Below are 57331 nucleotides of genomic sequence, written 5' to 3' on the forward strand. Positions count from 1 at the left end.
TCGAATAGCCCTCACTGATCAGCCTCAGCACCTCGCGCTCGCGCTTGGTGAGCCGCTTCTGACCGGACAGGCCGAGCAGTTCGGCGCTGGGCACGCGCTGCGGCACGCGGGCAGCCCGCGCCTCAGTGTCGTCGGCCCCGGATGGGACCGGCAGGCTGCTGCCCTTGTGCGGCCCGGCAAGCTGCTTGACGAGGCCGCAGACGCGCTCGGTCTGCGCCAGCGCATTCTCCACCACGCGCTGCAAATAAGCGCGATCGCCGGTGACGGGCGCGAACTGATCGCTGTGATGCTTGATCTCGCCCATGTAGAGCAGCAGCGCCGTTAGGGGACCGTTGAGCTCGCGGGCGATGGCGGCGGCCATTTCGTCGGCAGCCTTGGCGCGGGCCGCATTCAAGCGGACGAAATCGAGCTCTTCGACTGGAGCAGTGCTGCTTTCGTACCATTCCGACGGCCGCGAATCGGCGGCCGTATCATTCTGTGACCCCATGTCACTCGTTTACCGGAACCAGGCCCGGTCTGTGGTTAACTTTTTGCTCCGTAAGACTACGGTGATTTCGGCAGTTTTAAGCTAAATGCACGGCATAGGCACAATTTGTGCTTGCGCGAAGCTACCGCCGGCCCCGCGGGGGTTGAGATTTCCGTTCAAATTCTGGGCCAACAGGCGCGACATTCGTTAACCGCCGCCGCCGCCCACGGCCGCCCCCCGGATTTTACGGATTAATTAACGGCGACTTGCTTCTCTAAGGGAGTTGAGAGCGCGCAAATGCCTCCACGCATGGGCCTTCTTGGCCTGCGGGAAACGCTGCGGAAGATTGCGTGCCATGGACGAGATCGATCGGCTGTCGGAATTCCTGCAGAGGCTGACGCCGCTGTCGCGCAGCTGTCTGCTCAGTGAACTGGAGCGGCTCGAGCTGTGCGGCATCGACATGCCGGGCTCGACCGACGTCCAGTCCCGCCTGCGCGCCGAGTTTCGCAAGGACGGATCGACCCAGGCCCGCGCCACCAGCCCGTCGCGCTATTTCTTCGCACCGCTCGAGCTGCTCCTGATCGACGGCGCGCCCGAGCATGCCAATTTGGGACGGATCTCGCGCAACACCCTCACCCCGATCTGGGAGTGGATCTGCCGCGACCTGCTGCCGACCATGGCGCGCGACTACGTCAAGGCGATCAACGACCAGGTCGCCGCCAACAACCCGAAGGAAGTGCAGAAGATCGCGTCGACTTTCCAGGTCAAGGTCGTCAAGGTCCTCGAGAACACCCTCGCCTCGCCGGAGAGCGCCGAGATCGCGCGCGGCAAGCTCGCGCAGTACACGGCATCGCGCAGCGCCTTCGACGATGTGAGGAAGATGCAGCAGGTGCTGCGCGCCGGCAACGCACTGCCGAAGTTCAACGAAAAACTGCCCGAGAAGATCGCCAAATTCGACGACGGCCAGGTCACCCAGATCACCGCGCAGCTCGATGCCTTCAAGAAAGCCCATCCCGAGGCGCTGCCTTTCGCGCTGGCGCTGGTGGCAAGGCGCCTGAAGACGCCCTGGCAACTGGTCCGCCTCGCCACCAAGGCCGCCGCGAGCAAGAGCGCCGCGGACGTCGCCGCCGCCCCCTATGCCTGTGTCGTTCCCATGGTGCTCGACCGGCTCGACGACAGGCGTCTCGCGCTCCGGGTCGCGCTCCGGCACAATCGCGTGCTGGTCGCGCGCGATCTGCTCGCCGAGATCTACGACACCGAATATGCGCTTAAAGTCAGCATCGACGGCATCGAGCAGTGCGAATGGGGCGTCCGCCTCCAGCAATTGATGGCCGCGATCCAGGCGCTGGTGTCCGCCGAGGTCAGCCGCTTCCCCGCCAATGTCGGCCACATTCTCGGATCGCGCCGGCTGCGCAGCCACGATACGCTCGGCGGCAAGCTGACCCAGCTCGCCTGGAAGGGACGCGACGCGATGCAGGACGGCGCAGCGGCGTTTCGCAAGTTGATCGGGCAGACCTGATAATCGCGCAGCCTCTCTTGCGCGACGCGTTGGCTTCAATGCGCGCGTGGCAGACACAGGAAGCGATCGAAAAATCGCCCCGACAGCACGAATCTCAACCACCAATACATCACTCGCCGCGTCGTCATCGCTGTAATCCTCGACAGCCCACCACCGGCTGTGTCGAGCAATAGCGCAGGCGCAGCAATGCACATGTGATGTGCTTCACATTCGTGCGCCCAACGACGCACGCCCTGTCGCAGAATTGTCGCGAGCGAAAGAGACATATGCGCGCGCCCTGAATGAGCGCTTTTGCTCTCACATCGTGCGGCCAAGCGGCAGTCCGCACCGCGCAACACCAGAAAAGCCGCCGGAAATTAATCCTCAACCGGCCTCGTCGTGGCAGCGAAGAGACACGCAATCGCACCGCTCGATGCGTGGCGTCGGCAAGCCGCGCACGCGTCGATCCCGCGCACGAAATTACGCATGCGCCGGCTGTCGTTGCGCATGCGGTGCCCGAGTATGCAAATTCTTTTCGAAGAATCTTCCGACAAATTAGCTCGAATTGCAGAGCTTAACGTTACTCAAATAATTCAACAACGACGTGAAGCTCTCCTTATTTGAACCCACGCTCCGCGTTTAAGAAACCGTCACGGAACGGGAGTGGTGTTGATGAACGATGGGATTGTTGAACTCGTCGGACGAAGGCCTGTGACCTTCGGACGACGAAAGGTGACGCCGCGCGCCTGCGTGGCCGACAGCAAGCGTCACTTGCGCGCTTTTCTCAGCGAGGTGCTCGAGGATCTTGGCTTCGTCACCAGCGAATGCGCCAGCGCGGACGAGCTGCAGAGCGTGCTGGCCACCGAATTGCCGGACCTGATCCTGCTCGGCGTCGCCACCGACGGCATCGAGCCGGGCAGATTCCTGGAGATATTGGTGCGCGAGGGCTTTGCCGGAAAAGTTCTCGCGGTCGGCGCCCGTGAATCGATCATCGTCAGGGCGGTGCGGCAGGTCGGCGAGGAATATGGCCTCGCGATGCTGCCGCCGCTGACCACGCCCTTTGCCGCGGAGACGCTGCGCGAACGTGTCGCGATGCTGCTGCCGGAGGAGCCGGCGCCGAGCCCGGCCGTGCATGTCGGCGAAGCCCTGCACGCCGGCTGGCTGGAGCTCTGGTACCAGCCGAAGATCGACGCGCGCACGCTGGTCCGCAGCGGCGCCGAGGCGCTGGTGCGCATGCGCCATCCGACGTGGGGCGTGGTGCCACCGGCCTATTTCATTCCCGAGGAGCACGATCCGCATCTGCGTGACCTCTCGGAGTTCGTGATCGACCGCGCCATACAGGACTGGCACTATCTGCTGGAGCAGCAGAGTCCGGTCGATCTCTCGATCAACCTGCCGGCGTCCTACCTGAAGGAGCCGCAGGCGGTGCGCGATCTCTGCCGCCGCGTGCCGACGCATCCGGCCTTCGGTGGGCTGACGGTTGAGATCGACAGCGAGGAGGCGATCGGCGAGCTCGATCTTCTGACCGAGGTCGCGCGCGAAGTCGGCCTGCACAATATCGGCCTGTCGATCGACAATCTCGGCGCCAACTGGCCGTCGCTGATGGGTCTGGACAAGATTCCCTTCGTCAAGCTGAAGGCGGACCGGCAGTTCGTCACGGGCAGCGGCGGTGACCGGCTGAAGCGCACGGTGTGCCGCCACATCGTCGAACTGGCGCAAGGATACGGCGCGCGGGCGGTCGCCCAGGGCGTCGAAAGCCGCGCCGATCTCGTTGCCGCGAACGAGCTCGGCTTCGATCTCGTGCAGGGCTTCCTGTTCGGCAAGCCGATGCCGCTGAAGAAGTTCGCACGGAGCACGCTGACACGGACCGTGATGGGGAGCGCGTGAGGGGCGGCCTCACGCGAACCGTCGCGCGGCGACCACGAGCGTGGTCACCGCGATCACCTTTGAGGCAAAGCTGGTGCTCCTAGCGACAGACCCAGACGCCGTTGACCAGCACCCGGGCGCAGGTCGGCGCCGCTACGGCCGCTCCTGCGGCTGCTGCACCGACGGCCGCTCCACCGACGACGGCACGGCGCGTCGTCCGGCGCGCCACGCCAGCGACGCTCGCTGGGGTCGCCGGTCGCCCGACGCGAGCCTCTGCGCTCTGAATCGACCATGAAAGACCATCCTCTGGCGACCACTGCACCGAGCTCGTCGCTGCGCAGAGAATAACAGCGCCGGCCAACCAAAGATGAGTTCCGTGTCGCATGACGTCCTCCTTCGCTCCAGTTCGTGAACAAGCCATTTCGCGTTTCGAATCTTGCCCGCGCCCGTTAGAGGTAGCGAGAGCGGGTCGACGATTAATGTTCATGACGCAACTCCCCGGCTACACTGATGTCGAGAGTTCAATCGGCCATGGACACTCCGCATGATGGGCTGACGTCTGTCAGACGAGCGACGATGCCGGTCACGCCCCATCAGTAAAAAGAGCAGAAGCTACCGGCCAAGCCGGTATGGTACCGTCACTGCGAAATAGGCGCGCGATGCGCCAAGGAGATAACTGTCTTCGTCCAATGGCACACCGCGCGCTGGAACAGACGTTGATCTAGATCAACACGGGTGGCCCGAGATGCCTGGTCAGGAATTGCGCCGCATCGGGCTCACGCAAATCGGCGCGCGAAGAACACGCAGACAACCACGAGCGCGGTCGCCGCGATCATGCTCCAGGCGACGGGCTCGTGCAGCAGGAAGCCGGCGAGCGCGAGACCGAAGAACGGCTGGAGCTGCTGCAACTGGCCGACACGCGCGATGCCGCCGATCGCAAGCCCGCGATACCAGAAGATGAAGCCGACGAACATGCTGAACACGGAGACATAGGCGAGCCCGATCCAGGCCGGCGCGCCGATGCCGCTCCAGGTCGGCGGCCAGCTCCAGGCCATAACCGGCACCGTCAGCGGCAGCGCGAGCAGCAGCGCCCAGGAGATCACCTGCCAACCGCCGAGCCGACGCGACAGCGCGGCGCCTTCGGCGTAACCGAGCCCGCACAGGATGATTGCGGCCACCATCAGGAAGTCGCCGGAGAGCGAGGCTGCGCCGCCGGCCGACAGGGCGAAGCCCGCCACCGTGGCGCTGCCGAGGACGGCGAAGAGCCAGAACAGGGGTTTCGGCCGCTCGCCGCCGCGCAGCACGGCAAAGATCGCGGTCGCCAGCGGCAACAGGCCGATGAAGACGATCGAACGGGCCGAGGTGATGTGCTGTAGCGCCAGCGCAGTCAGGAAGGGGAAGCCGACCACGACGCCCAGCGAGACGATGGTGAGCGAGGCGAGATCCCCGCGTTGCGGCCGCGCCTGACGGAGCAGGCCGAGGACGATGATGCCGATCAGCGCCGCAACGACCGCGCGCGCGGATGTCAGGAACAGCGCCGAAAAACCGCCGACCGCCACGCGCGTCGCCGGAAGCGAACCACTGAAGATGATGACGCCGAGAAGCCCGTTGCCCCAGCCGCTGGCCGCAGATTGCATGTCCGTCCCGTCATTGAGTGCTGATCCTCCTGCATCGGCGATGGCGGGACCAGCGACAATCCAGTACAATCCGAGGAAACTGTATGGGTATGGAAGGCAATACAGCTTGGACGGCGAGGCGCAAACGAAGGGACGGAGCGGAACGCGGACCGTTGACGTGATGAGCGCGATCCGCGCCAAGGTCGCCGGTCGCGCGCTCAATGCCGGCGACCGCCTGCCGTCGATCCGCAGCCTTGCGACGACGATGGGAGTTTCCCCGTCCACCATCGTCGAAGCCTATGACCGCCTGGCCGCGGAAGGGCTGATCCGCGCCCGCCGCGGCTCGGGCTTCTATGTCGCGCCGACGATCATGCCGCCGCTTGCGCTGGCCGAGGTCGAGCCGCGCCGCGACCGGGCGGTCGACCCGTTCTGGGTCTCGCGTCAGTCGCTCGATGTCGATGCGGCCGTGCCGAAGCCCGGCTGCGGCTGGCTGCCGCCGGAGTGGATGCCGGAAGCAGCGCTGCGACGCGCCATCCGCGCGCTGGCCCGCACCGACGTGGGCGTGCTCACCAATTACGGCAGCACGCGCGGCGCGATGGCGCTACGCCGGCTGCTGCTCGCGCGCCTCACCGAAGATGCAATCGAGGCGTCGGCCGACCAGTTGATGCTGACGGGGTCGGGCACGCAGGCGACCGATTTGATCTGCCGCTTCTTGCTCCGTCCCGGCGACACGGTGCTGGTCGACGACCCCTGCTACTTCAATTTCCGTGCGCTGCTGCGGGCGCATCAGGCCAGGATCGTCAGCGTGCCCTACACGCCATCGGGCCCTGATGTCACCCGCTTCGAGCAGGTCCTGACGAGCGAGCGGCCGCGGCTCTACATCACCAATTCGGCCCTGCACAATCCGACCGGCGCGACGCTGTCGCTGCAGACCGCGCACCGGCTGCTGACCGCGGCCGCCGCGCATGATCTCACCATCATCGAGGACGACATTTTCGGCGACTTCGAGCCGGAGCGCTCGCCGCGTCTTGCCGCGCTGGATGGGCTCAACCGCGTGATCCGCACCGGCAGCTTCTCCAAGACGCTGTCGGCCTCGGTGCGCTGCGGCTACATCGCAGGGCGTGCCGACTGGATCGAGCATCTCGTCGATCTCCAGGTCGCCTCCAATTTCGGCGGCCCGAGCCCGGTCGCGACCGAGATCCTCACGAAAGTCCTGGCCGGTGGCAGCTATCGCAAGCACATGGACGAGCTCCGCCAAAAGCTCACGCGCACACGCCGCGACGTCGCGCGAAAGCTTCAGGCGCTGGGCGTCGAACCCTGGCTGATGCCGCGCGGCGGCTTCTTCCTGTGGTGCCGCCTTGCGGGCGGTCAGGATGCCACCGCCGTCGCGCGTGCTGCACTCGAAGAGGACGTCGTGCTGGCGCCGGGCAACGTCTTCAGCGTAGCGCAGGCGGCGCCGGACCTCATGCGGTTTAACGTGGCGCATATGAACGATGCGCGCGTCTGGGACGTGTTGCGGCGGGCGCTGAAAGCGAGCGCCTAATACAACGGCTCCTCATAGACGGGCTCACCGTCGAGCAGCAGGCGCTTGATGGCGGTGCGTCCCGAGGGCAGCACGGCGGCGACGATGCGCAGCTTCTGCTGGTTGCGGGCGTCTTCGAGCTTCTTGCCCTCGCCTTCGGGCACGAAATAGCTTTCGAGACCATATTTGATCGGCAGCTTGTCGCAGAAGCGGCGGCGGTCTTCGCCGCAGGACCCGCCGTAACTGCCGACGCGGCCGCGGATCAGTACCTGGGGCGCGGTGACGGCGACGGGCTCGGCGTGCACCGAGATGGCCTCGTAAAGGCCATTGGCATTAGGCGCGAGCTTGACGAAGACGATGGCGCGCGTCGGCGGGCTTTCCGGCGAGCACGCCGGCCGGCACTTGCGAGATGTCGTAACTGAGCACGACGTAATCGCCGCGCAGGAGATCGCGGGGATCGACCGGCTGCGTCTGCAGGGTGATCTCGGTGCCCCCGCGCAGGATCTGCATGCGGTCGGCGACCATCAGAACCAGCAGCGCGCATTGAACCAGGACCGCGACGGCGAACAGCACGGTTTTCGGAATCCGCTGCCAGAGCTTCGTGACGGATGCGGCGAGCCCGATCATCGCGCGACCCTCGGCAGCATGCGGTTGAGCGCGGTGGCGAAGGCGACGGCGGCGATCCCGGCCGCAGCAAGGAAGGCCGAGCGGTGCAGCAGCGAGCCCTTCACGGCCCAGGTGATGCCGGCGACCACGCCGGCGATGCCGAGCCAGCCGGCAATGATGCGCGGACGCACATCGTCGAGCATGCCTGACACGACGAGGCACAGCATGGCGCAGAGCAGCGCGGCATAGGCGAGCCAGGGCTCGCCGGCCTCGGCAGCCGGCCAGAGCGGCGCGGCGAGCAGCACGAGCCCGATCGCGCCTGCCGCAAGGACTTCACCGCCGCGCCTGGTGATCCCTGCGGATGCGAGCGCCAGCACCACGCCCGCGATCCCGCACAGGATCGCCCACAGCGATTGCGCCGGCACCGTCTTGGTGCGGATGCGGAGAATGTCGTCGGCGGTGGTCACCTCGAGGAAGGCAACGCCGGCCAGCGCAAGCGCGCCGTAGACCGACAGCACGCTGCCGAGACGGAGCGCGCGGGGCGACGGCGCGGAGGCGATGGCGAGCCCGGCACCGAACACCAGGGCCGCACCGTTCGCGAGCAGGAACGACGGCTCGGCGCCGTCGAACTCGAAGCGCAGCGAGGTCGCGATCCACCAGGGCAGCAGCGCCAGCGCGACGAGATGGGCCGCGACGCGCGAATTCCATGCGAAGGCCGTCGCGGCCGCGATGAGCCAGACCGCGATGAACGGCAGATGCAGCGCGTCCGGCGTGTCGGTGGTCCGCATGCAGGTCCAGATGCTGGCAGCCACGAGCCCGACCGCAAGCGCACCGCGCGAACCGGTCAGGAGCGCCCCGGCGAACGCGCCGATCGACCACAGCAGCATGCCGCCGGCGAAATCCTCGCCGAGATGATACATCTGCCCGACCAGCGCGATGCCCGCGCCGAAGACGACGGCGCCGATGCTGGCGCAGAGATCGGCGAGGACGTCGCGGCCCCTCGCCGCGAACCACGCGCCGAGACCGCCGGCAACGATCATTCCGGCGAGCAGGATCGCGAACCGCAGCAGCCGCGCGATCTCGGTCCAATGCGCGGCGACGAAGGCGAGGAAAGCGGCCGCGATCAACAGGCCGCCGACGATGGCAATGACGACGGCGATGTTGATGCCGGCGGAAAGCGGCGGCAGCGCACTGCGGATCGAGGCGGCTGCCGCGGGCGCGATCACGCCATCGGCCTCCCATCGCGCAAGATCGGCTTCGAGGCGCTGGCGGTAGGTCCTGTCGAACATTGTCTTGGAGTCACCTGGCGCCCGCCGGATGGCGGGACCTTGCTAGGTCGGATCGTCCGCGGCGTGGGTTCAAGAGGGGGGCTGGCGGCGGTTTTGCGGGCTTGGACAATATGAAGGACGAAAACAACCCCATGCACAGTAGACGAATCCAGCAATATCAATCACTTACGCGAGCGTCTCGTTGGGGTGGGTCGGGCACCATCCGAGCGAGCCAGATCGGGTGATGCTGCGCCTGGATCGGCCCCCCGGAAGCGCGGCGATCCGCCCTGAACAGCGCGGCCGCATCGCCATCATGTCAGCGCGCAGCCGGCGCTATTGCGCCGGCAAGGGAATGCGCCTGAGGATGTCGTCATAGGGCGCGAGGTCGAGATAGGCCGTCACCTCCGCCGCCCTGCCGTCCTGCATGCGCATGATCCACGCGTAACTGTTCACGTAAGGCTTGCCGTCGCGCGCCACGCCGCCGCCTTCCCAATGCGCGATGACGTGGTCGCCATCGGCAAAGATCCTCACGCTTGTCGGACGCACCGGCGTCGACAATCGGCTCGCGAACGGGCGCACCGCGCGCTCCACGAACACATCGCGGCCTCGGAATTCACCGGCGCTTGGGCCTGATCCCTCGATGCGCCAGACCGCATCGTCGTGCAGCAGGTCGTTGAAGAAGCTGGTTCCTCCCGCCGCCCAGCGATCGAACGCATCGGTGACGATCCGCTTGTTGTCGTCCTGCAGCGAATTGGCCTGTCCGCAGGGCGCTGCCGTCGTCAGGGTGGAGGCCGTGACGATGACCGCGTAGACGCACGATGCAAGTGCGCGGTTGAGCATATTTGCCATTGGTGTCTCCCTTTCTGGTGCAAAATGTCGTCTGCCCCGAAGTGATGCACGCACCGTCGGCGAGACATCGCCGACTTGTTGTTGCTCGATCTATTCGCGCCGACCGACGGTGGCGCCGCCGAAGATGAGCTGCTCGACCATCGGACGGCGCAGGAAGCGGCCCGGAAAGATCGGCTCCGGCGCGGTCGCCTGGTCGAGGCGCGCCATCTGCTCAGGCGAAAGTGAGATCGAGACGGCGCCGAAATTGTCTTCGGCCTGCTCCAGCGTGCGGGCGCCGATCACCGGCGCGGCGACCGCAGGATTTGCCAATGTCCAAGCAATGGCCACCTGCGAGGACGTCGCGCCGAGCTCGGCGGCGATGGTGCGCACCACGTCCGCCGCGTCCAGCGATCGCGCGTTGAGAAGGCCGGATGACGCGATGATCGAGGCGCGCGTCGTTCCGACGGCGCGCTCCTGGGAATCCCTGAGATCGGCGCGGGTGTACTTGCCGGTGAGCACGCCGCCGCCGAGAGGCGACCAGGGCAGCACGCCGAGGCCGAGCGCGGTTGCCAGTGGAATGAGCTCATGCTCAACGGTGCGCTCGACCAGATTATATTCGATCTGCAGGGCCACGAAGGGAGACCAGCCGCGCAGCTCGGCGAGAGTCTGCAGCTGGGAAATGCGCCAGGCCGGCGTGTTGCAGATGCCGACATACAAAACCTTCCCGCTGCGCACGAGATCGTCGAGGCCGCGCATCACCTCATCCGGCTGCGTCGTCGCGTCCCAGCCGTGGAGGTAGAGCAGGTCAATGCGGTCGGTGTCGAGCTGACGCAGGCTCTGCTCCACCGAACGCAGCATGTTGAGCCGGTGGTTGCCGCCCGAATTGGGATTGCCGGGATCGCGCGCCATGGTGAACTTGGTCGCGAGCACGAGGCGATCGCGCTTGTCGCGGGCGAACTGGCCGACGAGGCGCTCGGACGCGCCATTGGTGTAGTTCACCGCCGTGTCGATGAAATTGCCGCCGCGATCGACATAGAGATCGAAGATCCGCCGAGCCTCATCGGGATCGGCGCCCCATCCCCATTCGGTCCCGAAGGTCATCGTGCCCAGCGCGAGTGGCGATATGCGCAGGCCGGAGCGGCCAAGCAGGCGGTATTGATCAAGTGCTGTCATCATTGCCTCCATCGATGGCCGGGAGATAGCGCTCGGCGACAAATAAGAGAAGTTGGCCAATGATGACCGGGGTGGTAAATTCAACTAACCAATGACCACCGACTTGAACCTTGTCGCCGTTTTCATCGCGGTCGCGGATGCCAGGAGCTTTCGCGGCGCCGCCGATCGGCTGGGCGTGGCCCTGGTCCAGCGCACGACGCGCAGCGTCAGCCTCACCGAAGCCGGCCTGCGCCTGCACCAGCGCGTGGCACCGGCGGTCGCCGAGGTCGAACAGGCGATCAACGGCGCCCGGGACCGTGACGCGCAGCCGACCGGGCAGCTGCGCCTTGCGGTGTCGTCGATCGCCGAGCGATTCATCCGCGGCCCGCTGCTGGCCGATTTCACGCAGGCCCATCCCGGCGTGCAGGTCGACGTCACCGTGACCGACGAGGAATTCGACATCGTGGCCGAGGGCTACGACGCCGGTGTCCGGCTCGGCGAAGTCATCGAGCAGGACATGATCGCCGTGCCTGTTTCAGGCGATCAGCGTCAGCTCGTCGTCGCCGCTCCGGCCTATCTGCAGCGCTTCGGCACCCCGTCTCACCCGCGCGAGCTGCCGCAGCATTGCTGCATCGGCTGGCGACCGGCGCCGCACGTCGCGCCTTACCGTTGGGAATTTGCGGAAGCCGGGCGCGAGTTCGACGTCGCGGTGGAGCCGCGGATCACGACCAACGACATGTGGGTGATGGTGCGGACCGCCTGCGCCGGCGGCGGCCTGACATTCGGCATGGAAGAAACGTTCCGGCCCTATATCGAACGAGGCGAACTGGTGTCGGTGCTGGAGGACTATTGCCCGTATTTCAGCGGGTTTTTCCTGTATTTTCCGGACCGGCGGAATCTGCCGCCGAAGCTGCGGGTGTTGATTGATCACGTGCGGTATCGGCCTGGCGGAAAAAGTTAGCGGCTGGAGCAGTGTCTGACCGACGCTCTGCCGGGGACGCATCCCTGCATCGACGAATCCTTCTTTCGTACATCGATCTCTGGCCCCGAACTGCCGAACATGTTTTGGTGCGGCCATGCCTGAACCAACCCGAGAACAAGTCGAGCAACTGACGCGCGCGTTTGGACGTTTCACGCGGCGGTTCAAGGTGGCCGAGGCGGTGGCTGCGGCCGACAATGCGCTCAACGCGCTCGATGCCCAGACCCTGATGTTCATCGCCGAGCATCCCGGCTGCGGCATGGGCGATGTCGCGCGCTATCTCAGTGTCGCGATGACGACGATGTCGTCTGCCGTGGATCGGCTGGTGAAGAGAGACCTGGTCGAACGTCGCCGCCCCGAGGACAATCGCCGCGCGGTCGCCCTGAGCGCCAACGACAGGGGGCGCCAGGTGGTTGACGAGCAGATCGAGGGCTACCGGCAGGCTTGCCGGACCATGCTGCGGGCGCTGGAGACCTCCGAACAGGACGAACTGATCCGTCTGACTGAAAAGATTGCCGACAACGAAACTTGAATAGTACGAATTTCGTATTATCTTAGTGATGACTGCTCGAGCTCGAGGCAAGCTTGGCCCAGAGATGGAGGCGTCATGGCTATCGTCGTCAACGGCATCGCACATCCTCCACCCGACGACCCCAGGGTTTCCCTGCTGGATCTGCTCCGGGAGCGTCTCGGCCTGACCGGGACGAAGCTGGGCTGCAACCAGGGCGGCTGCGGCGCATGCACCGTCATCATCGACGGCGAGCGGGTGCTGTCGTGCCTGACGCTGGCGGTGCAGGCCGATGGCTGCGAGGTGCGCACCATCGAGGGCCTGGCCTCTGAAGATGGAGAGCTGCATCCGTTGCAGCATGCTTTCATCGCGCATGACGGCTTCCAGTGCGGGTATTGCACGCCGGGCCAGATCTGCTCGGCGATCGCCATGATCGAGGAATTGCGTCGCGGCGATCCCAGCTACGTCACGGCCGACCTCGCCGAAGGCCCGACGGGCGCACGGCGCCAGGAGATCCGCGAGCGCATGAGCGGCAATCTGTGCCGCTGCGGCGCGCACAACGGGATCATCGACGCGATCGAGACGCTGATGGACGGAGAAGCGGCATGAGAACCTTTGCCTATCAGCGCGTTGCCGACCAGGACGCGGCGCTGTCCGCCGCAGCCGCCGGACGCGCCCGTTACCTCGGTGGCGGCACCAATCTCGTCGATCTGATGCGACAGAACATCGAGGCGCCGCAGGCGCTGGTCGATGTCTCGCGCCTGCCGGCCGAGATCGTCGAAATGCCCGACGGTGGCCTCAGGATCGGCGCGGCGGTGCGCAACAGCGCGCTGGCTGCGCATCCCGCCGTGCGTGCGCGCTATCCGATGCTGTCGCGCGCGCTGTTGGCCGGAGCGTCCGCGCAGATCCGCAACATGGCGACCGTCGGGGGCAACATCCTCCAGCGCACGCGGTGCGCCTATTTCTACGATGCGGCGGGCTCGCGCTGTAACAAGCGCGAGCAGCATGCCGGCTGCGACGCCATCGGCGGCTTCAACCGCTATCACGCGATTCTCGGCGCATCGCCGCACTGTATCGCCACGCATCCTTCCGACATGTGCGTCGCGCTCGCGGCACTCGATGCGACGGTTCACCTCGCCGGCAATGGAGGGGCGCGCAGCGTGGCTCTGACCGATTTCCATCGCTTGCCGGGCGAGACGCCTGAGATCGAGACGGTGCTGCACCCCGGCGAGTTGATCACCGCGATCGAGCTCCCGCCAGGCCCGGCGGCCGCGCACTCGACCTATCGCAAGGTCCGCGATCGCTCCAGCTACGCATTCGCGCTGATATCGGTCGCAGCCGGTGTCGATGTCGTCGACGGCAAGATCCGGGATATCAGGATCGCGCTCGGCGGCGTGGCCGCCAAGCCATGGCGCGCGCGGCAGGCCGAGAAAATGCTGCTGGGCGAGGCGGCGACGCCGGATCGCTTTCGTGCAGCGGCCGATGCCGAACTGGCGGCGGCCAGCACGGTTGACGGCAATGCCTTCAAGGTCGAACTCGCGAAGCGGACCATCGTGGCCGTGCTCGCCCAACTGACCGGAGCGGACGCATGAGCAAGCTGCAGAATGCGATCGTCGGCGGCGTCCGCGCCGCGATGGGCTACGTTCCCGGCAGCTGGTTGCCGGGCGGCACGCCGGATCCGCTGATCGACAAGCGGGTCAACCTCGGGACGCAGCAGTCGCGCGTCGACGGCCCCGACAAAGTGAAGGGCGCGGCGCGCTTCGCGGCGGAAGTGCCCATGGACGGGCTGCTCTATGCGGCTTTCGTCCACTCCACGATTGCACGCGGGCGCATCGCCGAACTCGACGTCGCTGCCGCCGAGGCGGCGGAGGGCGTCGCGCTGGTCATGACTCACCGCAACGCCCCGAAAATGGCGCTGCCGCCGCCGATCGGCCTGACCAACCTGAAAGCGGCCGGCAACAACATCCTGCCGGTGATGCAGGACGCGGAGATCCGCTGGAACGGCCAGACGGTGGCGGTGGTGCTTGCGGAGACGCAGGAACAGGCGAACTTCGCCGCATCGCTGATCGTCGTCCGCTACGAGGCGGCTGCTGCGCGGACGGACTTCGAGGCCGGCAAGGCGGTTGCGCGTACGCCAGATTCCTTGATGATCGAGCGTAACCGGCTAAAGAAGGGCGATGCGGATAGCGCATTCAGGACGGCGGCCACCGTCGTCGACGCGGTCTATCGCACGCCCTGGCACAGTCACAGCCCCATGGAGCCTCATGCCGCGACCATCCGTTGGGACGGTGACCGGCTGAGCGTGCACGACGCCACGCAAATGTTGAACGGCACGGCCGGCTCGCTGGCGAAGGTGTTCGACATCAAGGAGACGCAGGTCTTCGTCAGTTCGCCGTTCGTCGGTGGCGGCTTTGGCGGCAAGGCACTATGGGATCATCAGATCCTCGGCGCCGCGGCGGCGAAACTCGCGCAGCGGCCGGTCCGGCTGGTGCTGTCGCGGGCCAGCATGCAGCGTCTTGTCGGCGGCCGTTCGCAGACCGAGCAACGCGTGGCGCTCGCGGCCGACCGCGACGGCACGCTACTGGCGCTTCTTCATCACGGCTATTCGGTCAAGCCCTTGCACAGCGTGACCGACGAGGCGTTCACGCTGACCAGCCGGTCGCTTTACGCGGCGCGAAGCTTCGACATCGTGCAGCACGCCATCGACCTCGATCTGCTCGCCAACACGTTCATGCGCGCGCCGGGCGAGGCGCCAGGGACGTTCGCGGTCGAGAGCGCGATGGACGAGCTGGCGCATGAACTCAAGATCGACCCCATCGAACTGCGGCGCCGCAACATCGGTCACGCCGATCCGGTCAGCGGCGCGCCGCATTCGCAGAGCGACCTGATGCTGGCCTACGACCTCGGTGCCAAACGCTTCGGCTGGGAGCGGCGTACGCCCACGCCGCGTTCGCGCCAGGAGGGCGAGTGGCTGGTCGGCATGGGATGCGCCTCAGGTTCGTTCCCCTACGTGCGGATGCCGGGCATGTCGGCCCGGATCACGATCGACGGCGATGGTCGCGCGACCGTGGCGAGTGCCGCGCACGAGATGGGCATGGGCACCGCAACCGTGCAGCGGCAGCACGCGGCCGATCGTCTCGGACTGCCACTCGACAGCGTCACCGTCCGGATCGGCGACACCAGCCTGCCGTTCGGCAGCTTTGCCGGCGGTTCGTCGCAAACGGCGTCGCTTGGCGCGGCGATCAATGCGGCGAGCACGAAGCTCGCCGGCGAACTGCTGCGCCTCGCCGGCAACGACACGCCGCTCGCCGGCCTGCGGGCGAACGAGATCGAGTTCGCCGACGCAGGCTTGCGCAAGATCGGCGATCCGTCGCGACATGAAAGCTTCGCGTCGATCCTCAAGCGTGCCGCGCGCAGCGACATCAGCGTCGTCGGCGAAAGCTCGGCGCCGCTCGAGGTGCTGAAATTCTCGATGCACAGCCGGTCCGCGATCTTCTGCGAATTGCGCGTCAGCGAGGTGACGGGGGAGGTGCGCGTCGACCGTCTCGTCGGCTCGTTCGATTGCGGTCGCATCCTCAACCCGAAGACGGCGGCCAGCCAGTTTCGCGGCGGCATGATCATGGGACTGGGCATGGCGCTTACTGAAGAAACCCTGCTCGATGAGCGCAGCGGGCGGATCATCAGTGCGTCCATCGCGGACTATCACATCCCGGCCCATCTCGACGTCCCCGACATCGACGTGGTGTGGACCGATATTCCCGATCCTCGTACGCCAATGGGCGCGCGCGGCATCGGCGAGATCGGGATTGCCGGCGTGGCTGCGGCGATCGCGAATGCCGCCTTCAACGCCACCGGCAAGCGCATCCGCGATCTGCCACTGACGCCGGACAAGCTGCTGTAGGCTTGAGCCGCGCAGGAGCTTTCCGGACCACCGGGAAGCACCATGCCGTTCGGACCGAAGGGCTCGCTGTTTTCGGCTGGTTTCGATTTTGATGGCGGAGAGGGAGGGATTCGAACCCCCGATAGGCTTGCACCTATGCCGCATTTCGAGTGCGGTGCATTCAACCACTCTGCCACCTCTCCTGAAGGCGCCATATAGGAGCAGGGCCCCTGTGGTTGGGGGCGTTAATAGGCGAGGATGGCGGGCCAGACAAGGCGCGAAAGGGGAAAATCCGCTGCCTCTTTCGCCGCCGTCCCGCCCCGCGAAAGGAACTGCCATGGAGCATCTGACGGTCACGGCCAATGGCGCCGATTTCCATCTGGTCCGCACCGGGCGCGGCAAACCGCTGCTTTTGCTGCATGGTTGGCCGGAATTCTGGCTGACCTGGGAGCCGGTGATGGCGCGGCTTTCGGACCGCTTCACCCTGATCGCGCCCGATCTGCGCGGCTTCGGCGACAGCGACAAGCCGGATGGGCCTTACGGGCCGGACGGCCACGCGGCGGATATGCTGGCGCTGATGGACCGGCTCGGCATCGACCGATTCGGCGTGGTCGGCCACGATGTCGGCGGCGCCGTGATGCAGCCTTTGGCCCGGCAGGCGCCCGGGCGGCTCACTGGGCTGTTCTTCTTCGATTTCGTCTATCCCGGGATCGGTGCACGGATGGCCGCACCCGACAGGCTCAACCATATCTGGTACCAGTCCTTCCACCAGATGGAGATGGCGCCTGCGCTGGTCGGTGCCAGCCGCGAGATCTGCCGGCTTTATATCGGCCATTTCCTGACAGGCTGGGCACACCGGAAGAACGCCTTCGACGATGTGCTCGACGCCTTCGCCGACAATTTCCTGAAAGAGGGCAATCTTTCCGGCGGCTTTGCGCATTATCGCGCCTCGCATGCCGGGCGCGTCGCGATGATGAAGGGTGAGGCGCCGCGTCTGCCGCCGATCGGCGTGCCGACCTGCGTGCGCTGGGCCGAGCACGATCCGCTGTTTCCCTATGCATGGACCGATCGGCTGTCCGAAACCTTCAGTGCGCTCGATCTCAAGATGTTTCCTGATGTCGGCCACTTCCCGCATCGGGAAGATCCGGATCGCGCGGCGGCGGAAATCGCGGCGTTCTTTCAGCGGGTGGGGTGGAGCTGAAGAACGGGGTGGGACCGCCAGACGCGGTAAACACTGGCGGTCCCGATGCCGCTCATTGAAATGCTGACCGTGAAGGGCGGCTTCGCCGGCCAGGTGAGGCGACGATTCGACCCTAGCGTGCGGCGGGCACGCCGCAACGCAATCCGGTCCTTAACCTAACCGGTCAAGGTTACTGCGCTCGCGCTCTACTTGCTGTCCTTGCCCTTTTTCTTCCCGTTCTCCGTGGAATCACGGTCCTTTCCATTTTCCTTGCGGCGGTTGGTGAAGCGGGCGTTGCCGAGGCCGGTGCCGATGGTGAGCACGCCCCAGCGGTCGACGTCCTGCATGAACGGCACCTCGGAGAGACCCTGCACCACGCCGTCATTGTGCATCAGGATCGCGGTGTCGTGCTCGCCGATCTCGGGAATCCCCTCGAGCAGGCTCGCCGGCAGGTTGAACTTGCTGCTCTCCCAATTGCCGGGAAGATTCTGCGCGCCCTTCTCGATCGATCCGTCCGGATTGATCACGCCGGGGCAGGCGATGCCGATGAAGGGGGCGAGCTTGAACCCTTCATTCTCGGCTTCCGTGATCAGCCCCTTCAGCATCTTGGTCAGCCGCTTGACCGCGCCCTCGCGCGTCGGCTCGTCGTCGGCATGACGCCACAGCTCGGAATGCACAACCTTGGCCTTCGACAGATCCTTGGCCTTCTTCCAGCTGGTTTCCACCAGGCCGCAGCGGATGTTGGTGCCGCCGATGTCGACGGCGAGGATGCTGTCATGGGCCTCGAAGATCCAGGACGGCGCCAGATGCAGCGCGCCGATCAGGCCGGCTTCGTCGGGGTGATGGCGGATCGGGAGCATGTCGATCTTGAAGTCCTCGGATTTCAGGATGATCTCGGTGCGCGCGATCGCGAGCTCGCCGAGCCGGGAATCGCGAAAGCCGCCGCCGACGACGATGCGCTCGGTCTTGGCCCAGGCCTTGGTCTTGAGGAAGCGACGCGTGACGTAAGCGAGCTCCTGGGCGAAATCCTCGATCGCGCTGTGCACCACCGCCGAGGCCTCGACGTCATCGCCAATGAGAATGTCGTCCAGCGTCTTCTTGCTGATGTTCTCGGAGGGTTCCTTGCCGAACGGGTCCTCCCCCGTTTTGCGCAGTGGCTTGCGCCAGCGGTCCAGGATTTCGCGGAAGGCGCCCTTGCTGGCGCGGTCGCCCAGGAAGCCGTCCTCGTCCTTGATCTCGATGTTGAAGCTGTCGACATCCACCGACGGCAGCCGTTCGGCGCCGTGCTGAGCAATGCCCGTCGTTGACTTGACCAGTTCGTCCGTTGCCATGAGAGCCCTGCCCGCTTGAGTGTTCCGGCCGGGACAACTGCGGGGGAACCCGTTTGTTGCATGGCCGGTCGAGATTCGGCTGCGCGCTTTCAGCACGGCCAAATCCTTCGAATTCCGGGCCTTTTCGGCGGTTTTCCTTGACTTGGCGCGATCGGCGGCTATAAGTCCCAGAGCCGGCGCGGGGCGTTTCTCGCGCCGCTTGTTTTTGCGTGGGTTTTCAAAGGGATAACTCCCACCCGCACAAAACGCACATAAACCCGTAGCGACTGACAAAAAGCCGACCCGGACGATGCTCGTCCCGAGGCCGGGATTGAACACGGAGAAAAAAACGATGTTCGCAGTCATCAAAACCGGCGGCAAGCAATACCGCGTCGTGCCGGATGATGTTCTCGAAGTAGGCAAGATCGAAGGCGAAGTCGGCTCGATCGTGCAGTTGAATGAAGTGCTCGTGGTCGGCGGCGACACGCCGGTGCTGGGCATCCCGACGGTCGCAGGCGCGTCCGTTGCGGTCGAGGTGCTCGACCACAAGCGCGGACCGAAGGTCATCGCGTTCAAGAAGCGCCGCCGCAAGAACTCGCGCCGCAAGCGCGGCTATCGCGACGAGATCACCGTGCTGCGCATCAGCGAGATCCTGACCGACGGCGCCAAGCCCACCAAGGGCCCGCGTCCGAAGAAGGAAAAGGTGGCGAAGGAGCCGGCAGCGGAAGCCGCCGAATAAATAGATTTGATCACGCCAATTCACGAATTGATGCGTGAGAAATCGTGAAATGATTCCGTCAAGGAATTGATCTAGACATACGCAGGATTTCGGAGACGAGCCATGGCTCACAAAAAAGCAGGCGGTTCATCGCGCAACGGTCGCGATTCCAAGGGCAAGCGCCTCGGCATCAAGGCGTTCGGCGGCGAGATCGTCACGCCCGGCAACATCATTGCGCGTCAGCGCGGCACCACCTGGCACCCCGGCCTTAATGTCGGCATGGGCACGGACCACACTTTGTTCGCCAAGATTGAGGGTCGTGTTGCGTTCCAAGCCAAAGCCAACGGCCGCACCTTTGTATCGGTGCTCCCGATCGCAGAGGCTGCTGAATAGACGGTGGATCAAATTGGAGTCCGCCGGTCCCGACTGAACCGGCGGAGTCCAAGAGATCGAGAGATCGAAGGCTCCAAGGGGAGGCGGGAAACCGGCCTCCCCTTTTCTTTTGACTTGCTCACTTTGACTTAGTGACTTTCCAGGAGCCGGACATGTTGCAGGATTTCTCGAGCGTGACCTTGGCTGAGGCGAGACCCAGCGTCGTCGCCACCGAGCGGCTGACCTTGCGGCGACCGACACTCGCCGACGTCAGGACCATCGCCCGGCTCGCCAACGACCGCCGCGTCGCGGAAAACACCCGCCGCCTCCCTCACCCCTATTCGCAGGACGACGCGGTCGAGTTCATCCGCGCCACCGCCGCCCTCGGCAGCGAGACCGTGTTCCTGATCGAGCACGACACCGGGCCGGTCGGCATGGTCGGCATCGACTGCTCCTCGCCCGACAATGCCGAACTCGGCTATTGGCTCGGCGTCGAGCATTGGGGCCAGGGCTTCGCCACCGAGGCCGCGCGCGGCGCGATCGATTTCTTCTTCGAGGAGTTCGAGGACGAATATCTCTACGCCGGCGCGCGCGTCACCAATCCGGCCTCGCGCAAGGTGCTGGAGAAGTGCGGTTTCCAGTGGAGCGGTGTCCAGCTGCACCGTTTCCTGGCGCTGGGCTCCTCCACGCCGGTCGATTGCTTTCGCCTGTCACGCGGCGTCTGGGCCTCGCTGAAGAGCTGGAGCAGCGCGAGGAGAGTGAGGTAGGGCGCGGGCCCATACAGCTGTCGTCCCGGGGCGCGACGAAGTCGCGAGCCCGGGATGACGATGCCGCTACGCCGGCGGATTCACGTCCGTGGTCTCGCGCCCCAGATCCCGCTCCCGCAGATAGATGTAGAAGCCGGCGCCGATGATGATGGCGGCGCCGACGAGTGTTGCGATGGAGGGCACGTCGCCGAACACGACGAAGCCGAAGATCACGGCCCAGACGATCATCGAATATTGATAGGGCACGACGACGCTGGCCGGGGCGAGCTTGAGCGAGCGGTTGACGCAGAACAGCGCGGTGACCGAGACACATCCGGCCAATGCGAAGATTGCGAGGCTGCCAGGTGTCGGCGGCACCCAGTGGAAAGCCGACAGCACTGCGCCCAGCGAGAACGTGCCGACGAATTGCGAGGACGCCATCACGATGTCGGGCGTCTTGCGCAGGCTGCGCGTGATCAGCATCAGCGTTGCGAAGGAGAGACTGCCGCCGAGCGCGATCAACGCCGGCAGGCTGACGGTCTGCGCGGAGGGACGCAGTGCGATGAGGACGCCGCAGAAGCCGATCAGGATCGCGGTCCAGCGCCGCCAGCCGACCTTCTCCCCTAAAAAGATCGCCGACATCGCGGTGACGAAGATCGGCCCGGCGAGATAATAGGTGATGACGTCGGCAAGCGGCAGATACACCGTGGCGAGGAAGAACGCCGCGACCTCCAGCGTCGACAGCACGACGCGGATGAACTGCAGGCGCGGCCGCTCCAGCTCCAGGAACAGGTGACGCTGCCGCCAGATCAACGGCGCCAGCAGCAGCAGCGCCGCGCAGGCCCGCAGGAACAGGAGCTGTCCCACCGAATACGTCCCGACCAGGAACTTGCCCATGGCATCACCGAACGAGAACATGAAGATCGACAGCACCATCAAGGCGATGCCGGCCAGCCGCGCCGATCGGTCGTCATAGGCGGAGAGTGATTTGAAGAGGGGCATTTGCTTTCGTTTTAATCAGGTGGGCGCGCGGGACAAGTCATCTCTGGCGAATTGAACGCATTGTCGCACTGCGTCCAGCGCGATACGGATTCGCTCTCGAAATCCGTTCAGAATGGTGCAGCGCATGACCGAGTTCGATCCCGCCCAGCATCGCATGATCCCCGCGCAACGCTGGTTTGAGGATTTCGTCCTCGGCGAGCGTTTCGTGCTGCCGAGCCGCACCCAGACCACCGCAATATTCGCCGCATTCCAGACCGCGAGCGGCGACACCCATCCGGTGCACTATGATCTGGAGTACTGCCGCGCCCGCGGCATGCCGCATCTGCTCGCTCACGGCTTCCAGACCTTGATCCACACCGCGCCCGGCGCCGGCCTGTTTCCGTTCATGGTCGAGGAGTCCCTGGTCGTCTTCCTCGAGCAATCGAGCCGCTTCCTCAAGCCGGTATTTGCCGACGACACCCTCTATCCCGCGCTAGAGGTCACCGAGCTCGTGCCGGGCCGCTCGACCGGCGTGGTGACGCTGCGCAGCACCGTGTTCAACCAGCGCAAGGAGCTGGTGCTGGAGGGCATGCAGAAATTCCTGATCCGGAGACGCGCGGCGGGTTAAGTACGCCGTGAAATCGCGGAATTTCCGCCGATTTGCCGGTCGATCCGGGTTGCCGCGCGGGAGCGGCTGGCCTACCTATGGCCCATGAAATTCCTCGACGAAGCAAAGGTCTATATCCGCTCCGGTGACGGCGGGAACGGCTGCGTGGCGTTCCGCCGCGAGAAGTTCATCGAATTCGGCGGCCCCTCCGGCGGCAATGGCGGCCGCGGCGGCAATGTCATCCTCGAGGTCGCCGACGGCCTCAATACGCTGATCGACTACCGCTACCAGCAGCACTTCAAGGCCCAGAAGGGCGAGAACGGCATGGGCTCGGACCGCCACGGCGCCAACGGCAAGAACATCGTGCTGAAGGTCCCCGTGGGCACGCAGATCTTCGACGAGGATCGCGAGACGCTGATCCACGACTTCACCAAGGTCGGCGAGAAGTTCGTGCTGGCCGAAGGCGGCAATGGCGGTTTCGGCAATGCGCATTTCAAATCATCGACCAACCGCGCGCCGCGCAACGCCAATCCCGGCCAGCCCGGCGAAGAGCGCTGGATCTGGCTACGGCTGAAGCTGATCGCCGATGCCGGTCTCGTCGGCATGCCCAATGCCGGCAAGTCGACCTTCCTCTCCAAGGTCAGCGCCGCGAAACCGAAGATCGCCGATTATCCCTTCACCACGCTGCATCCGCAGCTCGGTGTCGTGAATGCCGACGGCCGCGAATTCGTGCTCGCCGACATTCCCGGCCTGATCGAGGGCGCGCATGAAGGCACCGGCCTCGGCGATCGCTTCCTCGGTCATGTCGAACGCTGCCGCGTGCTGCTGCATTTGATCGACGCAACCTGCGAGCACGCCGGCAAGGCCTACAAGACAGTGCGGACCGAGCTCGACGCCTATGGCGGGCAGCTCACCGACAAGATCGAGATCGTCGCGCTGAACAAGATCGACGCGGTCGAGCCGGACGAGCTGAAGAAGCAGAAGGATCGCCTCAAGCGCGCCGCCAAGAAGACGCCGCTGCTGCTGTCGGGCGTCACCGGCCAAGGCGTCAAGGAAGCCTTGCGCGCCCTCGCCGAGGTGATCGGCGAGAGCCCGGTGTCGGCCAAGGCGAAGAGCGCGGCCGAAGCGGAGCCGTGGTCGGTGTAAGCTCTCTCCACCGTCGTCCCCGCCAACGCGGGGACCCATACCGCGTGATCCATCGGCTGCGATCGGTCGAGGTACCGAACGACGAGTCCTCGCCAAACCACTCCCTGTGGTTATGGGTCCCTGCGTTCGCAGGGACGACAGCGGAGTGCGTGGTTGCGGGCACGCGCATCACTGGCAGGTTGCCATCGCGACCACGATAGCGCAGCATCCAACAAACAAGAACCAACAGGAACGACGCATGGCGCGCGCGAAGAACGTCCTCTGGATCATGTGCGACCAGCTTCGCTATGACTATCTCGGCTGCACCGGCCATCCCACGCTGAAGACGCCGAACATCGACGCCATGGCGAGGCGTGGCGTGCTCTTCACCAAGGCTTACGTGCAATCGCCGATCTGCGGCCCATCGCGGATGTCGTTCTACACCGGGCGCTACATGCGCTCGCACGGCTCGCATTGGAACGGCTGGCCGCTGCGCGTCGGCGAGCCCACGCTCGGCGATCACCTCAACAAGATCGGCGTGCGCAACGTGCTGGTCGGCAAGACCCACATGGCGCCCGATATCGAAGGCATGAAGGCGCTTGGCATTCCCCCGGAATCCGTGATCGGCGTGCATGTCGCCGAATGCGGGTTCGAGCCTTACGAGCGAGACGACGGCCTGCATCCGACGGGACGGCCGCGGCCGAAATACGATGACTATCTGCGCAGCCAAGGTTTCGACGCCACCAATCCCTGGGAGCATTGGGCCAATTCAGGCGCGGCCGACGACGGCTCGTTGCAGAACGGCTGGCTGCTGGTGCATGCCGACAAGACCGCGCGCGTGCCGGACGAGCATTCCGAGACGCCCTACATGACGCGGCGTGCGATGGACTTCATCAGCGAGGCCGAGGTCGACGGACGGCCGTGGTGTCTGCATCTATCCTACATCAAGCCGCACTGGCCCTACATCGCGCCAGAACCCTACGCCAGCATGTATTCGACCGACGACATGATCCCGGTGATCCGCTCCGAGCGCGAGCGGCAGAACCCGCATCCGGTGTTCGGCGCCTACATGGACATGCGCTACTCCCGCAACATGGCCCGCGACGATGCGCGGGAGAAGGTGATCCCGACCTATATGGGCCTGATCACCCAGATCGACGACCAGATGGGCGTGCTGATGAAATTTTTAGGCGAGCGCGGCCTGCTGGACACCACGATGATTGTGTTCACCTCCGATCATGGCGATTATCTCGGCGATCACTGGATGGGCGAAAAGGACCTGTTCCACGAACAGTCCGCGAAGATTCCGTTGATCATCATCGATCCTTCGAAGGAGGCCGATTCGACGCGCGGCACGCGCAGCGATGCGCTGGTCGAGGCGATCGATCTTGCGCCGACCTTCGTCGATTATTTCGGCGGCAAGGTGCCCGGCCACATCCTCGAAGGACGTTCACTGCTGCCGTTGCTGCGCGGTCCGACGCCAGGCGATTGGCGCAAGGTGGCGTTCTCCGAATACGACTACGCCATGCAGGACGTGCGGCTGAAGCTGAACCAGCCGATCGAGCGCTGCCGCCTGTTCATGGTGTTCGACGGCCGCTGGAAATACATCCACGCATCCGGCTTCCGCCCGATGCTGTACGATCTCGAAACCGATCCGGACGAATATGTCGATCGCGGCGATGCCCCCGAATGCGCGAGCATCATCGCGCGGCTTCAGGCCGAGCTGTTCGACTGGGCGCTGCATCCCAGCGGCCATATCACGACGGCACGCGAAAAGATCGCGGCCTATGCCGACAACCAGCTACAGGTGAAGGGCGGCATTCTGATCGGCATCTGGGATGAGAAAGAGCTCGCGGCGATCAGGGACGGCATCGCGCAACGTGCGAAGATGTAAGTCTTGCTTCGCTTCGCCTCTACCCGCCTGCTTAGAGAGGCCGACGCGCGCAGCGCATCATCGATCCAATTGAAAATCCATCCACGTCGTCATTGCGAGCGCAGCGAAGCAATCCAGAATCTTCTCCGCGGAGGGACTCTGGATTGCTTCGTCGCAAGAGCTCCTCGCAATGACAGGAGGAGAGACTCAATTCTCGATCTTGTAGCCCGTCGCCTTCACGATCGGCTGCCACAACGCGATGTTCGCGGCGAGCTCCCTGGTCAATCCGTCCGGCGTCGAGCCGACCGGAATCAGCCCGATCGCGGTGAGCTTCTCCTTCACCTCGGGCTTGGCGAGCGCTGCGCTCGCGGCGGCGCTGAGCTTGCTCGCCAACTCCGGCGGGCTGCCGGCGGGGAGCCACATGCCATACCAGGCATCCGCGACGAGATCGACGCCGCTTTCCTTCAGCGTCGGCACATCAGGCGCGAAGGGCGAACGTTCTGCACTCGATACAGCGATGATCTTCACGCCCTTGGCGCGATGCTGCGGCAGCGCGTCCGCCAACGTCGTGATGCCGAACGAGATGTGGCCGCCGACGAGATCGTTGAGGATGGGCGCGCTGCCGCGATAGGGCACGCGGGTCAGGCGGATGCCGAGATCCTTTTCGAGCTTGGAGCCCATGAAGTGCGGAATGGTGCCGTTGCTCGGCACCCCGAACGAGGTCTTGTCCGGATGCGCCTTGAGCCACGCCGCGAAGCTCTTGAAATCGGTGGCGTCGACCGCCGGGTTGATCACCAGCGCGAATTCGAACCGTGCCAGCAGCGAGACCGGCATGAAGTCCTTGGCGGCGTCGAAGCTCGGCGTCGTCTCCACCATCGGCAGCAGATACATGGTCGGCCCCGTGGTCACCAGCACCATGCTGCCGTCGGGGCTGGCGCCTTTCACCGCCTTGATGCCGATCAGGCCGTCGCCGCCGGTACGGTTCTCGACCACGACGGTCCGTTGCAGCACCGGCGCCATCTCCTGCGCCATCAGCCGGCACAGCGTGTCGCCGCCAGCTCCGGCTGCGAACGGAAAAATGACCTTGGTCAGCCCGGCCTGCGCTTGCGCCCCGTCCGCTTGCACCAACAGCGGCAGCCCGAGAGATCCTCCAAGACATCCAGCCATGAATGTGCGGCGATCCATTCGTTTCCTCTTTCGGCCCCGTTATCGTTGACCGCCATTAGAGCCAGGCGGACGCCCGGCACAAGGCCGACATGCGCCGTTTACCACTCCGGCTGCCTTGCGCCGGTCACCGTCCTGCTGCAAAAGCAGGGCTCATCGGCGCCGCCCGTCGCTCCGCCGTTTCCCGAGCAATTCGCATCCAGCGCCAGCACCACACACTTTCATGGCCAGTCCCGAACTCAGTCAATTCCGCCGCATCGTCGTCAAGGTCGGCTCCGCATTGCTGGTGGATTCCGACCGGGGCGAGGTGCGCGCGTCCTGGCTGGCGGCGCTGGCCGACGACATGGCGAAGCTGCACCGCGAGGGCCGCGATGTGCTGGTGGTCTCCTCCGGCTCGATCGCGCTCGGCCGCAGCCGGCTCAAACTGCCGCGCGGCCCGCTGAAGCTCGAGGAGAGCCAGGCCGCGGCCGCCGTCGGCCAGATCGCGCTGGCGCGGATCTGGTCGGAGGTGCTGGGCGCGCATGGCATCGGCGCCGGCCAGATCCTGGTGACGCTGCAGGACACCGAGGAGCGCCGCCGCTACCTCAATGCCCGCTCCACCATCGGCAAGCTGCTGGAGTGGCGCGCGATCCCCGTGATCAACGAGAACGACACGGTCGCCACCAACGAGATCCGCTACGGCGACAACGACCGCCTGGCCGCGCGCGTCGCCACCATGGCGAGCGCCGACCTGCTCGTGCTGCTGTCCGACATCGACGGCCTCTACGACGCCCCGCCCAAGAACAATCCGGACGCCAAGCTCATCCCGGTCGTCGAGAGCATCTCCTCGGAGATCGAAGCGGTGGCGGGCGACGCCGAGTCCGAGCTGTCGCGCGGCGGCATGCGCACCAAGGTCGAGGCCGCCAAGATCGCGACGACCGGCGGCACGCACATGCTGATCGCCTCCGGCAAGATCGAGCATCCCCTGCAGGCAATCGCGGACGGCGGCCGCTGCACCTGGTTCCTGACGCCGGCCAATCCCATCACTTCGCGCAAGCGCTGGATTGCGGGCACGCTGGAGCCGAAGGGTACGCTGACGATCGATGCCGGCGCGGTGACGGCGCTGCGCGCCGGCGCCAGCCTGCTGCCGGCCGGCGTGGTCAAGGTCGAGGGACAGTTCGCCCGCGGCGATGCCGTGATCGTGCGCGGCCCCGACACAAGCGAGATCGGCCGCGGCCTGATCGCCTATGACGCCGAGGTCGCCGAGCGGATCAAGGGCCGCTCCTCCCCGGACGTGATGGCCATTCTCGGCATCAGCGGGCGGTCGGAGATGATCCACCGGGATGATCTGGTGGTGGGCGGGTAATACCAGCGGACGCCCAGCTATTGCATGTCGTCGGCGTCGATATCCAGCCGGCCGTGCATGACACGTACGATCTCCACGCCGTCAGTCAACGGGATGTAAAAAATCACGTAGTTGCCCACCGGGAAACTGCGCAAGCCCATACGCAATTCTCGGCGCTCTCGTCCGGCCAGCGGGTTGTCAACGATCATCTCGAATATCTCGCCGATGCGCGCGATCTGCTTCTCGGCAGCGCGAATGCTATTCGATGCGATGAAATCCCAGATCGAGTCGAGATCGCGGTCGGCTTGAGGAGACTTGCGGAATCTAGTCGCCACGTTTGCGCGCGGCCAAACGTTGCCGTCCCCGCGCCTTGATGTCGTTCATCCATTCCTGGACATCGACCTCCTGCATCGGCCCGCTGTCAAAGCCCTTCTGGATCTCCTCACGCAACGCCTCCAGCTTGAGCTTGCGCCGCTCCTCGCGCTCCTCGACGAGGCGCAGGCCTTCGCGCATCACCTCGCTCGCGGTGGCATAGCGGCCGCTCTCGACCAGATCGTCGATCAGGTCCTCGAAATGCTTGCCAATGCTGTAGCTGCTGGCCATAGGAGGCTCCGTTATCAAATAATGATATTTATTGATAACTGGGAAACGCGCAAGAGTTCCCTTCAACCCGGCCACTGGCCTCCGCTGGGCAGGCGCCGGGAGACCTGCCATACCCTCCCCGCCCTTCGCAGATGCGGGATTTCCGTGCTAGGACACCGCCTTAGCAGAAGGTTTTGACCCCATGGCCGCCCCTCTCAAAGCCGTTGACGGCAATGCCGATCTTCAGGCGCTGATGTCCGATCTCGCTAGCCGAGCCCGCGCTGCCGCGCGCGTGCTGGCGCTGGCGCCGCCGGAGCAGAAGAACCGGGCGCTGGAAGCCATGGAGCGGGCGATCCGCGCGAACTCTGCGGCGATCCTCGCCGCCAATGCCGAGGACGTTGCGGAGGCCCGCGCGTCAGGCAATGCCACCTCCTCCTTCATCGACCGGTTGACGCTGACCGAGGGGCGGGTCGAAGGCATGGCCGAGGGCATCGGCATCGTGCGCGGGATCGCCGATCCGATCGGCATCGTCACCGAGAGCTGGCAGCGGCCGAACGGCATGACCATCGAGCGCGTGCGCGTGCCGCTCGGCGTCGTCGGCGTGATCTTCGAGAGCCGGCCCAACGTCGCCGCCGATGCCGGCGTGCTGTGCCTGAAATCCGGCAATGCCGTGATCCTGCGCGGCGGCTCCGACAGTTTCCGCTCCTGCCGCGCCATCCATGAATGCCTGGTGCAGGGTCTGCGCGAAGCGGGCCTGCCGGAAGCTGCGATCACGCTGGTGCCGACGCGCGACCGCGCCGCCGTCGGCATGATGCTATCAGGCTTGAACGGCGCCATCGACGTGATCGTGCCGCGCGGGGGAAAAAGCCTGGTCGCACGCGTCGAGCAGGAAGCGCGCGTGCCCGTGTTCGCGCATCTCGAAGGCGTCAACCACGTCTATGTCGACGGCAGCGCCGACCTCGCGATGGCGAAGTCGATCGTGCTCAATGCCAAGATGCGCCGTACCGGCGTCTGCGGCGCCGCCGAAACCCTGCTGGTCGATCGCGCCGCTGCATCGAGCCTGACGCCGCTGGTGCAGATGCTGCTGGATGCCGGCTGCGAGGTGCGCGGCGACGACGCCGTGCAGAAGGCCGATGCGCGCGTAAAACCTGCCAGCGAAGAGGATTGGGACACCGAATATCTCGACGCGATCATCGCCGCCAAGGTGGTCGATGGCGTCGACGGCGCGATCGCGCACATCCAGAGCCACGGCTCGCATCACACCGATGCCATCGTGAGCGCGGACGAAGGTGCGGCGAACAGATTCCTCAGCGAGGTCGATTCCGCGATCGTGCTGCACAACGCCTCCACGCAGTTCGCCGATGGCGGCGAATTCGGCTTCGGCGCCGAGATCGGCATCGCCACCGGCCGATTCCACGCCCGCGGCCCGGTCGGCGCCGAGCAGCTGACGAGCTTCAAATATCGCGTTCGCGGCACCGGACAGACGCGGCCGTAAGTGACGTCGCGGGGCACGCATTGAGCAACACATTCGTCGTGCCGCGCTTTGTGGCGCAAGCGGCTCCGCCCTATGCGCAGGGCATGCGCATCGGTCTGCTCGGCGGCTCGTTCAACCCGCCGCATCAGGCCCACCGCGCCATCAGCCAGTTCGCGCTGAAGCGATTGCAGCTCGATCGCATCTGGTGGCTGGTGACACCGGGCAATCCGCTCAAGGAGAACGGCGCGCTGCACGAACTCGGCGCGCGCATGCAGGCAGCGCGCGAGGTCGCCAACGATCCCAGGATCGAGGTGAGCTGTCTCGAATCCGTCATTCGTACCCGCTATACTATCGACACGATCAACATCCTGCGCCGCCGCTTCTCCGGCTTGCGCTTCGTCTGGATCATGGGCGCCGACAACCTCGCTCAATTCCACCGTTGGCAGGACTGGCGGCGCATCGCCGCCCAGGTGCCGATGGCAGTGATCGATCGCCCGCCGCAGAGTTTTCGCGCCCTCGCCTCTCCTGCCGGACAAGCGCTATCGCGCTACCGCCTACCCGAGGACAAGGCAGCGCTGCTTGCGGACCAAGCGGCGCCGGCCTGGGTCTTTTTGACCGGATTGAAGCTGAATCTCTCCTCCACGGGCCTGCGGAACCCGGACGGGAGCTGGAAAGGTACGAAATGAGACGGAGTGTTCCGACGGTGTGTGGGTCTCGGGGCTCTCTGGCATATTGAAACCCTTAACCCCACATGATGTAGTGTAACCAGTGAGCGCCGGATTCGGCGGTCGCGATACAGGAAAGGAATGGTCCCTGACCACATCTGTATTGTCCAAGTCAGCTTCGACGAAGTCCGTTTTACCCAAGGTTGCAAAGCCGGCGCGTAAAACATCGACCAAAGCTGCGGTCTTGGAGGCGCAACCCGACGCCGACAAGACGCTGAGCCTGATCCTCTCCCGCCTCGAGGACATGAAGGCGGAAGAGACGGTCACCATCGACCTTCGCGGCAAATCGGCGTACTCCGACTACATGATCGTCACCACCGGCCGGGTGAACCGGCATGTCGGCGCGATCGCGGAAAACGTCACCAAGAGCCTCAAGGAAAACGGCATCAAGAACATCCATGTCGAGGGCTTGCCCAATTGCGACTGGGTGCTGATCGATTCCGGCGACGTGATCGTGCACGTGTTCAGACCCGAGGTCCGTGAGTTCTACAACCTCGAGCGGTTGTACACGCAGGGCCCAGGGGCGGCGAAGGCGATCTAGGTTCTGGCCGATTCGAATCGGCTGACGCGCATGCTAGCGTCGTGCGCGCGCCTGATGCGCGCGACCTCGAACACGACGCTGAAATCATCATGCGTGTTGCTGTCATTGCCGTGGGCCGGTTGAAGCAGGGCCCCGAACGGGAGCTTGCCGACCGCTATTTCGAGCGGTTCTGCGAAGCAGGCGGCAAGCTTGGCTTTCGCGGGCTCACGATCCACGAACTCCCGGAAAGCCGGGCGCGCGACGCCGCGACGCGGATGGCCGAGGAAGCCGCCGCGATCTCCGCGAATATTCCGGAGAAATCGATCCTGGTGGCGCTGGACGAACGCGGCCAGAATCTGGAGTCCACCGTATTCGCACGGCATCTCGGCCGCTGGCGCGACGAGGGTGCCACACATACTATCTTCGTGATCGGAGGGGCGGACGGACTTTCGCCCGAATTGCGCCGTAAGGCCAAGCTCGCGATCGCGTTCGGCTCTGCGACCTGGCCGCACCAAATGGTCCGCGTCATGCTTCTGGAACAGCTTTATCGGGCCGCCACCATTCTGGCCGGCCACCCCTATCACCGCGCGTGATGCGCGCACAACGAGCACCTTTGCCGACACGATGCGAGCGCCGCTCCTCAACCTGTTGCTGATCACGAGCTTCGCCGGCGCCAGCCTCGCGCAAGCTCAGACCGCGACGCCGCCGCAAACGGCGGCGGTCTCGCCCGACGCGATCAAGCAGCGCGAGCAGGAGCTCGAAGCCGCGCGCGCCAGGCAGAAGAGCGCCGAGGAAGCGCAGGCCAAGCTGAAGGCCGAGATCACCGCGCTCGGCCAGGACCGCACCCAGCTCAACCAGCAGCTGATCGACACCGCCGCCAATGTGCGCAGCGTCGAGACCAAGATCGACGAGACCGAGGCGCGACTGCGGACTCTCAACGGCCGCGAGCAAGAGATGCGCGCTTCGCTGGATTCGCGCCGCGCCGACATCGTCGAGGTGCTGGCGGCCCTGCAGCGCGCCGGACGGCGGACGCCGCCGGCGCTTCTGGTACGTCCCGAAGACGCCCTGCAATCGCTGCGCACGGCGATGCTGCTCGGCGCCGTCGTGCCGGAGCTGCGCGGCCGTGCCGAAAAGATCGCGGGCGAGCTCGGCGAGCTCGTGGCGCTGCGCAAGACCATCGCCACCGAGCGCGACCAGCTCGCGACCGATCGCGACAGGGTCCGCAACGACCAGAGCCGGCTGACGGCGTTGGTGGACGAGCGGCAGCGCCAGCAGGCCGCGCGGGAAAAGGATCTCGACGCCGAGAATTCGCGCGCGATCGCCTTGTCAAAGCAGGTCGGCGATCTCCAGGGACTGATCACCAAGATGGAGCAGGACCTGCAGAGCGCGGCCAAGGCCGCCGAGAAGGCGGCCGAGGCTGCGAGGCAGGCCGAGGCCAAGGCGGCCGCCACTGCCGCCGCGAGCGCCAAATCCGGCCCCGCCGCTTTCAAGGACAAGTCCCGGACCACGCCAGCGATCGCCTTCGCCTCAGCCAAGGGACTTCTGCCTCTTCCGGTAAACGGGAATAAGATCAGGGACTTTGGTGGTTCCGACGGGGTCGGCGGGGTCCAGAAGGGCATTTCGCTGGCCACCAAGCCCGGCTCCCAGGTCACGACGCCGTGTGACGGCTGGGTCGTCTATTCCGGCCCCTTCCGCAGCTATGGACAACTCTTGATCCTTAACGCCGGGGGCGGGTATCATGTCCTGATCGCCGGGATGGAGCGCATTTCGGTCAACATCGGACAGTTTGTGCTCACGGGGGAGCCGGTCGCGACCATGGGGTCGACCTCTCAAGTCGCCTCCATTCTCGCCACGAACGCGAGTCAACCTGTGCTCTATGTCGAGTTCCGTAAAGACGGCACTCCAATCGATCCAGGCCCATGGTGGGCCGCAAATGAAGGCGAGAAGGTTCGCGGATGATGCGCAAGACTTCAGTAATCCTCCTCAGCGCGGCCACCGGCGCAGCGCTGACGCTGTTCGTGACCCAGCCGCGCGCCGTGTTCATGGGCTCGAGCGCGCGAGCCGCCACCGCGGACACGTATCGCCAGCTCAATCTCTTCGGCGACGTCTTCGAGCGCGTGCGCTCCGACTATGTCGAGAAGCCCGATGACACCAAGCTGATCGAATCCGCCATCAGCGGCATGCTCACCGGCCTCGATCCGCATTCGAGCTACATGGACGCGAAGAGCTTCCGCGACATGCAGGTGCAGACCCGCGGCGAGTTCGGCGGCCTCGGCATCGAGGTCACGATGGAAGACGGCCTGATCAAGGTGGTCTCGCCGATCGACGACACGCCGGCCTCGCGCGCCGGCATCATGGCCAACGACATCATCACCAATCTCGACGACGAGGCGGTGCAGGGCCTGACCCTGAACCAGGCGGTCGAGAAGATGCGCGGTCCGGTCAACACCAAGATCAAGCTCAAGATCATCCGCAAGGGCCAGGACAATCCGCTCGACGTCACACTGGTGCGCGACAACATCCGCGTTCGCTCGGTGCGCGCGCGCGTCGAGCAGGACGACATCGGCTACATCCGCATCACCACCTTCAACGAGCAGACCACCGAAGGCCTGAAGCGCGAGGTCGGCAACCTCTCGAACCAGATCGGCGACAAGCTGAAGGGCTACATCATCGACCTGCGCAACAATCCGGGCGGCCTGCTCGAGGAAGCCGTCACCGTTTCCGACGCATTCCTGGAGAAGGGCGAGATCGTCTCGACCCGCGGCCGCAATGCCGAGGAGACCCAGCGCCGTACCGCGCACTCGGGCGATCTGACCAAGGGCAAGCCGGTCATCGTGCTGGTCAATGGCGGCTCGGCCTCGGCCTCCGAGATCGTCGCCGGCGCGCTGCAGGACCACAAGCGCGCGACCATCGTCGGCACGCGCTCGTTCGGCAAGGGCTCGGTGCAGACCATCATCCCGCTCGGCTCGGGCAACGGCGCGCTGCGGCTGACTACGGCGCGCTATTACACGCCGTCCGGCAAGTCGATCCAGGCCAAGGGCATTGTGCCCGATATCGAAGTGCTGCAGGACGTGCCGGACGAGCTGAAGTCCCGCACCGACACCAAGGGCGAGGCGTCGCTGCGCGGCCATCTCAAGAACGACGGCGACGAGAAGACCGGCTCGCAGTCCTACGTCCCGCCGGACGCCAAGGACGACAAGGCGCTCAAGCTCGCCGGCGACCTGCTCCACGGCATCAAGAACAGCGCCTCAGCCGCACCGACGCCGGGCGGCGACAACAAGGCCACGACCGACAAGCCCAAAGCTGCGAACTAAGGCTACGAACTAAGGTCGGCGCATTCATTCGATCTGACGAAAGGGCGGCTCCTGGAGCCGCCCTTTTTGCTTGGAACTGCTGATGCCCCCGGCCTATCCCGGCCTGCCGCCGCTTGACCCCGGCGTGGTATCGTCATCGCGAGTGATTCGGGATCTCGCATGACTGAAACGGCCGATGATCTGAGCGCCCCGCTCGGACAGGACAAGCCGCGCCGGAAACGCCGGCTGCGGCTGCCGTTCACGGCCATGCAGCTGCTGGCCGTCCTGCTCGGCCTGTTCCTGATCACATTTGCCGGCTTCGCCATCTTCAACAAGGATCCGCTCGGCGGCGAGCCGATGACGCGGATCGCGATCAATGCGACGGACAAGGCAGCGGACCAGAAGCCCGCCGCCGCAGGCCCTGGCTCGGACACCAAGCCAGAGGGCAAGCACGAGACCAAGGACGCGCCGAAGCAGGCGGGCGAGCCAAAGACCGTCACCATGATCGACGGCTCCACCGGCGCGCGCCACGACGTGGTGATCGGCGGCGAGGCCACCGACAAGGGCGATGCCGCCGCCTCCGCGCCGCCGCCCGTCATGGCCGGGACCGACCAGAAGCTGCTGGAGAAGTCGCGCTACGGCATGATCCCGGTGGCCGCCGGCGACTTGAAGCCGTTCAACGTCTACGCCGCGGATGCAGACCGCGCCAAGGCCGCCAAGATGCCGGTGGTCGCCATCGTGATCGGCGGGCTCGGCGTCGGCGCTGCCAAGACCAATGATGCGATCATGAAGCTGCCGCCGGCGGTGACGCTGGCCTTCACGCCCTACGGCTCGGACCCCGGCAAGCTCGCCGAGCGCGCCCGCGCCCAGCGCCATGAGATCTTCCTGCAGATCCCGATGGAGCCCTACGACTTCCCCGACAACGATCCCGGGCCGCAGACGCTGCTGACCTCGCTCAGCGCGGACCAGAACATGGACCGCCTGTACTGGCATCTCAGCCGGATGCAGGGCTATGCCGGCCTCGCCAATTTCATGGGCGCCCGCTTCATCGCAACGGAGCCGGCGATGCAGCCGATCATCCGCGAGGCGGCCAAGCGCGGGCTCGGCTTCTTCGACGACGGCTCCTCGCCCCGCAGCATCGCGTCCCTGGCCGCGGCCAACCAGTCGATGCCGTTCGGCAAGGGCGACATCGCGATCGACGTGGTGCCGACCCCGACCGAGATCGACCGCGCCCTGAACAAGCTGGAATCGACGGCGCGCGAGCGCGGCATCGCCATCGGTACCGCCTCGGCCCTGCCGGTCTCGATCGAGCGCATCGGCGCCTGGACCAAGACCTTGGCCGACCGGGGTGTCCTTTTGGTGCCATTGACAACCGCGATGCTGAAATCAAAATCCAGCTAAATCAACGAATTGGTACGGCACGGATCCCCGCGGGGGGCCGCATCCGCCGACCGAGAACAGCATTCGAGGGGTCTGGCGGAATGGCACGTTACGAGGATCTGCCCTACCGGACCTGCGTCGGTGTGATGCTGATCAACAAGGACGGACTGGTGTTCATCGGCCGCCGCGCCGGCGGCATCGAGCATGTCGACGACACCCATGTCTGGCAGATGCCGCAGGGCGGCGTCGATCCTGGCGAGGACACCTGGGAAGCCGCAAAGCGCGAGCTCTATGAGGAAACCAGCGTGCGCTCGGTCGAACGGCTCGGCGAGGTCCCGGACTGGCTCACTTACGACATTCCCCGCACGGTTGCCGGGCGTGCCTGGAAGGGCCGCTATCGCGGCCAGCGCCAGAAATGGTACGCGGTGCGTTTCACTGGCAAGGACGGCGAGATCAATGTCGAGAAGCCGGGCGGCGGCGGCCACAAGGCCGAGTTTATCAGCTGGCGCTGGGAGCCAATGAAGAACCTCCCCGGATTGATCATCCCGTTCAAGCGCCCGGTGTATGAGCGTGTCGTGCAGGAATTTTCGCCGCTCGCGGACCAGTAAATCAAGTTGTCATCCCGGGTTCGGTGCTAAGGCATCGCCGGAGTGACAACGAGAGATCCGCGCGTGACCACTGAAAAGCCCTACCGCCCCAACGTGGGCATCGCCCTGTTCAATGCCGACGGCCGCGTTCTGATCGGCCACCGCTTCAAGGGCGACGGTCCCGAGATCATCCTGCCCGGCCTCGACTGGCAGATGCCGCAGGGCGGCGTCGATGAGGGCGAGAATCTGCGCGATGCCGCGATGCGCGAGCTCTGGGAGGAGACCAGCGTCGTCAACGCCGAGTACCTCGGCGAGACCGATTGGCTCACCTACGAGTTTCCGCCCTATGACGGACCGCAGACCCATCGCCTCGCAAAATTCCGCGGGCAGCGGCAAAAATGGTTCGCGCTGCGCTTCACCGGCAAGGAGGACGAGATCGATCCGCTGACGCCGCGCAACGGCCAGCCGGCCGAGTTCGACGCCTGGCGCTGGGAGCACCTCAACCGCGTCGCCGACCTCGTCGTGCCGTTCCGACGTGAGGTTTATCAGGCCGTAGCACGAGAGTTTGCAACCTTCGCAAACTGAAGTGCGAAAACAACCCCATGCACAGTAGCGATGTATTTGATACATCGAGCTAATTTCTGGCGACCGCGCGAGATTGGCGGAAAGCCGACTGGCACAGCAGCACCTTAGTTGATCGGACCCACCGTGAACGGGCCGATTGCGATGACATGGCAATCGCTGTCGCGCTTGGCGCAGTCAGCGAGCGCGGTACTGACGGCGGTCTGCTCGTCGGCGGTTTTCAGGCCGAGGCCCGGCCGGCCTGCGGTGCCGACCGCGACGGCATTCCAGCCCATGGCGTCACCAAGCTTGCGCATGACCTCGGCGCGCGCATCCGCGACGATCGAGGCGTTAGCGGCGGGGTTGAAGAAGCCGGTGATCCTGAACAGGGTCGGGATCGGCACGACGAAATTGTCGTCGACCGCGACGACAAGGCAAGCGACGCCGGCGATGGCGCCGCAGGATTCCAGAGAGCGGCGAGCCGCGTCGTCCGCAGATGCGGCGCCCATCACCATGAAATATTGGCCGCCCGGCCCAAGCGCGACCGAGCGCGATTTCGCCGCCGGCACGAAGATGTTCTCGAGCCTGACCTTCTGGGGATCGCGCACCATCGGAAAGTCCTTCGACACGAACGGCCGCTCGGTCATGGCATCGCGTCGCACGAAAGGCTGCGGCGGCATCGGCGGCTTGCCGTGCGCGTAGACGACGCTGTTGCCGACTGCGTAGAGCTCGCAGCGCCGCGGCGATTGGGCGGCATCGGCCCGCTTCTGGCATTGCTCGACCGCCATGCGGCGCGCGGCGTCCTCGCTCGGCTGGTTCAGCGCCGAGCCGGTGAAGCCGCCGACATTGAGGGCGAAAGCCTTGTAGTCGCCGGAGGTGGCATAATCATCGGCGAGGAAGTTGCGCACGCGCTCGTTGATGAAGGGCACGCTGTCTGCCGAGAATTTGCCGGCCATCGGCGCGACGGATTGTGACGGTGCCGGCATCGGCGCCATCGCAGCGCCGGCATTCGCCGGAGCCATCGGCGTCATCGGCGCCTTCGCCATTTGCGTCGGCATCGGGCTCGGAGGCACGCTCGGTGTTGCGGCCGGTGTCGCCACAACGGTCGCGGTCTGCTTCAGCTTGGTGTTGTAGAGAAAGCCGCTGACGCCGATCGCGACGATCGACACGACGGCAACCACCAGCGGCCACATCCACACCGGCGCAGCGGCGAGCTTTGCGCCGGCCTTCTTCGGCTGCGGCTTGGCATAGCTGCCGTCCTCGCGCCGCATCGCCACCATGTAGGCGTGCACGGGGGTCGGGATGTTCTTGACCTCCTGCGCGCCGATATCGGCGAACTGCACCGAGAGCTTGTTGGCGACCTGCTCATGCACGGCGCGCGAGACGCAGATGCCGCCGACCTCGGCGAGCCCTTCCAGCCGTGCCGCGATGTTGACGCCGTCGCCCAGGAGATCGCCGTTGCGCTCGACGACGTCGCCGATGGTGATGCCGATGCGAAACGACATCTGCCGGCTCGGCGGATAGGCCATGTTGCGGGTTCGCAAGCTTTCCTGGATGTCGATCGCGCAACGCACCGCATCGACCGCGCTCGGAAATTCCGCGAGCACGGCATCACCCGCCGTGTTGAAGATGCGTCCGCCGGCCTTGGCGATGAAATCGTCGACGACCTCGCGATAGGAGGCCAGACGCCGCAGCGTCTCCTCCTCATCTTCCGCGACCAGTCTCGAATAGCCGGCAATATCGGCTGCGAAAATCGCTGCGATCTTGCGTTTCATCTGCGCCCGCCCCGGAACAATCCGCGAGGCAGAATGCCGCCATCGCAAGCGCGGTGCAACAAAGTTTCAGCGCCCGCCACTTTCGTGACGAGCGCTGAATTCATTCGGAAGGGTCGAGCTCGAGCCCCGGAGCGATGCCCCGGGGCTTAGTGCATAGCCGTCGCGTTGAGCTGATGCTGGATGCTCTTGAAGTGGTCGAGCCGCTCGATGGCCTGATCGAGCTCGGAGCCTTCGTGCTCCTTCAGATTCTCTTCCATTTCCGCGATCGTCTCGGCGAACTGCGCACGATCGAGCTCGGCCAGCGACGTCGCGACGTCGGCGAGCACGGTCAGGCCGCTTTCGGAGACCTCGGCGAGACCGCCGAGCACGATGATCTTCTCGTGGCGGCCGCCGGTGGTGATGGTGAGAATGCCGGGCCGGATCGCAGCCACGAACGGCGCATGCCCTGCCAGGACACCGAAATCGCCTTCGACGCCGGGGATGTCGACCTGATCGACCTCACCCGAGAAGGCGAGCTTTTCCGGAGAGACGAGATCGAAATGGAAGGTGGCCATTGAGAACCTGCGAATGGTGAGTAGCGAACGGGCGAGTGGCGAGTAGCGAATGGCGAATAGATTCTATTCGCCACTCCCTATTCGCTATTCGCCAGCTTAGGCTGCCTCGGCAGCCAGCTTCTTGCCCTTCTCGACGGCTTCTTCGATGGTGCCGACCATGTAGAAGGCGGCTTCCGGCAGGTGGTCGTACTTGCCTTCCACGAGGCCCTTGAAGCCCTTGATGGTGTCGGCGAGGTCGACGAACTTGCCCGGCGAACCCGTGAAGATTTCGGCGACGTGGAACGGCTGCGACATGAAGCGCTCGACCTTGCGGGCGCGAGCCACGGTCAGCTTGTCCTCTTCCGAAAGCTCGTCCATGCCGAGAATGGCGATGATGTCCTGGAGCGCCTTGTAGCGTTGCAGCACCTGCTGGACCTGACGGGCGACAGCGTAGTGCTCCTCACCGACGACCAGCGGGGAGAGCATGCGCGAGGTCGAGTCGAGCGGGTCCACCGCCGGGTAGATGCCCTTTTCGGCGATCGAGCGCGACAGCGTGGTGGTCGCGTCGAGATGCGCGAACGAGGTCGCCGGCGCCGGGTCGGTCAAGTCGTCGGCGGGAACGTAGATCGCCTGAACCGAGGTGATCGAGCCCTTCTGCGTGGTGGTGATGCGCTCCTGCAGCGCGCCCATGTCGGTGGCGAGCGTCGGCTGATAACCCACCGCCGAAGGAATACGGCCGAGCAGCGCCGACACTTCCGAGCCGGCCTGGGTGAAGCGGAAGATGTTGTCGACGAAGAACAGCACGTCCTGGCCCTTGTCGCGGAAGTCTTCCGCGATGGTCAGACCCGTGAGCGCGACGCGGGCGCGGGCGCCCGGCGGCTCGTTCATCTGGCCGAACACCAGCGCGCACTTCGACTTCACGCTCGGATCCGGATTGTGCGGATCGGCGTTGACCTTGGACTCGATGAACTCGTGATAGAGGTCGTTGCCCTCGCGGGTCCGCTCGCCGACGCCGGCGAACACGGAGTAACCGCCATGCGCCTTCGCGACGTTGTTGATCAGTTCCTGAATCAGCACGGTCTTGCCGACGCCGGCGCCGCCGAACAGGCCGATCTTGCCGCCCTTGGCGTAGGGAGCCAAGAGGTCGACGACCTTGATGCCGGTGACGAGAATTTCGGCTTCGGTCGACTGGTCGGTGTAGGTCGGCGCTTCCTGGTGGATGGCGCGCAGGTCGTCCGACTTGACCGGGCCGGCTTCGTCGATCGGCTCGCCGATGACGTTGATGATGCGGCCGAGCGTGCCTTCACCGACGGGAACGCGGATCGGAGCGCCGGTGTCGGTCACTTCCTGGCCGCGGACCAGACCCTCGGTGGTGTCCATCGCGATGGTGCGGACCGTGGACTCGCCGAGATGCTGGGCGACTTCGAGCACCAGGCGGTTGCCGCCGTTCTTGGTCTCCAGCGAATTGAGAATGGCCGGGAGGTGGCCTTCGAACTGCACGTCGACGACGGCGCCGATGACCTGGGTGACGCGACCGACCTGGGCTGCCATTGAATGTCTCCTTCGATCCGAACTTCTAGACCACGGTCAATCTGACCGGGATGTTGCGTGTGATGGGTGTTGAAGCGCCTTGGTCAGACGGCCTCGGCACCCGAGATGATTTCGATCAGTTCCTTGGTGATCTGCGCCTGACGCGTGCGGTTGTAGACCAGCGTCTGCTTGCGGATCATTTCACCGGCGTTGCGCGTCGCGTTGTCCATCGCGCTCATCTGCGCGCCGTAGAACGAGGCGTTGTTCTCGAGCAGCGCGCGGAAGATCTGGACCGCGAGGTTGCGCGGCAGAAGACGCGTGAGGATCTCGTCCTCTTCCGGCTCGTATTCGTAAGACGTCGTGTTGGCGGCACCGCCCTCTTCGACGACCAGCGGGATGACCTGCTGGGCGGTCGGGATCTGCGCGATCACCGATTTGAAGCGCGCAAAGAACAGCGTGCAGATGTCGAACTCGCCGTTGTCGAACCGCGCCAGAACCTTCTTGGCGATCTCCTCGGCGTTGACGAAGCCGAGCTGGCGGACGCTGCGCAGATCCATGTGCTCGACGATCTGCTTGTCGAACTGGCGGCGGAGCTGCTCGTAGCCCTTGCGGCCGACGCAGAAGAACTTCACTTCCTTGCCCTGCGCGATCAGCGCCAGGGCGCGCTCGCGCGCCAAGCGCACGATCGAGGAGTTGAAGGCGCCGGACAGGCCGCGCTCGCCGGTGCAGACCAGCAGCAGATGCACCTGATCCCGGCCGGTGCCGGCCAGCAGCACCGGCGCGCCGGGCGACCCGACGGCTGCGCTGGCGATGTTGGAGATCACCGCGGTCATCTTGTCGGCATAGGGACGCGCCGCTTCCGCGGCGGTCTGCGCGCGGCGCAGCTTGGAGGCCGCGACCATCTGCATGGCCTTGGTGATCTTTTGCGTCGCCTTGGTGGAGGCGATGCGGACGCGCATGTCTTTAAGTGACGCCATTCTTCGTCCCCGACGGTTCGATCCCTCGGATCAAGCCGTTAGCCTATCTCAGTCGTCATGCCCGGGCTCGTCCCGGGCATCCACGTCTTCGTCTCACGCAGCGCAGGTGGACGGCCGGGCAGAGCCCGGCCATCACGGCGTTCTTACGAGAAGCCCTTCGCGAAGCCTTCGACCACCGACTTCAGCTTTGCAGCAGTATCGTCGGAGAGATCGCGGCTGTCGCGGATCGAATTGAGGATGTCGACGTGCTTGCCGCGCAGCAGCGAGAGCAGGCCGTCCTCGAACGCGCGCACCTTGTTGAGCGGGAGCGGATCGAGATAGCCGTTGGTGCCGGCCCAGATCACGCAGACCTGCTCTTCCATCTTCAGCGGCGAGAACTGCGGCTGCTTCAGGAGTTCAGTGAGGCGCGAGCCGCGGTTGAGCAGGCGCTGGGTCGAGGCGTCGAGGTCCGAGCCGAACTGCGCGAACGCCGCCATTTCGCGGTACTGCGCGAGCTCGCCCTTGATCTTGCCGGCGACCTTCTTGGTGGCCTTGGTCTGCGCCGACGAACCGACGCGCGACACCGACAGACCGACGTTCACGGCCGGACGGATGCCCTGGAAGAACAGGTCGGTTTCCAGGAAGATCTGACCGTCGGTGATCGAGATGACGTTGGTCGGAATGTAGGCCGACACGTCGTTGGCCTGGGTTTCGATGACCGGGAGCGCGGTCAGCGAGCCCGAGCCCATGTCCTTGTTCAGCTTCGCCGCGCGCTCGAGCAGGCGGGAGTGCAGATAGAACACGTCGCCGGGATAGGCTTCGCGGCCCGGCGGGCGGCGCAGCAGCAGCGACATCTGGCGGTAGGCGACGGCCTGCTTGGACAGATCGTCATAGATGATGACCGCGTGCATGCCGTTGTCGCGGAAGTACTCGCCCATGGTGCAGCCGGTGAAGGGCGCGATGTACTGCATCGGCGCCGGATCCGAAGCGGTGGCGGCGACGACGATCGAGTATTCGAGCGCGCCCTGCTCTTCCAGCACCTTCACGAACTGGGCGACGGTGGAACGCTTCTGGCCGACCGCGACGTAGACGCAGTACAGCTTGATGTTCTCGTCCGGCTGCGCGTTGAGCGGCTTCTGGTTCAGGATGGTGTCGAGCGCGATCGCGGTCTTGCCGGTCTGACGGTCGCCGATGATCAGCTCGCGCTGGCCGCGGCCGATCGGGATCAGGGCGTCGATCGCCTTGAGGCCGGTCGCCATCGGCTCGTTCACCGACTTGCGCGGAATGATGCCGGGCGCCTTGACGTCGACGCGCATGCGCTTCTCGGCCTGGATCGGACCCTTGCCGTCGATGGGGTTGCCGAGCGCGTCGACGACGCGGCCGAGCAGGCCCTTGCCGACCGGCGCGTCCACGATGGCGCGGGTGCGCTTGACGGTCTGGCCTTCCTTGATCTCGCGGTCGGCACCGAAAATGACGACGCCGACGTTGTCGGTTTCGAGGTTCAGCGCCATGCCGCGGGTGCCGTTCTCGAACTCGACCATTTCACCGGCCTGGACGTTGTCCAGACCATAGACGCGGGCGATACCGTCGCCGACGGACAGCACCTGTCCGACTTCGGAGACTTCAGCTTCCTGGCCGAAATTCTTGATCTGGTCCTTGAGGATCGCGGAAATTTCCGCGGCGCGGATGTCCATCAGCCTGCCTCTTTCATCGCGTGCTTGATCGAATTGAGTTTGGTGCGAAGCGAACCATCCACCATGCGGCTGCCCAGCTTGACGACGAGGCCACCGATGATCGAGGGATCGACTTTCACGTTCAGCGCGACGTCCTTGCCGGTCACCGACTTCAGGGCAACCTTGAGGGCGTCGAGATTCTTGTCGGAGAGCGCTTCCGCCACCGTGACGTCGGCCGTCGTCTCGCCTTTGAACTTGGCGACGAGGATGCGGTAGTCGCGGACGATGTCGGCCACCGCAAACAAGCGGCGATTGGCGGTCAGCACTTTGAGGAAGTTGGCGGAGATGCCGGCGATGCCCGCCTTGTCCAGCACGGCCGTCAGCGCCTTGGACTGGGCGTCGGCGGCGAACACCGGGCTGCGGACGAGGCGCTTCAGATCGGCGCTTTCGCTCAGCAAGGCATCGAATTTACCCAGATCGGCTTTGACCTCGTCGACCACTTTCTGGTCGCGAGCCAGCTCGAACAAGGCCGTTGCATAACGGCCGGACACACCGGAAACGGACGTATCTTCTGCAGCCACAGACGCGCTCTTTTTGCTGTCAAACTCGCAAGGGAAAAACCGTCGCCACGACGCGGCGCCTAGCGATCCAAGCCCTTGGAATTCAAGCGGGACTTCGATTTCCGGCCAGCACGGGAGGTGCCGGGCTCGTTAAAATCGCGGCTTTGCTAACATAGCGGGTGCGCAGGTGCAACATGACGCCAAATTAAAGGCATCGGGTTCTGTCGCCAGTTCGTCGCACTTCGAGACGACACGAGGGGCGACCTGCCACGTCACGGAATTGCCGAGAGCTTGGTCAGCACCGCGGCGTTTCGTTCCTGCCCCCAGCGCATAGCCGCCATGAACACGGATCGCTGAGCCGTGAATCCGGCACTGCGAGTTCCACACGCCGAATACTTACTCAATTCTAAACAGCGGCCGCCAAGACTTTGCTTTACAATAATAGAAAGTATTCGTGAGGTTAATAAATCGTTAAAGCCGAAGATTTCGAACTTAACGCTGAATATCGGCTGCCGGTAACAAGATGTTTCAAGGCGACACAGAGCAGATTTACTGCCCAATTCACGCCTCATTAGGAATCGAAACGCGGTCCCGCTCACAAACTGATGGGGGCTCCACTTGCCACACATGTGGCAATACTAGCTTAGGGACTGATAAATGCTGTCTTTGAAGACGCTGGGCTCTGTGACCCGGCCCCGCACTGCGATTGCTTTCGTTGCCGCAACTCTCCTTATCGGTGGAACTGCCACCGAGGCTTCCGCCAAATCCAGGCATCACCGTCACCACCATCATCACCGCCACCACGCCCAGGTCGACACCAACGCGACCGCCGACTGGCGTAACGCCAATGCGTCGATGACGCCGACCGCAGGCACCGGCCGCAGCTTCTCCGGGGTCGCCTCCTTCTATGGCAACGAGTCCGGCAGCAAGACTGCCTCGGGCCAGCGCTTCAACCAGAACGCCATGACCGCCGCGCACCGTTCGCTGCCGTTCGGCACCAAGCTGCGCGTCACCCATGGCGGCCAAAGCGTCGTCGTCACCATCAATGACCGCGGCCCGTTCATTCGCGGCCGTGTGCTCGACCTCTCCACGGGTGCCGCCCGCGCCATCGGCCTCACCAGTCGCGGCGTCGGCCGCGTCACCGCGGAAGTCATCTAAGGCGCTCTTCCAGCGCCTTCCTTCGCGCAATTTTCATCAGTTTGATGCGCGCATGAAGCAAGCCCGCGGTCTTGGGGGACCGCGGGCTTTTTTTGTTCGGCCGTTTCGTAGCCCGGATGGAGCGAAGCGTAATTCGGGGTCTTCGTGCGCGGATCGACTTGCCCCGGATTGCGCTTCGCTCCATCCGGGCTACAGGCGTTGTTTGGCTCCGTCATTGCGTGGAGAGAGTGTGCGCAACCCTACAAGAAGCTCTGCGGATCGACGTCGACTTCGAGCTTCAGATTGCCCGTGGTCTTCGGGCACGCCGCGAGCCAGTTGCGCAGGTACTCGGACAGATCGAAGCCGCGCGCCGATTTGACCAGGATGCGGAAGCGGTAGCGGCCCTTGATCACCGCGAGCGGCGCCTCGGCCGGGCCGAGCACCACCACGCGCTCGTCGCGCGGCGCCAGCGCCACCAGCTTGCGGCCGAAACCTTCCGCGGTCGGACGGTCGCCGGCGGAGATGATCAGGCTCGCGAGCCGGCCAAACGGCGGATAGAGCGTCTTCTCGCGCAGGTCGATCTCGCTGTCATAGAAGGCCTCGCGGTCGCAGGCGATCAGCGCCTTCATCACGGGATGGTCGGGCTGGTGGGTCTGGAGATAGCCGACGCCGCGGCCCTGCTCGCGGCCGGCGCGGCCGATCACCTGGTTGAGCAATTGCCAGGTGCGCTCCGCCGCGCGCGGGTCGCCATTGCTAAGGCCGAGATCCGCGTCGACCACGCCGACCAGATTGAGCCGCGGAAAATTGTGGCCCTTGGCGACGAGCTGCGTGCCGATGATGATGTCGACACGGCCTTCCGCGATCTCGGCAAGCTCGCTTCGCATCGTCTCGATCGAGGTGATGAGATCGCTCGAAAGCACCATGGTGCGCGCCTCCGGGAACAGCGCCGCCGCCTCCTCCTGCAGGCGTTCGACGCCGGGCCCGACCGCGACCAGCGATTCCTCCGCCGAGCAGTGCGGGCAGAGATGCGGGCGCGGCATCGAGAAGCCGCAATGATGACAGACGAGGCGCTGGCGAAAGCGATGATCGACCAGCCAGGCATCGCAGATGGTGCAGGCAAAGCGATGGCCGCAGGCGCGGCACAGGGTCAGCGGCGCATAGCCGCGGCGATTGAGGAACAATAGCGCCTGCTCGCGTCGCTCGATCGCAGTTTTGATCTCGCCCGCAAGCCGCGGCGAGATGAAGCGGCCGCGCGCGGGCGGCTCGCGGCGCAGATCGATGGCCTCGATATGCGGCATGTGCTGGCCACCGAAGCGCGAGGGCAGCGCAATGCGCTGATAGCGGTTCTTGCGCGCATTGACCTCGGATTCGACCGAGGGCGTGGCCGAGGCCAGCACGATCGGAATCTTGGCGATATGCGCGCGCACCACCGCCATGTCGCGGGCGTGATAATGCACGCCCTCGTCCTGCTTGTAGGCCTGATCGTGCTCTTCATCGACCACGATGAGGCCGAGATTGGCGTAAGGGAGAAACAACGCCGAGCGCGCGCCGACCACGACGGGCGCGGTGCCTGTTGAGATCGCCGCCCAGTTGCGCGCGCGGGTGCGCGGCGTCAGCTCCGAATGCCACTCGATCGGCCGCACGCCGAAACGTTGCGCGAAACGGTCGAGGAACTGGCCGGTCAGCGCGATCTCCGGCATCAGGATCAGCGATTGCTTGCCGCGGCGGATCGTTTCTGCAACGGCCTCGAAATAGACCTCGGTTTTGCCCGAGCCGGTGACGCCGTCGAGCAGCGCGACGTGGAAGGTGCCGTTGGCCGCGAGCGCGCGCATCGCATCGACGCCGGCACGTTGCAGCGGCGAAAAATCCGGGCGACCGAACTCCGGATCGGGGGCGGGCGGCGGCGCCGGCGGCGGCATCGCCTCGACCGTGAGGGTGCCCTCGTCGACGAGGCCGTCGATCACGCCCGTGGAGACGCCGGCCTCCTTGGCGGCCTCGGACTTGCCGTGCAGCAGCCGGTCCGACAGCACCGCGATCACGCGCTGGCGCGCCGGTGTCAGGCGCTTGGGGGGATCGCCGACTAGGCGCACGCCAGGACGGACCCGCTCGGGGCCGAGATTCTCGGCCATGCGCAGGCACATGCGCAGCACCATGCCGCGCGGGCTCAGCGTGTAATTGGCGACCCAGTCCACCACCGAACGCAGCTCGGGCTTGAGCGGCGGGACGTCGAGCTTCTCGCTGACCTCCTTGAGGCGGTTGTGCAGGCGCGGATCGGGATTGGCGTTCTCGCCCCAGACAACGGCCAGCACCTCGCGGGGGCCGAGCGGCACGCCGACGAGATCGCCGGCCTTGAGCTCCATGCCGCGCGGGATCTTGTAGGAATAGGTCTGGTCGAGCGCGACCGGCACCAGCACGTCGACCATGCGGGTCGCGTTGGCGGAAGGGGTCGTGCTGCGCGACGAATGGTCCATCAACAGTCTTTGGAAGGGAGAATCGGAACCTGGCGTGTCAAGGCTAGCGCCCCGGGGCGGCCTTAGCGAACAGTAAACGGGTGTGATGCGATATACTGAGCGGAATCAATCCGTCCAGAGCGCATGAGCAAAGCCGCCACACCTCACATCGAGCTCGCCAGCGCCGATCCCTCGATTGCGCAGGAGATGGCGCGCTGGCTGTCGCATCTCGGCGCCGAGCGGCGGCTGTCGCCGAAGACGCTGGAGGCCTATGGCCGCGACCTGCGGCAATGCCTGGATTTCCTTTGCAGCCATTGGGGCGAGCGCGTGACGCTGGCACGGTTCGCGGCGCTGGAGGCGACCGACGTGCGCGCCTTCATGGCGATGCGCCGCGCCGACGACATTGCCGGCCGCAGCCTGATGCGCGCGCTGGCGGGCTTGCGATCATTCGGACGATTTCTGGAGCGCGAGGGCAAGGGCAAGGTCGGCGCGCTCTCCGCGATCCGCGCACCCAAGGTTGCCAAGTCGCTGCCGAAGCCGTTGCCGATGGCCTCAGCAAAACGCCTTGCCGATGCCGACGAGCGCGCCGGCGAGGAACGCGAGACCTGGATCCTGGCCCGCGATGCCGCGGTGATGGCGCTGCTGTACGGCTCGGGCCTGCGCATCTCCGAAGCGCTCGGCCTGAAGCGCCGCGAGGTGCCGCGGCCCGGCGAAGGCGACGTGCTGATCGTGACAGGCAAGGGTAACAAGACGCGCATGGTGCCCGTGCTCCAGAACGTGCTGGAGCTGGTGCAGGACTACGTTGCGATGTGCCCGTACCCGCTGCCCGCGGACGGCCCGATCTTCGTCGGCGCGCGCGGCGGCCCCTTGAGCCCGCGCATCATCCAGCTCGCGATGGAGCGGCTGCGCGGCGCGCTCGGCCTGCCGGACAGCGCCACGCCGCACGCGCTTCGGCATTCCTTTGCCACGCATCTGCTCTCGCGCGGCGGCGACTTGCGCGCGATCCAGGAACTGCTCGGCCATTCCTCGCTCTCGACCACGCAGGTCTATACCGGCATCGATTCCGAGCGTCTGCTCGAAGTCTATGCAAACGCGCATCCGCGGCGCTGAATAGCCCGTCGAATCCTGACATGAAGCTGTCACAGCGTGCGTGCCTCTTGCGCGGCGCATGCGGTTCGTTCAATCGTTGCGGAACCGACCAAGAGGGGAATCATGAGCGCACATGAAAGCATGGAGCATGCGGAGCACGCCGAACACGCGTCCGGCTCGAACAAGAAGATCGCGCTCCTGATTGCCGTTCTGGCGCTGTTTCTGGCGATCTCGGAGACGCTCGGCAAGGGCGCCCAGACCGAATCGATCAGCAAGAACGTCGAGGCCGCCAATCTCTGGGCGTTCTTCCAGGCCAAGAGCATTCGCCGCACCGTGGTGCTGACCGCAGCCGAACAGGGCAAGCTGACGCTGGGCGGCACGAGCGACGACGCCATGAAGGCAGCGGTGCAGAAGCAGGTCGACGACTGGACCAAGACCGCGCAGCGCTACCGCTCCGAGCCCGAGACCGGCGAAGGCACCGAGCAGCTCGCGGACAAGGCCAAGCATGCCGAGCACGCCCGCGACGAGGCGACCGCGAAATACCATCATTTCGAGCTGGCCTCGGCCGCCTTCCAGATCGGCATCGTGCTGGCGTCGGCCACCATCATCACCGGCATGATTGCGCTCGCCTATGTCGGCGGCGTGCTGACGGTCGCCGGCCTGATCATGACCGCGCTCGGCCTGTGGTGGCCGCATCTGTTGCATTTGCATTGAGGGTGATGCGGACAAACCCGCGTCCGCCACACAGACAGTGTCATGCCCCGCGAAGGCGGGGCATCCAGTACGCGGCGACACCTCGGTTCCAGCCTCGCTGCCTCTCGAATACTGGATTGCCCGCCTTCGCGGGCAATGACAGCGAGTATGAGGCGATAACAGTGTACAAGCGGCGGGACTCTACCGCGCCTGGTGCACGCTCTTCCGAAAGCGCTGGATCATGCGCAGCGTGCGTGACGACCAGCCTTCGCCGTCCCCAGCGATCAGCTCCCGGATGCGCCGCTTGATCGGGTCGACCAGGGCGGCAGCCTTGGCGCGCACCTTCAGCACCAGATCATAGATCCGCTCGAACCAACGCATCTCCAGCAGCTTGGCGCGCGTCACGTCGAACACGAAGGCGGTGACGCCGACGCCGAGAAGCTTCGCGAACACGATGGTGAAGACCGCGCTGGTCCAGTATTCGTGCGCGAGCAGCCACAGGCCGACGAGCTTGAGTGGAAACAGCGGGATGACCGGGACCGCGAACACAAGCAGCGTCATGGCCGGCGACAGCGCATCGACGCGCTCCGTCAGCCATTGCTTGAAGCGCGCCAGCGGGATGGCTGCGACGACCTTGGCGACGATCGGCTCGAGATGGTCCCACAGCCAAGCTTCGATCAGGAAGACGATCGCCAGCAGGACCCAAAGTGGTTGAAGAAGGCGGCGCAGCATATGTTTCCCGTCCGCTTCCGTGCTGGGCGCGTCCTTACATATGGATGGCCCGCTTGCCCACCGCAAGCGCGGCTTCCTTGACGGCCTCCGAGCGGGTCGGATGCGCGTGGCAGGTGCGCGCGAGATCTTCCGCACTGCCGCCAAACTCCATGAGAACGCAAGCTTCATGGATCATTTCGCCGGCTTCGCGGCCGATGATGTGCACGCCGAGCACGCGATCGGTCTTCGCATCCGCGAGAATCTTCACGAAGCCGTCAGTGGTCTGGTTGACCTTGGAACGGCCATTGGCGGTGAACGGAAACTTTCCGACCGTGTAAGCCACACCCGCCTGCTTGAGTTCCTCCTCGGTCTTGCCGACGGAGGAGACTTCAGGCGTGGTATACACGACGCCTGGAATGACATCGTAATTCACATGGCCGGCTTGTCCCGCGATGATCTCGGCGACCGCGACGCCTTCGTCCTCGGCCTTGTGCGCAAGCATCGGGCCTGCAACGACGTCGCCGATGGCATAGACACCCTTCAGGCTGGTGGCGAAATGCGGATCGATCTGCACGCGGCCGCGCGGATCGAGCGCCACGCCGGCTTCCTTCAACCCGAGCCCGTCGGTGTAGGGCACGCGGCCGATGCAGACGAGGACGACGTCGGCTTCCAATGTCTCCGCCGTGCCGCCGGCGGCGGGCTCGACCGTCGCCTTCAGCGTCTTGCCGGAGGTGTCGACGCCGGTGACCTTGGCGCCGAGCTTGAACGCAAAGCCTTGTTTCTCAAGGATGCGCTGGAATTGCTTGGCGATCTCGCCGTCCATGCCGGGCAGGATGCGGTCGAGGAATTCGACCACGACGACTTCGGCGCCGAGGCGCTTCCACACCGAGCCGAGCTCGAGACCGATCACGCCGGCGCCGACGATCAGCAGCTTGCCGGGGACCTTGTCCAGCGACAGCGCGCCGGTCGACGACACGACACGCTTCTCGTCGATCTCGATGCCCTTGAGGCGCGCGATGTCGGAGCCGGTAGCGATGACGATGTTCTTGGTCTCGACCACCTGCGACTTGCCGTCGGCCGACACTTCGACCTTGCCGGCACTGATGATTTTGCCGGTACCCTTGAGCACGTCGATCTTGTTCTTCTTCATCAGGAACTCGACGCCCTTGACGTTGCCGTCGATGCCCTGCTGCTTGAAGTTCATCATCGCCGGCAGTTCGAGCTTCGGCGCGGACACGCTCACGCCCATCTTGGCGAAGGAATGACCGGCTTCCTCGAACATCTCGGAGGCGTGCAGCAGCGCCTTCGAGGGCATGCAGCCGACATTGAGGCAAGTGCCGCCAAGCGTTGCGTTCTTTTCGACCACGGCGACTTTCATGCCGAGCTGGGCTGCGCGCACCGCGCAGACATAACCGCCCGGTCCGGTGCCGATGACGACGAGATCGTAGGTAGCCATGAGAGGAAGTCCCGTGAGTTTAACGTGATGAGGATGTGTCGGCGACCGCCGGCGAGTCAGCGTCCGCCGGACACATCGAGAGTGGCTGCGGTGATGTACGAAGCCTCGTCCGACATCAGCCAGAGGATGGCATTGGCGATTTCATCAGCGGTACCAACGCGCTTCATCGGCACCATGTGGGCGAGGCGGTGATGCCGGTCGGGTTCGCCGCCCGAGGCGTGAATTTCCGTATCGATCAGGCCCGGGCGAATGCCAGCGACGCGAATACCTTCGTTTGCAACCTCATAGCCGAGGCCGGTGGTGAAGGAATCGATCGCGCCCTTTGATGCGGCATAATCGACGTAAGTGTTGGGTGCACCCAACTTGGCCGCAACCGACGACAGATTGACGATGACGCCGCCCTTGCCGCCGTGCTTGGTCGACATCCGCTTCACCGCTTCGCGCGCGCAAAGGATCGAGCCGGTGACGTTAACCGCCAGCACGCGCTGGATGCGCTCGGCCGACATCTCGTCGACGCGCACGCCGCTGGTACCGACGATGCCGCCATTGTTGACGAGCGCGCCGAGGGTGCCGAACTTGTCGGCTTCCCTAAACAGGTCGATGATGTCGCGCTCTTCGGCGACATCGCATTTCACCGCGACGGCCTTGCCGTTGCTGGCCTCGATCTGCGCGACCACCTCGTCGGCGGCCTTCTTGTTGCTGGCGTAGCCGACCACGACACGATAGCCGCGCGCGGCCGCTGCAAGCGCGGTCGCCCGTCCGATGCCGCGGCTGCCGCCGGTGATGACAACGACCTTATCCGTCACGCGCGCCTCCATAGTTGGACATGCGCCGCCGCGCATGGCGACGGCGCTCGCAATGCATCAGGGATCAGAGATCGAGCACGAGGCGCGCCGGATCTTCCAGGCTCTCCTTGACGCGAACCAGGAAGGTGACGGCTTCCTTGCCGTCGATGACGCGGTGGTCGTAGGACAGCGCCAGATACATCATCGGGCGGACCTCGATCTTGCCGCCGATCACCATCGGCCGCTCCTGGATCTTGTGCATGCCGAGGATGCCGGACTGCGGCGCGTTCAGGATCGGAGTCGACATCAGCGAGCCGTAGATGCCGCCATTGGTGATGGTGAAGGTGCCGCCCTGCATCTCGTCGATCTTGAGCTGGCCGTCACGGGCGCGGCGGCCGAAATCGGCGATGCCCTTCTCGATGTCGGAGATCGACTTGTGGTCGCAGTCGCGGACGACAGGCACGACGAGGCCCTTGTCGGTGCCGACGGCGACGCCGATGTGGTAATAGTTCTTGTAGATCAGATCGCTGCCGTCGATCTCGGCGTTGACCGCCGGAATGTCCTTCAGCGCCTGCACGACGGCTTTGGTGAAGAAGCCCATGAAGCCCAGCTTGGCGCCATGCTTCTTCTCGAACGCGTCCTTGTAATGCGCCCGCAACGCCATGACGTTGGTCATGTCGACTTCGTTGAAGGTCGTGAGCATGGCCGCGGTGTTCTGCACGTCCTTGAGACGGCGGGCGATGGTCTGGCGCAGCCGGGTCATCTTGACGCGCTCTTCGCGGGCAGCGTCATCGGCCGGCGACGGCGCACGCACCTGCACGGCGGCAGCGGGCTGGTTGACCGGGGTCGGCGCCGAGGCCGCGCGCTCGATCGCAGCTAACATGTCGCCCTTGGTGACGCGGCCATCCTTGCCGGAGCCCGGAACGGTCGAGGCATCGACGCCGCTCTCGGCGGAGAGCTTGCGCACGGACGGAGCAAGGGGCGCGTCAGCAGGCGGCGCCTTCGCAGCAGCCGGGGCCGGCGCGGCAGCCGCAGCTTGTGCCGGAGCAGCGGCTGGCTTGGCGGGAGCCGCAGCGGGCTTGGTCGCGCCGGCACCATCGGTGATCTGGCCGAGCAGCGCGCCGACCGCGACGGTGGCGCCATCGGCGGCGATGATCTCGCTCAGCGTGCCCGCTGAGGGCGCGGGGACTTCGATGGTGACCTTGTCGGTTTCGAGCTCCACCAAGGGCTCGTCGACGGCGACGGGATCGCCGGCCTTCTTGAACCAGCGGCCGATGGTGGCCTCGGTGACGGATTCGCCGAGCGTCGGCACACGAATTTCAGTCATGGTCTTTGTCCTTAGGGATCGCAGTCGCGGTCATGAATTCATACGTCATTGCCCGCCTTGTGCGCACCTGCGCACTGGGGCGGGGCAATCCAGTACTCCGTGACTTTCGTGATAAAACGAGAAGCCGAGGAGTACTGGATGCCCCGCCTTCGCGGGGCATGACAGCGTCAAAAACTTCTCAGCTCAGTGCTTCGTCCAGGAACGCCTTCAACTGCGCCTGATGCTTGGACATCAGACCCGTGGCGGTCGCGGCGGAAGCGGCGCGGCCGACATAGCGCGGACGCCGGCTCGCGCCGTTCACCTGGTTCAGCACCCATTCCAGATAGGGCTCGATGAAGTGCCAGGCGCCCATGTTGCGGGGCTCTTCCTGGCACCACACCATCTCGGCCTTCTTGAAGCGCGACAGCTCGGCCACCAGCGCCTTCAGCGGCACCGGATAGAGCTGCTCGACGCGCATCAGATAGATGTCGTCGATGCCGCGCTTCTCGCGCTCCTCGTAGAGGTCGTAATAGACCTTGCCGGAGCACAGCACGATGCGACGCACCTTCTCGTCGGGGACGAGCTTGATCGCCTCGTTCGGCAGCATCTGCGCGTCATCATAGAGGATGCGGTGGAAGGTCGTGTCCTTGGCGAGCTCGTCGAGGCGCGACACGGCGCGCTTGTGACGCAGCAGCGACTTCGGCGTCATCACGATCAGCGGCTTGCGGATCTCGCGATGCAGCTGCCGGCGCAGAACGTGGAAGTAGTTCGCCGGCGTGGTCGGATAGACCACCTGCATGTTGTCTTCCGCGCACATCTGCAGGAAACGCTCCAGGCGCGCCGAGGAGTGCTCCGGTCCCTGGCCCTCATAGCCGTGCGGCAGGAGGCAGACGAGACCGGACATGCGCAGCCATTTGCGCTCGCCCGAGGAGATGAACTGGTCGAACACGACCTGCGCGCCGTTGGCGAAGTCGCCGAACTGGGCTTCCCACAAGGTCAGCGTGTTCGGCTCGGCGAGCGAATAGCCGTATTCGAAGCCGAGCACGGCCTCTTCCGACAGCAGCGAGTTGATGACCTCGTAATGGCCCTGCTCGTGACCGAGATGGTTGAACGGCGTGTAGCGGCTCTCGTCCTCCTGGTCGATCAGGACCGAATGGCGCTGCGAGAAGGTGCCGCGCTCCGAATCCTGTCCGGACAGGCGGACATGGTGGTTTTCGTTGAGCAGCGTGCAGAACGCCAGCGCTTCGCCGGTCGCCCAGTCGATGCCGTTGCCGCTCTCGATCGCCTTCGAGCGGTTCTCCAGGAAGCGCTGGATGGTGCGGTGGACGCGGAAGCCGTCCGGCACCTTGGTGATCTTGCGGCCGATGTCCTTCAGGATCGGCAGGTCGACGCCGGTGACGCCGCGGCGCGCGTCCTCTTCCTGGTCAGCGATCTTGAAGCCGGACCACTTGCCGTCGAGCCAGTCGGCCTTGTTCGGCTTGTAGGAGGTGCCGGCCTCGAACTCGGCATCGAGCCGCGCGCGCCAGTCGGCCTTCAGCTTGTCGACCTCACCCTCGGTGACCACGCCTTCGGCGATCAGGCGCTTGGAGTAGAGAGTGAGGGTCGAGGGATGGGCCGCGATCCGCTTGTACATCACGGGCTGGGTGAACGCCGGCTCGTCGCCCTCATTGTGGCCGTAGCGGCGATAACACCACATGTCGATGACGACCGGCTTGTGGAACTTCTGCCGGAACTCGATCGCGACCTTCGCGGCAAACACGACGGCTTCCGGATCGTCGCCGTTCACGTGGAAGATCGGCGCGTCGATCATCTTCGCGACGTCCGACGGGTACGGCGACGAACGCGAATAACGCGGATAGGTGGTGAAGCCGATCTGGTTGTTGACGATGAAGTGCACCGAGCCGCCGGTGCGGTAACCCTTCAGGTCCGACAGGCCGAAGCATTCCGCGACCACGCCCTGACCGGCGAACGCGGCGTCGCCGTGCATCAAGAGCGGCATGACGGAGATCCGCATGTCCGGGGGATCACCGTGCTGGTCCTGCTTGGCGCGGACCTTGCCGAGCACCACGGGATCGACGATCTCGAGATGCGAGGGGTTGGCGGTCAGCGACAGATGAATGCGGTTGCCGTCGAACTCGCGGTCCGAGGAGGCGCCGAGGTGATATTTGACGTCACCGGAGCCTTCGACCGCGTCGGGATTGGCCGAGCCGCCCTTGAACTCGTGGAACAGTGCGCGGTGCGCCTTGCCCATCACCTGGGTCAGCACGTTGAGGCGGCCACGATGCGGCATGCCCAGCACGATTTCCTTCACGCCGAGATTGCCGCCGCGCTTGATGATCTGCTCCAGCGCTGGGATCAGTGCTTCACCACCGTCGAGGCCGAAGCGCTTGGTGCCGGTGAACTTGGTGTCGCAGAATTTTTCGAAGCCTTCGGCTTCGACCAGCTTCATCAGGATGGCGCGGCGACCTTCGCGGGTGAACGATATCTCCTTGTCCGGCCCCTCGATGCGCTCCTGAATCCAGGCCTTCTGCGCGGCATTGCTGATATGCATGAACTCGACGCCGAGCGTCTGACAGTAGGTGCGCTCGCAGATCGCGGTGATCTCACGCAGCGTGCCGTATTCGAGGCCGAGCACGTGGTCGAGGAAGATCTTGCGGTCGAAATCGGCCTCAACGAAGCCGTAGGTGCGCGGGTCGAGCTCTTCGCGGTTGCGCTGGGCTTCGATGCCGAGCGGATCGAGCTTGGCATGGAAGTGGCCGCGCATGCGGTAGGAGCGGATCAGCATCAGGGCGCGGACGGAGTCGCGCGTCGCCTGCAGCAAATCGGCGGAGGAGAGCCCCGCCCCCTTGGCCTGCGCCTTGGCGGCGATCTTGCCGCCGACCGCCTTCTCGACCTCGGCCCAATTGCCGTCGAGGGCGGAGGTGAGGTCATCCTGCGGGGTCAGCGGCCAGTTGTCGCGCTCCCAGGACGGGCCCTCGGCATTCTTCCGGACGTCACCGGGCTGGTCGTTCAGGCTCTTGAAGAACTCCTGCCACTCGGCGTCGACCGAGGACGGGTCCTTCTCGTAGCGGGCGTAGATTTCGTCGATGTAGGTGGCGTTGGTGCCCTGCAAAAAGGAGGAGAGGGCAAAGGCTGCGTTCGCGTCTTGGCGAGACATACTTGAGTTCCTGGCGATTTCGGTTCGCGCATAACAAACGGCGCTGGCGTCGGGCTCCCCGGCAGAGGCCCGACGCGATTGGCACCATTTACCCTATTTGCTGCGAAACTTCGCCCGGAAAAGCACGAAGAAGTGAATTAGCCCTTCAACTTTTCGGCAAGCGTATGGCCGAGGCGTGCCGGCGACGGAGACACCGTGATTCCAGCCGATTTCATCGCCTCGGTCTTGGAACCGGCATCGCCCTTGCCGCCCGAGATGATCGCGCCGGCATGGCCCATGCGTCGGCCGGGAGGTGCGGTGACACCGGCGATGAAGCCGACCATCGGCTTCTTGCGGCCGCGCTTGGCCTCGTCCTTGAGGAACTGGGCGGCGTCCTCCTCGGCGGAACCGCCGATCTCGCCGATCATGATGATGGATTCGGTCTTGGGGTCGGCCAGCAGCATTTCGAGGACGTCGATGAATTCGGTTCCCTTGACCGGGTCGCCGCCGATGCCCACCGCGGTGGTCTGGCCAAGGCCCTCTTGGGAGGTCTGGAACACGGCTTCATAGGTGAGCGTGCCAGAGCGGGAGACGATGCCGACCGAGCCGGTCTTGAAGATGTTGGCGGGCATGATGCCGATCTTGCACTCGCCGGCGGTCATGACGCCCGGGCAGTTCGGCCCGATCAGGCGCGACTTGGAGCCGAGCAGCGAGCGCTTGACGCGCACCATGTCGACGACTGGAATGCCCTCGGTGATGCAGACGATCAGCGGAATCTCGGCGTCGATCGCTTCGCAGATCGCGTCCGCCGCGCCCGGCGGCGGCACGTA

51 protein-coding genes, 1 tRNA gene and 1 pseudogene (1 of these 53 running past the window's edge) are annotated in these 57331 nt (G+C 65.2%); 28 read left to right on the top strand and 25 right to left on the bottom strand.

Going from position 1 to position 57331, the window contains the following annotated elements:
• Nucleotides 1-487, bottom strand: a 487-nt coding sequence (locus tag SE91_RS30645; RefSeq protein WP_061850307.1) for a response regulator transcription factor, incomplete at its 3' end; no start/stop codon positions are given.
• A gap of 334 nt (nt 488-821) precedes the next feature.
• Here SE91_RS30645 and SE91_RS30650 point away from each other — a divergent pair.
• Together SE91_RS30650 and SE91_RS30655 are read left to right on the top strand one after the other, a co-directional pair.
• Complete coding sequence (locus SE91_RS30650) at nt 822-1985, top strand: hypothetical protein (RefSeq protein WP_061850308.1); 1164 nt, start codon at nt 822-824, stop codon at nt 1983-1985.
• 651 nt (nt 1986-2636) lie between these two features.
• Complete coding sequence (locus SE91_RS30655; RefSeq protein ID WP_060734516.1) at nt 2637-3851, top strand: EAL domain-containing response regulator; 1215 nt, start codon at nt 2637-2639, stop codon at nt 3849-3851.
• A 755-nt stretch (nt 3852-4606) separates the two neighbouring features.
• On the opposite strand, the gene SE91_RS30665 is transcribed toward SE91_RS30655, so the two are convergent.
• Nucleotides 4607-5467: a DMT family transporter gene (locus SE91_RS30665; RefSeq protein WP_061850309.1), complete on the bottom strand. Its 861-nt coding sequence runs from the start codon at nt 5465-5467 to the stop codon at nt 4607-4609.
• A 160-nt stretch (nt 5468-5627) separates the two neighbouring features.
• Between SE91_RS30665 and SE91_RS30670 the strand changes: the two genes are divergently transcribed.
• Nucleotides 5628-6989, top strand: coding sequence for an aminotransferase-like domain-containing protein (locus SE91_RS30670; RefSeq protein ID WP_502687183.1), 1362 nt, complete (start codon nt 5628-5630; stop codon nt 6987-6989).
• Here the strand turns inward: SE91_RS30670 and SE91_RS30675 are convergent.
• The 4 genes and pseudogenes from SE91_RS30675 to SE91_RS30690 form a co-directional block, all read right to left on the bottom strand.
• Nucleotides 6986-7595: pseudogene (locus tag SE91_RS30675) on the bottom strand (GDYXXLXY domain-containing protein). The gene SE91_RS30670 and the pseudogene SE91_RS30675 sit on opposite strands and share 4 nt — an antisense overlap.
• Complete coding sequence (locus SE91_RS30680; protein WP_061850311.1) at nt 7592-8863, bottom strand: DUF2157 domain-containing protein; 1272 nt, start codon at nt 8861-8863, stop codon at nt 7592-7594. Before SE91_RS30680 ends, SE91_RS30675 begins: the two are co-directional and overlap by 4 nt.
• 312 nt (nt 8864-9175) lie before the next feature.
• On the bottom strand, nt 9176-9691 hold the full coding sequence (locus SE91_RS30685) for a nuclear transport factor 2 family protein (protein ID WP_061850312.1): 516 nt from the start codon (nt 9689-9691) through the stop codon (nt 9176-9178).
• A 90-nt stretch (nt 9692-9781) separates the two neighbouring features.
• The gene (locus SE91_RS30690) at nt 9782-10843 is read right to left on the bottom strand and encodes an aldo/keto reductase (RefSeq protein ID WP_061851412.1); all 1062 of its coding nucleotides are present in this window, start codon (nt 10841-10843) and stop codon (nt 9782-9784) included.
• A gap of 91 nt (nt 10844-10934) precedes the next feature.
• Here SE91_RS30690 and SE91_RS30695 point away from each other — a divergent pair, with 91 nt between their 5' ends.
• The 5 genes from SE91_RS30695 to SE91_RS30715 all read left to right on the top strand — a co-directional run bounded on the left by SE91_RS30695 (nt 10935) and on the right by SE91_RS30715 (nt 16210).
• Nucleotides 10935-11783, top strand: a complete 849-nt coding sequence (locus tag SE91_RS30695; RefSeq protein WP_061850313.1) for a LysR family transcriptional regulator — start codon at nt 10935-10937, stop codon at nt 11781-11783.
• A 115-nt stretch (nt 11784-11898) separates the two neighbouring features.
• Nucleotides 11899-12333, top strand: coding sequence for a MarR family winged helix-turn-helix transcriptional regulator (locus SE91_RS30700; RefSeq protein ID WP_061850314.1), 435 nt, complete (start codon nt 11899-11901; stop codon nt 12331-12333).
• A 75-nt stretch (nt 12334-12408) separates the two neighbouring features.
• Nucleotides 12409-12918 (top strand): (2Fe-2S)-binding protein, encoded by a 510-nt coding sequence (locus SE91_RS30705; protein WP_082813876.1) that lies wholly within the window; start codon nt 12409-12411, stop codon nt 12916-12918.
• Entirely contained in the window at nt 12915-13901 is a 987-nt protein-coding gene (locus tag SE91_RS30710; protein ID WP_061850315.1) for an FAD binding domain-containing protein, read from the top strand. The genes SE91_RS30705 and SE91_RS30710 overlap by 4 nt, the downstream gene beginning before the upstream one ends.
• A 41-nt stretch (nt 13902-13942) precedes the next feature.
• Nucleotides 13943-16210, top strand: coding sequence for a xanthine dehydrogenase family protein molybdopterin-binding subunit (locus SE91_RS30715; RefSeq protein WP_197489583.1), 2268 nt, complete (start codon nt 13943-13945; stop codon nt 16208-16210).
• A gap of 92 nt (nt 16211-16302) precedes the next feature.
• Here SE91_RS30715 and SE91_RS30720 read toward each other — a convergent pair.
• Nucleotides 16303-16392: transfer RNA gene (locus SE91_RS30720), tRNA-Ser, on the bottom strand.
• Between the two features lie 134 nt (nt 16393-16526).
• Here SE91_RS30720 and SE91_RS30725 point away from each other — a divergent pair.
• A complete protein-coding gene (locus tag SE91_RS30725; RefSeq protein ID WP_061850317.1) occupies nt 16527-17390 on the top strand; it encodes an alpha/beta fold hydrolase in 864 nt (287 codons plus the stop codon).
• 185 nt (nt 17391-17575) lie between these two features.
• On the opposite strand, the gene SE91_RS30730 is transcribed toward SE91_RS30725, so the two are convergent.
• Nucleotides 17576-18700 (bottom strand): ROK family protein, encoded by a 1125-nt coding sequence (locus SE91_RS30730; RefSeq protein ID WP_061850318.1) that lies wholly within the window; start codon nt 18698-18700, stop codon nt 17576-17578.
• A gap of 331 nt (nt 18701-19031) precedes the next feature.
• Here SE91_RS30730 and rplU point away from each other — a divergent pair, with 331 nt between their 5' ends.
• The 3 genes from rplU to SE91_RS30745 all read left to right on the top strand — a co-directional run bounded on the left by rplU (nt 19032) and on the right by SE91_RS30745 (nt 20536).
• On the top strand, nt 19032-19418 hold the full coding sequence (gene rplU, locus SE91_RS30735; RefSeq protein WP_008538808.1) for a 50S ribosomal protein L21: 387 nt from the start codon (nt 19032-19034) through the stop codon (nt 19416-19418).
• Between the two features lie 102 nt (nt 19419-19520).
• Nucleotides 19521-19790: a 50S ribosomal protein L27 gene (gene rpmA, locus SE91_RS30740; RefSeq protein ID WP_008538809.1), complete on the top strand. Its 270-nt coding sequence runs from the start codon at nt 19521-19523 to the stop codon at nt 19788-19790.
• A gap of 152 nt (nt 19791-19942) precedes the next feature.
• Nucleotides 19943-20536 carry a GNAT family N-acetyltransferase gene (locus tag SE91_RS30745; RefSeq protein ID WP_061850319.1) on the top strand — a complete coding sequence of 198 codons (594 nt, stop codon included), beginning with the start codon at nt 19943-19945 and terminating at the stop codon, nt 20534-20536.
• Between the two features lie 66 nt (nt 20537-20602).
• Here the strand turns inward: SE91_RS30745 and SE91_RS30750 are convergent, their stop codons facing one another.
• Nucleotides 20603-21517: a DMT family transporter gene (locus SE91_RS30750; RefSeq protein WP_061850320.1), complete on the bottom strand. Its 915-nt coding sequence runs from the start codon at nt 21515-21517 to the stop codon at nt 20603-20605.
• A 124-nt stretch (nt 21518-21641) separates the two neighbouring features.
• Here SE91_RS30750 and SE91_RS30755 point away from each other — a divergent pair, with 124 nt between their 5' ends.
• The 3 genes from SE91_RS30755 (at nt 21642) to SE91_RS30765 (ending at nt 25122) form a co-directional block, all read left to right on the top strand.
• Nucleotides 21642-22124, top strand: a complete 483-nt coding sequence (locus tag SE91_RS30755) for a MaoC family dehydratase (RefSeq protein ID WP_061851414.1) — start codon at nt 21642-21644, stop codon at nt 22122-22124.
• An 84-nt stretch (nt 22125-22208) separates the two neighbouring features.
• Nucleotides 22209-23249 (top strand): GTPase ObgE, encoded by a 1041-nt coding sequence (gene obgE / locus SE91_RS30760; protein WP_061850321.1) that lies wholly within the window; start codon nt 22209-22211, stop codon nt 23247-23249.
• A 238-nt stretch (nt 23250-23487) separates the two neighbouring features.
• Nucleotides 23488-25122 (top strand): alkaline phosphatase family protein, encoded by a 1635-nt coding sequence (locus SE91_RS30765; RefSeq protein WP_061850322.1) that lies wholly within the window; start codon nt 23488-23490, stop codon nt 25120-25122.
• A gap of 186 nt (nt 25123-25308) precedes the next feature.
• On the opposite strand, the gene SE91_RS30770 is transcribed toward SE91_RS30765, so the two are convergent.
• Nucleotides 25309-26226: a Bug family tripartite tricarboxylate transporter substrate binding protein gene (locus SE91_RS30770; RefSeq protein ID WP_245318629.1), complete on the bottom strand. Its 918-nt coding sequence runs from the start codon at nt 26224-26226 to the stop codon at nt 25309-25311.
• A gap of 262 nt (nt 26227-26488) precedes the next feature.
• Here SE91_RS30770 and proB point away from each other — a divergent pair, with 262 nt between their 5' ends.
• Nucleotides 26489-27610: a glutamate 5-kinase gene (gene proB / locus SE91_RS30775; protein WP_061850324.1), complete on the top strand. Its 1122-nt coding sequence runs from the start codon at nt 26489-26491 to the stop codon at nt 27608-27610.
• A gap of 17 nt (nt 27611-27627) precedes the next feature.
• Here the strand turns inward: proB and SE91_RS30780 are convergent, their stop codons facing one another.
• Together SE91_RS30780 and SE91_RS30785 are read right to left on the bottom strand one after the other, a co-directional pair.
• Nucleotides 27628-27924: a type II toxin-antitoxin system RelE/ParE family toxin gene (locus SE91_RS30780; protein WP_061850325.1), complete on the bottom strand. Its 297-nt coding sequence runs from the start codon at nt 27922-27924 to the stop codon at nt 27628-27630.
• A complete protein-coding gene (locus tag SE91_RS30785; protein ID WP_061850326.1) occupies nt 27914-28192 on the bottom strand; it encodes a type II toxin-antitoxin system ParD family antitoxin in 279 nt (92 codons plus the stop codon). The genes SE91_RS30780 and SE91_RS30785 overlap by 11 nt, the downstream gene beginning before the upstream one ends.
• A 181-nt stretch (nt 28193-28373) precedes the next feature.
• Between SE91_RS30785 and SE91_RS30790 the strand changes: the two genes are divergently transcribed.
• The 9 genes from SE91_RS30790 (at nt 28374) to SE91_RS30830 (ending at nt 36735) form a co-directional block, all read left to right on the top strand.
• Nucleotides 28374-29666 (top strand): glutamate-5-semialdehyde dehydrogenase, encoded by a 1293-nt coding sequence (locus tag SE91_RS30790; RefSeq protein ID WP_061850327.1) that lies wholly within the window; start codon nt 28374-28376, stop codon nt 29664-29666.
• Nucleotides 29667-29686: 20 nt separating this feature from the next.
• Nucleotides 29687-30331 (top strand): nicotinate-nucleotide adenylyltransferase, encoded by a 645-nt coding sequence (locus SE91_RS30795; protein WP_061850328.1) that lies wholly within the window; start codon nt 29687-29689, stop codon nt 30329-30331.
• A 223-nt stretch (nt 30332-30554) separates the two neighbouring features.
• The gene (gene rsfS, locus SE91_RS30800; protein ID WP_008538851.1) at nt 30555-30911 is read left to right on the top strand and encodes a ribosome silencing factor; all 357 of its coding nucleotides are present in this window, start codon (nt 30555-30557) and stop codon (nt 30909-30911) included.
• A gap of 89 nt (nt 30912-31000) precedes the next feature.
• The gene (gene rlmH, locus SE91_RS30805; protein WP_061851415.1) at nt 31001-31483 is read left to right on the top strand and encodes a 23S rRNA (pseudouridine(1915)-N(3))-methyltransferase RlmH; all 483 of its coding nucleotides are present in this window, start codon (nt 31001-31003) and stop codon (nt 31481-31483) included.
• Between the two features lie 31 nt (nt 31484-31514).
• On the top strand, nt 31515-32849 hold the full coding sequence (locus SE91_RS30810) for a murein hydrolase activator EnvC family protein (RefSeq protein ID WP_061850329.1): 1335 nt from the start codon (nt 31515-31517) through the stop codon (nt 32847-32849).
• Nucleotides 32846-34204, top strand: a complete 1359-nt coding sequence (locus tag SE91_RS30815; protein ID WP_060734503.1) for a S41 family peptidase — start codon at nt 32846-32848, stop codon at nt 34202-34204. Before SE91_RS30810 ends, SE91_RS30815 begins: the two co-directional genes overlap by 4 nt.
• 159 nt (nt 34205-34363) lie before the next feature.
• A complete protein-coding gene (locus tag SE91_RS30820) occupies nt 34364-35584 on the top strand; it encodes a divergent polysaccharide deacetylase family protein (RefSeq protein WP_061850330.1) in 1221 nt (406 codons plus the stop codon).
• 80 nt (nt 35585-35664) lie between these two features.
• A complete protein-coding gene (locus SE91_RS30825; RefSeq protein WP_061850331.1) occupies nt 35665-36171 on the top strand; it encodes an RNA pyrophosphohydrolase in 507 nt (168 codons plus the stop codon).
• A 63-nt stretch (nt 36172-36234) separates the two neighbouring features.
• Nucleotides 36235-36735 (top strand): RNA pyrophosphohydrolase, encoded by a 501-nt coding sequence (locus tag SE91_RS30830; protein WP_061850332.1) that lies wholly within the window; start codon nt 36235-36237, stop codon nt 36733-36735.
• A gap of 104 nt (nt 36736-36839) precedes the next feature.
• Here the strand turns inward: SE91_RS30830 and SE91_RS30835 are convergent, their stop codons facing one another.
• From SE91_RS30835 to SE91_RS30860, 6 genes are all read right to left on the bottom strand, one after another.
• A complete protein-coding gene (locus tag SE91_RS30835) occupies nt 36840-38486 on the bottom strand; it encodes an adenylate/guanylate cyclase domain-containing protein (RefSeq protein WP_061850333.1) in 1647 nt (548 codons plus the stop codon).
• A 146-nt stretch (nt 38487-38632) separates the two neighbouring features.
• A complete protein-coding gene (locus tag SE91_RS30840) occupies nt 38633-39040 on the bottom strand; it encodes a F0F1 ATP synthase subunit epsilon (protein ID WP_008538868.1) in 408 nt (135 codons plus the stop codon).
• 96 nt (nt 39041-39136) lie between these two features.
• Entirely contained in the window at nt 39137-40570 is a 1434-nt protein-coding gene (gene atpD, locus SE91_RS30845) for a F0F1 ATP synthase subunit beta (protein WP_060734501.1), read from the bottom strand.
• Between the two features lie 83 nt (nt 40571-40653).
• Complete coding sequence (locus SE91_RS30850) at nt 40654-41526, bottom strand: F0F1 ATP synthase subunit gamma (protein ID WP_061850334.1); 873 nt, start codon at nt 41524-41526, stop codon at nt 40654-40656.
• A 143-nt stretch (nt 41527-41669) separates the two neighbouring features.
• Nucleotides 41670-43199, bottom strand: a complete 1530-nt coding sequence (gene atpA, locus SE91_RS30855) for a F0F1 ATP synthase subunit alpha (RefSeq protein ID WP_060734500.1) — start codon at nt 43197-43199, stop codon at nt 41670-41672.
• Complete coding sequence (locus SE91_RS30860) at nt 43199-43759, bottom strand: F0F1 ATP synthase subunit delta (RefSeq protein ID WP_061850335.1); 561 nt, start codon at nt 43757-43759, stop codon at nt 43199-43201. The genes atpA and SE91_RS30860 overlap by 1 nt, the downstream gene beginning before the upstream one ends.
• Before the next feature lie 636 nt (nt 43760-44395).
• Here SE91_RS30860 and SE91_RS30865 point away from each other — a divergent pair.
• Nucleotides 44396-44896, top strand: a complete 501-nt coding sequence (locus SE91_RS30865) for a septal ring lytic transglycosylase RlpA family protein (RefSeq protein ID WP_061850336.1) — start codon at nt 44396-44398, stop codon at nt 44894-44896.
• A gap of 239 nt (nt 44897-45135) precedes the next feature.
• On the opposite strand, the gene SE91_RS30870 is transcribed toward SE91_RS30865, so the two are convergent.
• Nucleotides 45136-47346, bottom strand: a complete 2211-nt coding sequence (locus tag SE91_RS30870; RefSeq protein WP_061850337.1) for a primosomal protein N' — start codon at nt 47344-47346, stop codon at nt 45136-45138.
• A 123-nt stretch (nt 47347-47469) separates the two neighbouring features.
• On the opposite strand from SE91_RS30870, the gene SE91_RS30875 reads away from it, so the two are divergent.
• Together SE91_RS30875 and SE91_RS30880 are read left to right on the top strand one after the other, a co-directional pair.
• Nucleotides 47470-48435: a tyrosine recombinase XerC gene (locus SE91_RS30875; RefSeq protein ID WP_061850338.1), complete on the top strand. Its 966-nt coding sequence runs from the start codon at nt 47470-47472 to the stop codon at nt 48433-48435.
• A gap of 102 nt (nt 48436-48537) precedes the next feature.
• Nucleotides 48538-49128, top strand: coding sequence for a DUF4337 domain-containing protein (locus tag SE91_RS30880; RefSeq protein WP_061850339.1), 591 nt, complete (start codon nt 48538-48540; stop codon nt 49126-49128).
• A 180-nt stretch (nt 49129-49308) separates the two neighbouring features.
• On the opposite strand, the gene SE91_RS30885 is transcribed toward SE91_RS30880, so the two are convergent.
• The 6 genes from SE91_RS30885 to sucD form a co-directional block, all read right to left on the bottom strand.
• Complete coding sequence (locus SE91_RS30885) at nt 49309-49839, bottom strand: hypothetical protein (RefSeq protein WP_061850340.1); 531 nt, start codon at nt 49837-49839, stop codon at nt 49309-49311.
• A 34-nt stretch (nt 49840-49873) separates the two neighbouring features.
• Nucleotides 49874-51274 carry a dihydrolipoyl dehydrogenase gene (lpdA, locus tag SE91_RS30890; RefSeq protein ID WP_061850341.1) on the bottom strand — a complete coding sequence of 467 codons (1401 nt, stop codon included), beginning with the start codon at nt 51272-51274 and terminating at the stop codon, nt 49874-49876.
• Nucleotides 51275-51330: 56 nt separating this feature from the next.
• Nucleotides 51331-52092 (bottom strand): SDR family oxidoreductase, encoded by a 762-nt coding sequence (locus tag SE91_RS30895; protein ID WP_156490077.1) that lies wholly within the window; start codon nt 52090-52092, stop codon nt 51331-51333.
• Between the two features lie 52 nt (nt 52093-52144).
• Entirely contained in the window at nt 52145-53386 is a 1242-nt protein-coding gene (gene odhB / locus SE91_RS30900; RefSeq protein ID WP_060734495.1) for a 2-oxoglutarate dehydrogenase complex dihydrolipoyllysine-residue succinyltransferase, read from the bottom strand.
• Between the two features lie 178 nt (nt 53387-53564).
• Entirely contained in the window at nt 53565-56522 is a 2958-nt protein-coding gene (locus SE91_RS30905) for a 2-oxoglutarate dehydrogenase E1 component (RefSeq protein ID WP_061850342.1), read from the bottom strand.
• A 137-nt stretch (nt 56523-56659) separates the two neighbouring features.
• Nucleotides 56660-57331, bottom strand: partial view of a succinate--CoA ligase subunit alpha gene (gene sucD / locus SE91_RS30910; RefSeq protein WP_008538936.1) — the 3' portion only. The gene runs 213 nt beyond the window's last position; only the last 672 of its 885 coding nucleotides appear in the window; its start codon lies off the right edge, out of view — the gene reads right to left on this strand; its stop codon occupies nt 56660-56662.

The sequence above is a fragment of the Bradyrhizobium sp. DOA1 genome (assembly GCF_001593325.1).
Lineage (GTDB): Bacteria > Pseudomonadota > Alphaproteobacteria > Rhizobiales > Xanthobacteraceae > Bradyrhizobium.

Coding starts and splice junctions, on each gene's coding strand:
- SE91_RS30650 (WP_061850308.1), top strand. CDS start 822: ATGGACGAGATCGATCGGCTGTCGGAATTCCTGCAGAGGCTGACGCCG.
- SE91_RS30655 (WP_060734516.1), top strand. CDS start 2,637: ATGAACGATGGGATTGTTGAACTCGTCGGACGAAGGCCTGTGACCTTC.
- SE91_RS30665 (WP_061850309.1), bottom strand. CDS start 5,467: ATGCAATCTGCGGCCAGCGGCTGGGGCAACGGGCTTCTCGGCGTCATC.
- SE91_RS30670 (WP_502687183.1), top strand. CDS start 5,628: ATGAGCGCGATCCGCGCCAAGGTCGCCGGTCGCGCGCTCAATGCCGGC.
- SE91_RS30680 (WP_061850311.1), bottom strand. CDS start 8,863: ATGTTCGACAGGACCTACCGCCAGCGCCTCGAAGCCGATCTTGCGCGA.
- SE91_RS30685 (WP_061850312.1), bottom strand. CDS start 9,691: ATGGCAAATATGCTCAACCGCGCACTTGCATCGTGCGTCTACGCGGTC.
- SE91_RS30690 (WP_061851412.1), bottom strand. CDS start 10,843: ATGACAGCACTTGATCAATACCGCCTGCTTGGCCGCTCCGGCCTGCGC.
- SE91_RS30695 (WP_061850313.1), top strand. CDS start 10,935: ATGACCACCGACTTGAACCTTGTCGCCGTTTTCATCGCGGTCGCGGAT.
- SE91_RS30700 (WP_061850314.1), top strand. CDS start 11,899: ATGCCTGAACCAACCCGAGAACAAGTCGAGCAACTGACGCGCGCGTTT.
- SE91_RS30705 (WP_082813876.1), top strand. CDS start 12,409: ATGGCTATCGTCGTCAACGGCATCGCACATCCTCCACCCGACGACCCC.
- SE91_RS30710 (WP_061850315.1), top strand. CDS start 12,915: ATGAGAACCTTTGCCTATCAGCGCGTTGCCGACCAGGACGCGGCGCTG.
- SE91_RS30715 (WP_197489583.1), top strand. CDS start 13,943: ATGGGCTACGTTCCCGGCAGCTGGTTGCCGGGCGGCACGCCGGATCCG.
- SE91_RS30725 (WP_061850317.1), top strand. CDS start 16,527: ATGGAGCATCTGACGGTCACGGCCAATGGCGCCGATTTCCATCTGGTC.
- SE91_RS30730 (WP_061850318.1), bottom strand. CDS start 18,700: ATGGCAACGGACGAACTGGTCAAGTCAACGACGGGCATTGCTCAGCAC.
- rplU (WP_008538808.1), top strand. CDS start 19,032: ATGTTCGCAGTCATCAAAACCGGCGGCAAGCAATACCGCGTCGTGCCG.
- rpmA (WP_008538809.1), top strand. CDS start 19,521: ATGGCTCACAAAAAAGCAGGCGGTTCATCGCGCAACGGTCGCGATTCC.
- SE91_RS30745 (WP_061850319.1), top strand. CDS start 19,943: ATGTTGCAGGATTTCTCGAGCGTGACCTTGGCTGAGGCGAGACCCAGC.
- SE91_RS30750 (WP_061850320.1), bottom strand. CDS start 21,517: ATGCCCCTCTTCAAATCACTCTCCGCCTATGACGACCGATCGGCGCGG.
- SE91_RS30755 (WP_061851414.1), top strand. CDS start 21,642: ATGACCGAGTTCGATCCCGCCCAGCATCGCATGATCCCCGCGCAACGC.
- obgE (WP_061850321.1), top strand. CDS start 22,209: ATGAAATTCCTCGACGAAGCAAAGGTCTATATCCGCTCCGGTGACGGC.
- SE91_RS30765 (WP_061850322.1), top strand. CDS start 23,488: ATGGCGCGCGCGAAGAACGTCCTCTGGATCATGTGCGACCAGCTTCGC.
- proB (WP_061850324.1), top strand. CDS start 26,489: ATGGCCAGTCCCGAACTCAGTCAATTCCGCCGCATCGTCGTCAAGGTC.
- SE91_RS30785 (WP_061850326.1), bottom strand. CDS start 28,192: ATGGCCAGCAGCTACAGCATTGGCAAGCATTTCGAGGACCTGATCGAC.
- SE91_RS30790 (WP_061850327.1), top strand. CDS start 28,374: ATGGCCGCCCCTCTCAAAGCCGTTGACGGCAATGCCGATCTTCAGGCG.
- rlmH (WP_061851415.1), top strand. CDS start 31,001: ATGCGTGTTGCTGTCATTGCCGTGGGCCGGTTGAAGCAGGGCCCCGAA.
- SE91_RS30810 (WP_061850329.1), top strand. CDS start 31,515: ATGCGAGCGCCGCTCCTCAACCTGTTGCTGATCACGAGCTTCGCCGGC.
- SE91_RS30815 (WP_060734503.1), top strand. CDS start 32,846: ATGATGCGCAAGACTTCAGTAATCCTCCTCAGCGCGGCCACCGGCGCA.
- SE91_RS30820 (WP_061850330.1), top strand. CDS start 34,364: ATGACTGAAACGGCCGATGATCTGAGCGCCCCGCTCGGACAGGACAAG.
- SE91_RS30825 (WP_061850331.1), top strand. CDS start 35,665: ATGGCACGTTACGAGGATCTGCCCTACCGGACCTGCGTCGGTGTGATG.
- SE91_RS30835 (WP_061850333.1), bottom strand. CDS start 38,486: ATGAAACGCAAGATCGCAGCGATTTTCGCAGCCGATATTGCCGGCTAT.
- SE91_RS30840 (WP_008538868.1), bottom strand. CDS start 39,040: ATGGCCACCTTCCATTTCGATCTCGTCTCTCCGGAAAAGCTCGCCTTC.
- atpD (WP_060734501.1), bottom strand. CDS start 40,570: ATGGCAGCCCAGGTCGGTCGCGTCACCCAGGTCATCGGCGCCGTCGTC.
- SE91_RS30850 (WP_061850334.1), bottom strand. CDS start 41,526: ATGGCGTCACTTAAAGACATGCGCGTCCGCATCGCCTCCACCAAGGCG.
- atpA (WP_060734500.1), bottom strand. CDS start 43,199: ATGGACATCCGCGCCGCGGAAATTTCCGCGATCCTCAAGGACCAGATC.
- SE91_RS30865 (WP_061850336.1), top strand. CDS start 44,396: ATGCTGTCTTTGAAGACGCTGGGCTCTGTGACCCGGCCCCGCACTGCG.
- SE91_RS30870 (WP_061850337.1), bottom strand. CDS start 47,346: ATGGACCATTCGTCGCGCAGCACGACCCCTTCCGCCAACGCGACCCGC.
- SE91_RS30875 (WP_061850338.1), top strand. CDS start 47,470: ATGAGCAAAGCCGCCACACCTCACATCGAGCTCGCCAGCGCCGATCCC.
- SE91_RS30880 (WP_061850339.1), top strand. CDS start 48,538: ATGAGCGCACATGAAAGCATGGAGCATGCGGAGCACGCCGAACACGCG.
- SE91_RS30885 (WP_061850340.1), bottom strand. CDS start 49,839: ATGCTGCGCCGCCTTCTTCAACCACTTTGGGTCCTGCTGGCGATCGTC.
- lpdA (WP_061850341.1), bottom strand. CDS start 51,274: ATGGCTACCTACGATCTCGTCGTCATCGGCACCGGACCGGGCGGTTAT.
- SE91_RS30895 (WP_156490077.1), bottom strand. CDS start 52,092: ATGGAGGCGCGCGTGACGGATAAGGTCGTTGTCATCACCGGCGGCAGC.
- odhB (WP_060734495.1), bottom strand. CDS start 53,386: ATGACTGAAATTCGTGTGCCGACGCTCGGCGAATCCGTCACCGAGGCC.
- SE91_RS30905 (WP_061850342.1), bottom strand. CDS start 56,522: ATGTCTCGCCAAGACGCGAACGCAGCCTTTGCCCTCTCCTCCTTTTTG.